Source organism: Brevundimonas sp. AAP58 (assembly GCF_001295975.1).
Lineage (GTDB): Bacteria > Pseudomonadota > Alphaproteobacteria > Caulobacterales > Caulobacteraceae > Brevundimonas.
Genome location: NZ_LJHU01000022.1, coordinates 1 through 56,327, shown reverse-complemented (window position 1 = coordinate 56,327; position 56,327 = coordinate 1). Strand labels below are relative to the sequence as shown.

The following is a 56,327-nucleotide window of genomic DNA, read 5'->3' as shown; positions in this document are numbered from 1 at the left end:
GGTGTCGTCGCTGGTCACCACGACGGTGACGGGGGCGGCCGACCTGATCACCAACCGCCGTAGCATCCAGACCTCTGTTCTCGCCGATGACGGCGAGACCATCGTGCTGGGCGGCCTCGTCACCGACGATCGCCAGATCGGCAACAGCCGGGTGCCGGGTCTGGCCAGCCTGCCGCTGGTCGGAGCCGCTTTCCGATCGAGGAACGACACCCAGACGCGCCGGACCCTGTTCATCTTCCTCAAGCCGACGATCCTGAGGGACGCCGCCGCTGTCGCCGCCTCCGCCCAGGAGAGCTACGACCGGCTTCGCGCCGCCGAGCCCGTCCGGACCGACCCGTCGCGGCCGCCGGCGCTCCAAATCCAGCCGAGGCTGGTCCCCGATGTTGACGACGTCTTCTAGCCCCCATCGCGCGCGTACGCTGCGGACGTGACCCGGGGTCCTGGATCGAATTCTAGGTGCGATCCTCGAAGCGGGGAATGACGAGATCGGGATCGGGGCTGATGGCGTCGCCCCTGGGTTGCGGGGCAGGGCTCTGGTCCGTGAGGCGCAGCACCGGCGCGGCGAGCCGGGCCGGGTCGGCGTTCGCGCGTCGCCATGTCGCCTGGCCTGCGAACAGGGCGGCCGCCCCGGCGGCCGCTCCGGCGAAGAACAGGACCAAAGCGGCTGCGGCTCCGCTCCACCATCCTTTCGTTTCGGGCACGAGCGACGGCGCGGTTTCGGCGGCGGGGGCAACGGGTGCGCGGACGGTCCCGGCGTCGGACAACTGCATGACGACGCCGCCGCGTGCCATCAGAATGGCGGCGTTCGTGCGAGGAACGAGGGCGTAGGCACCTCGCCCCGTGCGGACCAGCGCCATGTCCTGATCCAGCAGCGCCGTCCCGAAGTCCCGAAGCAGCGCATCGCCGGAGTACCAGCCGTCGGCGCGGAAGGTGACCACGCCCTCTACCGCCGGATCGATGTCGAGATCATGAGCCAGCGCGCCGACCACCACGTCCTGGGCGGCCTCGGCCGCAGGCGTGTCCGTGAAGCTGAAGACATAGAACTGCAGCGGTTCCGCAGCCGGGGACAGCGCCGCGGCCGCAGGGACGGCCGCGATCGACCCGGTGGGCGCCGCAGCGAGGAGGATCGCGAGGAGCAGACGTTTCGGCATGGGGATGCTCGATACCACGTCGCTCCCGTCGCGCATCTTCGCGACAGGACGATGAATTCCGGCGCTCATGGTCTAGTCTGCGACTCGCGCGGGCGACGCCGCGCTCTGTGGAGTTCTCCGTGGTCGAGCCGACGAGCGCCGCCCGCCGGGCCGCCGCCTTTCGGAGGATGCGCGACGCCCGCTCCAGCCAGGTGGCGGAGGACTATGTCGAACTGGTCGGCGATCTGATCGCCGAGACCGGTTCGGCGCGATTGACCGATCTGGCCGATTGTCTCGGCGTCGCGCCCGCGACGGCGGCCAAGGTGCTTCAGCGCCTTCAGCGAGAGGGACTGGTCGACGTGCGGCCCTATCGCTCCATTACCCTGACCGAGGCGGGCGAGCGCATGGCCGACGCCTCGCGGGAGCGTCACCGCATTGTTCATGAATTCCTGTTGGCGCTGGGTGTCTCGGGAGAGACGGCCGAGGCGGACGCCGAGGGTATCGAGCACCATGTCAGCCCCGAGACGCTGCGTCTGTTCGCGTCGATGACCGAGCGCCTGCGCGCACGGGGTTGACCCTTCGTCCCGGGGACGCCGCGCCGCAGGTCGGCGGGCTGTTCATTTGCACGATCAGGGCGCTAGGGTGCGGCGGCCTGGGTTGGCCTGAGGGGAATGCGACGATGAAGACGAGGATGATGCTGGCCGCCTCGGCGGCGATGCTGGTGCTTGCAGGGGCGGCGACTGCCCAGACGTGGGGCGGTCCCCGGGCCGTGTTGCACGACGAGACCACGGCCAACAGCGTGATCCTGTGGACGCCCGGCGTCGGCGAGGTCGAATGGTCGCCCGAGGACGGCATTGCGGGCATGCCCATCCTCCTGAAGGACAACATCGAGACTCGGGACATGCCCACGACTGCCGGCTCGCTGGCGCTGGCGGACAACGCGCCCGGTCGCGACGCACCCCTGGTTGCACGCCTGCGCGAGGCCGGAGCGGTGATCCTGGGCAAGACCAATCTGTCGGAGTGGGCCAACATCCGCTCGTCCAACTCCATCTCGGGCTGGAGTGCGGTGGGCGGCCTGACCGTCAATCCCTATGACCGGACACGCACCGCATGCGGTTCCTCGTCCGGATCGGCCACGGCGGTCGCGACCGGCTTGGCTCCAGCGGCCATCGGTACGGAGACGGACGGGTCGATCACCTGCCCGGCCTCGGTCAACGGCGTCGTGGGCTTCAAGCCGACCGTGGGTCTGGTCAGCCGTACACACATCGTGCCCATCAGCCACAGCCAGGATACGGCCGGCCCCATCGCGGTGGACGTCGCCACCGCCGCCACCGTCCTGACCGCCATCGCCGGGACCGATCCCGCCGATGCAGCCACCGCAGAGGCCGACCAGTATCGCACCGACTATCGCGCCGCCCTGGACGCCGGATCACTGCGCGGTGCGCGGCTGGGCGTGCTTCGCTATGGTGTTGGCAACTACTCCGCCGAGACCCAGGCCGCCTTCGAAGCCGCGCTCAACTCGCTCCGGGCCGCGGGTGCCGAGCTGGTCGAGATCACGACGGCACCCCAGACTCCGGGGATCGGCCAGATGGAACTGACCGTCCTGATGTATGAACTCAAAGCCGACCTGAACGCCTATCTGGCCTCGACCGACCCCGCGCAGGTCCCGACTCGGACGCTGGCGGACGTCATCGCCTTCAACGAGGCCGAGCCGCGCGAAACCGTTCTTTTCGGCCAGGAGTTGTTCCTCGTGGCCGAGGCGACCAGCGGTCTGGACAACCCCGACTACATCGCCGCGCGCGCCAACTCCCTGCGCATGGCCGGGCCCGAAGGCATCGACCGGATGCTGAGTGAGAACAACGTCGTGGCGTTGGTCGCGCCCTCGACCTCACGCGCCTGGACCAACGATCGGGAGGATCAAGACAACGGCCAGGGCTCGGCCAGCCGCTTGCCCGCCATCGCCGGCTATCCGCACCTGACGGTGCCGATGGGCCTGGATCGCGGCATGCCGGTCGGCATCAGCTTCATCGGTGCCAAGTGGGACGATGCCCGCATCCTGTCGCTGGGTTATGCCTACGAACAGTCCAGCCCCCGGCCGCCGCGTCCCTAGTCGATGGCGCGGCAATCCGAAGGGTCGCGACCGTCCGCTGTCCAGGTCGCGAGCACGCCGGATCCCCGCAGCTCATAGGCGCTGGCGCGATACCAGAGGCCGTCGGCTGATCGTTCGCGATAGAGGTCAACGGCCTCGCCGTTCGAGTTCCGAACGGTGGCCATGTCGCGGGGGTTGTCGAAATCGACCGACAACCGCTCGCCATTGTCACAGAGATAGACCGTGCGGATGACGCGGTTCAGGGCCCGGTCCTGGGCCTCGGCGCCGGTGCGACGACGGGCGGTCTGGGCCTCGACCGCGCGCTGGCGGACGGCCTCGCCGTCGGTGGGCCCATCGCTGGGGGACGGGCCACCGCAGGCCGACAGCGCCAGACCGGCGCACAGGGGCAGGAGGGCGAGCGGGATCGGACGGATCATGAGGGCTCCGTTATGGTCAGGCTCGGCTAACGGACCGGGCCGACCCCCGTTCCGCGACGCGCGCGAAAGAAGCCGCGCAGCATGCCGGCCGCCTCATCGGCCAGGACGCCGCCCTCACTGGCGGGACGGTGGTGCAGCGTCGGCTGTTCGAACAGGCGCGGGCCGTGGATCACCGCTCCGCCCTTGGGATCGTCCGCGCCCCAAACGACCCGGCCGATGCGCGCATGGCTGATGGCCCCGGCGCACATGGCGCAGGGCTCCAGCGTCACATACAGGGTCAGGCCGGTCAGACGGTAGTTGCCCAGGCGCTCGGCGGCGGCGCGCATTGCCACGATCTCGGCATGAGCGGTCGGATCGTGGCCCGCGACGGGGCCGTTGGCGCCCTCGGCGACGACCTCGCCCGTCGCTTCGTCGACCACGAGCGCGCCCACGGGCACCTCGCCCGCGTCCGCCGCCGCTTGCGCCAGGGCCAAGGCCATGCGCATGAACCGCTCATCATGGCCCGCCATCCCGACGACAACGACAAGAAGCCTTCGCCGCGTCAAGCCCCGCGCGCCCACAAGCCCGGCGACCGGCCCAGGAGCGGTGCCGCCCGCCCCGGCTCGGCTTCGGCCGCGCGCTACGAAACCCTGGACAAATCCGCATCGGGTCGGGGATCCGGCGGCGGTCGCGCCTATGCGCCGGACAAGTGCGCGCGCCCCGAAAAGCCGATCCGGGGCAAGCGCTACTCCGCCGATCCCAAGGCCGGAGGCGGCAAACCGGGCGCCAAGGAGGCTCCCGCCGAGCCCAAGCGCACCGAACGCATCGCCAAGGCCATGGCCCGCGCGGGCATCGCCAGCCGGCGTGAGGTCGAGCGGCTGATCGGCCTGGGCAAGGTTGCGGTCAACGGCCGCATCCTCGATACCCCCGCCACGCTGGTGACCCGCGACGACGTCATCACGGTCGACGGCAAGCCGATCGCGGCGACGCAGGCGACGCGCGTCTGGCGCTACAACAAGCCGGTCGGCCTGCTGACCAGCCACAACGACCCGGCGGGACGGCCGACGGTGTTCGACGCCCTGCCGGCCGGCCTGCCGCGCGTCATCTCGGTCGGGCGGCTCGACATCAACACGGAGGGCCTGCTGCTCCTGACCAACGACGGCGAGCTCAGCCGGGCGCTTGAGCTGCCGGAGACGGCGCTGGTGCGTCAGTACCGGGCTCGTGCGCGCGGGCGGGTGACGCAGGAACAGCTGGACAAGCTCAAGGAGGGCGTCACCGTCGACGGTGTCCGCTATGGGCCGGTCGAGGCCACCATCGACAAGGCCAAGACCAACGAGGACGGCTCCCAGTCGGCCAATCTGTGGATCAGCGTCTCCATCACCGAGGGCAAGAACCGTGAGGTGAGGAAGGTGCTCGAATCGGTCGGCCTGACCGTCAACCGTCTGATCCGCCTGGCCTATGGGCCGTTCCAGCTGGGGACCCTGCCGACCGGCTCGGTCGAGGAGGTTGGACCGCGCGTGATCCGCGAACTGCTGGCCCAGCACATCCGCCCGGAGAACCTGCCCCAGGGCAACACGGTCGAGACGCCCGCGCCGATCCCGGGTCGCCGCACGGGCGCGCCCAAGGTGGTCGGCAAGTCGGGCTCGGCGATCTCCGATCCTTCGAGAAAGCCCAGCCGCGTCCGCGCCGCCGAGACCGCCGCCGAGGAGGGCGCCGCCCGCGCCGCCCGCGCGCCCAAGAAGGCAGGATGGGCCAAGGCCGCGCCGAAGTTCGAGCACCCCAAGAAGGCCTTCAAGCCTCGCACCCGTCCGGACGGCGAAGGCGGCGACGACCGGGCCAAGCGCCCGTTCAAGCCGCGCGAGGACAAGATCATCGGCCCGAAGTCGCCGACCTGGGCGCGCGACACGGACAAGCGCGCGGGCGGTGCCAAGCGGCCGTTCAAGCCCCGGACGGACGGTACCGCAGGGCGTCCGGCCGGTCGCGGCGCGGGCGGGCCCAGAAAGCCGTCCGGACCCCGCGGTCCCCGCTCCGGCGGCTGATCCATGCGGATCGTCGCTGGAAAGCTGAAAGGCCGGGGCATCGTCGCGCCGGAAGGGCAGGGCACGCGGCCGACATCCGACCGCGCGCGGCAGGCCATCTTCAACGTGCTCGAGCACGCCGCCTGGGCCGAGCCGCTCAACGGCACCCGGGTCATGGACCTGTTCGCCGGCTCCGGCGCGCTCGGCTTCGAGGCCCTGAGCCGGGGCGCGGCGTTTGCCCTGTTCGTCGAGACCGGCGAGGACGCGCGCGGGGCCATTCGGGACAACGCCGACGCCTATGGCCTGATGGGCGCGACGCGGGTCCATCGGAGGAGCGCCACAGACCTCGGCGTGCGGCCCGGCTCGGACGGGGAGGCGTTCGACCTGGCCTTCCTGGATCCGCCGTATGGCAAAGGGCTAGGGGAACAGGCGCTGGCCCGGCTGATCGAGGGCAACTGGCTCAAGCCCGGGGCGATCGTGGTGTTCGAGCGCGGATCGGATGAGCCGGAGATCGAGACGCCGGGCTATGAGCGGCTGGACGCGCGGGACTATGGGGCCGCGCGGGTCCTGTTTCTCAGGGCATCTTCAGGGGCGGGCTGAATCTCGGGAAAATGTGCACCCGAAAAAACAGGGTGGACATGGTGTACATTTTCGTTCGGATCGTCGGGCCCGGACAGTTGCGGGGGGACGGGATCGCCCAGCGACAGGGCCTCGTCCACCTCGTCGTCTTCCGCTTCAACCTCGCGCCGGTCGGCCTCGCTCTGGACGATGCGCTGGCCATGGGTCAGGCCGGGATAGATCTCGGCCAGGAGCGCGTTGCGTTCGGCGTCCAGCGCCTTCCACAGGCGCCGCCAGCGGATGGCCTCGACCGACCGGCCCTGCTCCAGCGCCTGGAAATAGCGCCGCCGCGCCGTCCCCACCTCATCGTCGGTCCCGAAGTCGTCATAGATGGCCAGGGTCTCCTCCCCAGCCGGATCCGCGTGGTCGGCGCGACGCCAGCCATGCTTGCGGGCGCGCTTGCGAAAGGCCGACAGGCCCAGACCATGACGCCGGCACACGGCCTCGGCCGTCATGCCCGCCAGATAGTCATCCCGCGCCCGGGCCCAGGTGTCGGCGGAACGAATGCGATAGGGTGAGAGGCTCATGGGCAGGCAGCATAAGAGGTCGATACGTCAGAATCGGACGCAGGAGACGCGCGCGACCTTGCCGCCGCGCGCGTCCCCTTCACAGCCTCACCAACTGCGGGGTGTGACCCGGTTGTCGAGCTGGCTGCGCATGCGCGCCAGGCCCTCGCGGTTGACCCGGTAGGGGCCGCCGTTACGGCTGATGATCAGGCCCTTCGTCTTCAGCTTCTTCCAGACCGCCAGGGTGCAATCGGTCAGGATATAGCCGTCGCGGGTGATGCAGTCGGCTTTCAGGATGCGGCCGTCCGCGTCGCGTTCGAGCACGATGCCGCCGCCCTGCGCCAGGGCTTGCAGCGTGCGCTGTTCCGCACGGGAGATGTTCATTTGGGAGTGTCCGTGATGTCGTGAAGGCTCGCGCCGGCGCCATCACGCCGACGGTGGATCAGAGGCTTCGACAGTCAGCGCCGTCGGCCTCAGGCCTTTCGCGCAATCTCGGACATAGGCTTCCCGGAGGAGTGGACGGTCCGCCCATAGCGCAGGCGGGCGGGCTGTTCTAGCCTCCGGCCATGACCCAGATCGACCGCCGCACCCTTCTGATCGCCGCCGGCGCGGCCGCCTTGCCACACGCCTCTCGGGCGCAAGCCGCGTGGGAGACGCGCGCGCCGCTGCCCTGGCCGGTGCAGGAGATCTACGCCGCCGTGTGGAACGGGCAGATCGTGACAGCGGGAGGCCTGGTCGGACGCACCAATGCGCCGCTGCACATCGAGGATCGCGTCGGCCTCTACGACCCCGCCGCCGACGCCTGGAGCGAGGGGCCCAAGCTGCCTGAGGCCCGGCATCACCCGATGATCGTGGCCGAGGGCGACCGCCTGTTCGCCATCGGCGGCTATCGCCGGGGCGAGGGCGACTGGACCAATGCGACCGAGGTCTGGAGCCTGACGCCGGGCGACGACACCTGGACGCCGGGACCGGCCCTGCCCACGCCCTTGGCCGAGTCCGTCGGCCTGGCCCACGCCGGGCGGGTGCATCTGGTCACCGGCCGCTCCCCGGGTGCCGAGGCCAACGCCCAGTGGCGGGATCAGGTGGACGTCGACACCCACTGGGTGCTCGCCGACGGCCGGTGGGAGCGGGCGCGGCCGGCGCCGATGGCCCGGAACAGCGCGGCGGGCGCGGTGCTGGACGGCGCGCTGTGGATCGCGGGCGGGCGGACGGTGACCGGCGGCGGGACCGGACGGCTGGACCGCTATGATCCGGCCGAGGATCGCTGGGACACCCTGGCCCCTATTCCGCGCTCGGCGGCGGCGGATCAGCAGGTCGGGGGCGGTCTGGCGATGGTCGCCGTCGAAGGGAAACTGGTCGCGTTCGGCGGGGAGTGGTTCGCGCCCGGCGGCGGCGGGGTGTTCCGCGAGACCTGGCTCTATGACCCGGCGACCGACGCCTGGAGCGCCGGGCCGGACATGAGGACGCCTCGCCACGGTCTGGCGGCGGCGGCGGTGGGCGACACGGTCTATGCCATCGCGGGCGGGGCGGTGGTGTCCGGCGGGCAGGCGGTGGGCACGGTGGAGGCCCTGACCGTCTAGAGCGAGTTTGGCTCAGCTATCCTCATTCGTTCGTCATGGCCGGGCCTGTCCCGGCCACCCATAAACCCGGCTGGTGGGGCTCAAAGGCGAGATCGGCGTGTATGGGCCGCCGGGACAAGCCCGGCGGTGACGAGTTCAACTGAAGCAAAAGTGCTCTAGCGTGCGGCCTCCGCGTCCTTCGACAGACGCTCCACGATGGCGCGGGCGGCGGCGGTGACGTCGGCCCAGGTGGCGTCGAAGCCCTCGGCCTCGCCGAACCAGGGATCGGCCACGGCCTGCCCCTGTCGCCCCGGCACCCAGTCCAGCAGCAGGCTGAGCCGCGCGGAGCCGTCTTCGGGCGCCAGGCGGCGCAGGTCCTTCAGATTGGCGTGGTCCAGGGCGACGATGTGGTCAAAGCAGGCGAAGTCGGCGCGCGTGACCTGACGGGCGCGAAGGGCGGTGATGTCGACGCCGTTCCGGGCCGCGACGGCGACGGCCCGCTCATCCGGCGGCTCGCCCGCATGCCAGTTCCCCGTGCCGGCGGAATCGACGACCAGCGCCACCCCCCGCCGCGCCGCCTCGGCCCGCAGGGCGCCCTCGGCGAGCGGCGAGCGACAGATGTTGCCGAGGCAGACGAAGAGGAGGGAGGGCATGGGGCTGCTGCTTTGAACTTACAGCGACAGGGAGGCACGCTCGCTATTTGACCAACTCGTGCCAAAGGCGTCGGCGATAGAATTCAAGGTCGCCGGCAACTCGCGTTCGGTGGTCATGCCAAGATACATCGCGGCTCTCGTCGTGCCGACATAGAGGTATTTATTGAAGAGATCAGGTCGAGCCTCGGCGAGGCGGTCAACCCCGACGAAGAAGACGCCTTCGAACTCGAGACCCTTGATGTGCTGTATGTCGAACACTCGGACATCGCCGTCATCGCCAGTCGCCTGTCCGCCAAGACAGGGTGTACACCGGATGTTGCGCGCTTCCAGAGCGCGGCCTAACTTTTCAGCCAGCGGTACGACCTCCTGTTCGGTGTTCACCAGAACGGCCAACGAGGGCAGAGCGCCGGTTATCTTCTCGACCTCGCCTATCCTCTGGTCGAGCCAGTCGACCAGAGCTTCACCATCTAGGCCGATCCCGAGCACCGGCATCACGCCTTCATTCTCCACATGGGCGGGCAAGGCCGCCTCCTCGTGGCTGTCGTTGGTCAAACTGGCGATGCGATGCGCCAGAGCGTTCAGCTGCCGACTGTGGCGGTAGGTAACCTCGATCCGCTCGGTTCGGAGCTTGGGTGAAATCCAGGCGATCTCGGCGAGGCTGCGAACGCCCCAGTCCGTGATGCGCTGATTGAAGTCGCCGCAGGCCGCGAAGGAGTCAGCGACCGGGTCGGCGAGCGCCGCCATGCAGGCGAGCTGCAGAGCTGAAAAGTCCGTGGCTTCGTCGATGAGAATTTGGGTGCGGAACAGACCGACGACGCGCTCCAGCAGGATGTCCTCGCCGCCAGCGGTCAGCTCCGGCAGAGCGAGCAATTCCCGGGTTGAGCGCAACACCCCAAGTACCAACAGGTCGATTTCGAGCGGGCTCAGGTCCGCCCGAGCATAGGGGACGTCGGCATACCAGCGCCCCTCAGACGCGCGCTCGGCGCGGAAACCGCGATAGCGCAAAGGCAACAGGCGCAAATAGGCGCGCATTGGATTCGACAGGCGCCGAAGCGCCGCGGCGTGGCGTGCCCGCTTGCCGATGTCGACGAGCGTTTTCCGCGGCGGTAATCGATCACCGATCCATTCGATGATGCGGGCGTTTCGGCTCTTGGGGGGGAGCCGTCGGCCGACAGCTATAGCGCGCGCCTGGGCGCGGACCGCCCGGATATAGACGTCAAAAGCGGCTTCTCGCGAGAGGCGGCCGTCACGGACGTCGTCCTCATCATCATCGAGGTCGCCGTCATCCAGATCGTCAGGGTCCTCATCGAGGGCCTGGACAAAGGCGAGCAGCCGATCGAATAGAGCGCCGTCTGCGCGCATTTGTTCGGCGAAGGCCTTGCGAAGTTCTGTGTTGATACCTTCGATCAAGGCCGCCGCGATGTCACGGACCCCGCGTTCATAGCGTCTGAAGGCGGGGAAGGCAGAAGGCGACGGCAATCGTGCGCTGGTCTCGACCAAGCTGACTAGCTGTTTAATCAGGTCGGAGGCTCCCGGGCCGGTGTCGTCCCTCAGGCCTTGGGCCACTTGGTTCAACTCTGACCAGAACTTCTGGCGCTGCCAGGCAATGAAGTCGTCATACCAGTCCGTCTGACTAACGATCGTCGTCGGCAATAGATTCTGGAGGTCCGGCTTGCGGTTGGCTCCCTTAGAATTGCCGCTGCGCAGAATGCCTAGCGTATCTCGGGCGATGCCGTCCCTGAATCGATCCCAGACCACCATCTGCTGGTTGGACGCAGGCACCTGTTCGCGGGCAAAGGCCTCCTTGACGTACTGCCGCAAAAGCTCGCTTGGCGAAAACATGAGCCAGCTGGTGCCATGCCGCGCGCCGCCCGACACACTCGCGGCCACAAGTCGCTTCTCGTCCTCAGTGAGATATTCCTGATCGATCTTCAGGCCTAGCCGCTTGATCAAGGTCGTAGTCTTGCCGCTTCCTGGAGGCCCTAGGATCAGCATCTGGCTATCGAGAGGTCGGCGAAAAATCGCATCCTGATACTGGTCCAGCAGCGGTTGCTCGCGCAGGCTCATTCGTTCGACGACGGTCCTCCGAATGCCTTCAAAGACCAGCGGGTCGCCACCGCGTAGCGCGGCTTCAAGTAGTTGAAGCGCATCCTCTTCGGGCAAGGCGTCGAGCAGTGCTCGAAGGGAGACGATCGTCCGGGGTGTGCGCTCGGCTGTCTCGACGACGCTGCCGTAGGCGTTCCAACCTCGACCTTGGCGTTCTGGCTTAAACGTCGTCTTGGCGCGCAGCTCGACGAACCGACCATCATGCAGATCGACATCTTGGCCAATAGGTTGGGCCGCGAGTTTACCAACGGCAGACCTGTAACTTGCGACCCGTGCGTTGCCGATCATCGCCCTGGGGGCACCGCTCGGCGTGATGTAAATGACCTCCTCAACCCCAGCGTCGTTGCGCGTAACGAGCCGCGCGACCGCCGGGCGCTCCAGCACCGCCTCGAGATTACGCCGCTCTTGGTCGGAGATCTCCGACAGCGATCTCGACGAGGTGTCCGTGAAACTGTTCTGGATGACGAGCGCAGACGATTGGGGACCGCGATGACTCAGCAACGCCTCTTCAGCGACTTCAGCCGCACTGTCGCAATAGCTGAGAATGTCCTCCGCCAACGGCCGCAGGTCGTCATCACTAGCTGCACCCGAACGCGCGTGACTGTCTTGCGTATCGCTGTGCGACATTTAGCTATTCCCCGCGAGCCAAGGCGTCGTCGATCCACCATAACGCGTGCCGCACACTTAGAAAGGCCCGCACGCACAACAATGCCTGACGCCTAGGTGGGCGTTCGCAGCTCGACGCTCCAGCGTGTTCTTGTGCGTGGCTGGCCAGCCCTCACCGCCGCCCAAACAGCTTCTCCAGATCCGCCAGCTTGAGCTCCACATAGGTCGGCCGCCCGTGGTTGCACTGGCCGCTGTGTGGCGTGGCCTCCATCTGGCGCAGCAGGGCGTTCATCTCGGGCGCGCTGAGCACCCGACCGGCGCGGACGCTGCCGTGGCAGGCCATGGTGCCGCAGACCTCGCCCAGGCGCTCGGACAGGGCGAGCGCCGCCCCGTGTTCGGCCAGGTCGTCGGCGATGTCGCGGATCAGGCCCTGGACGTCGGTGTCGCCCAGGAGCGCCGGCGTCTCGCGCACCAGCACCGCCCCGCCGCCGAAGGGTTCGACGATGAGGCCGAGCTGGGCCAGTTCCTCGGCGCGGGCGACGACGCGGTCGGCCTCGGCGGGGTCGAGCTCGACGACCTCAGGCGTCAGGAGGGCCTGGCGGGTGACGAACCCTTGCGCCATCTGGGCCTTCATCCGTTCGTAGACGAGGCGTTCGTGGGCGGCGTGCTGGTCGACCACGACGATGCCGTCGCGGGTCTGGGCGACGATGTAGGTGCCGTGGACCTGGGCGCGGGCGGCGCCGAGGGGGCGATTCTGCGGATCAGGTTCCAGGTTCGAGGTTCTAGGGTCTAGGGAATCCGGGCCCGCTTCGACACGGGCACTGCGTTCGCCGAGGCCGGGGATGATCTGGGCGCTGGCCGTCGCGGGCTGGGCCCAGCCCGGCCAGCCGGACCAGCCCGGAGCCGCGCCGCCCAATCCCTGATCCCTAGAACCTGGAACCTGAAACCTTTCCACGCCGGTGTGCGGCCGGAACCCCGCCATGACGCTGTCGGCGACGGTGGTCGAGGCGCGGTGGCCGGCGGCGGCGAGGGCATGCCTCAGCGCGCCCACGATCAGGCCGCGCACCAGGGCCGGGTCGCGAAAGCGGACCTCGGCCTTGGCGGGGTGGACGTTCACGTCGACGAACAGGGGATCGATGTCGAGGAACAGCGCCGCCGCCGGATGCCGGTCGCGCGCCAGGAAGTCGGCGTAGGCCCCGCGCAGCGCCCCTTGCAGCAGGCGATCGCGTACCGGGCGGCCGTTGACGAACAGATACTGATGCGCGCCGTTCCCGCGGCTGTAGGTCGGCAGGCCCGCATAGCCGGACAGGCGAATGCCCTCGCGCGACTGGTCGATCAGCAGGGCATTGGCCTCGAAGTCGCGGCCCAGCAGGGCGGCGAGCCGCTTCAGCCGCCCCTCGTCGCCGGGGTGTTCGGCGGGCAGGCGCAGCACCGTCCGGCCGTCGAGGTCGAGGGTGAAGGCGACGGCCTCGTGCGCCATGGCCTGGCGCTTGATCTCCTCGGAGATGGCCATGGCCTCGGCGCGCTCGGACTTCATGAACTTGAGCCGGGCGGGGGTGGCGTAGAACAGGTCGCGGACCTCGACGCGGGCCCCGTGCGGGCCGGGGAAGGCGGCGGGGGCGACCGGGCGGGTGTCGCCGCCCTCGACGGTGATCTGATGCGCGTCGCCGCCGGCGCTGCGGCTCGTGATGGTCAGGCGGGCGACCGAGCCGATGGAGGGCAGGGCCTCGCCGCGAAAGCCCAGGGTGTGGATGCGCAGCAGGTCGACGTCGCCGGCGTCGTCGGGCTCCAGCTTGGAGGTGGCGTGGCGCTCGACCGCCAGCGCCAGCTGGTCCGGGGCCATGCCGTGGCCGTCGTCGGCGATCAGGATGCGGCTCAGGCCCCCGCCGTCGGCCTGGATCTCGATGCGGCGCGCGCCGGCGTCGAGCGCGTTCTCGACCAGTTCCTTGATGGCGCTGGCCGGGCGTTCGACCACCTCGCCGGCGGCGATGCGGTTGACGGTCTCGGGCGGGAGGCGGCGGATGGGCATGGGATTCGGTAAGGTAGTGCTTCCGGGGGTCGGGGCGAAGGGCGCGCCGCAGGCGAGAAAGGTTTCTTCACAGCGGGCACGGCGGAAGGAAAGCCACAGAGAGCACAGCGGGACCCCGTGCGTGGCCACGACGATGCTCTCGCCGTGTTCGCCGTGATACGCTGTGATCGCTGTGATGAACCCCTTTCGAGGTTCGCCCGGATGGACAGACCATGACCACGATCCAGATGACCGAGCGGCAGAAGAAGTGGTTCGCCACGGTGCAGGCGAACCTGGAGGCGCAGACCGGCAGGCCGCTGGGCGCCTGGGTCGAGGTGCTGAAGGCCTGTCCGGAGACGGGGCCGAAGAAGCAGGCCGCCTGGCTGAAGGCGAACCACGGCCTGGGCATCAACCACGCCTCCTACGTCATCTCCGCCGCCGATCCGGGCGGGCTGGGCTGGGACGATCCCGACGGCCTGCGCGCGGCGCTGTGGAAGGACGAGGGCTCGCTGGCGATCCTGGAGGCGGTGGAGCGGATCGCGGCGGGGACGGGCGGCGTCATCCCCACCCAGAGGAAGGGCTACACCGCATGGAGCCGGTCCGTGCAGTTCGCCGCGATGCGCCCGCTGAAGGGCGGCCGGGCGCTTCTGGGGCTGAAGCTGGAGCCGGAGGCGTCGGCGCGGCTGTCGGCGGCGGTGCGAAAGGAAAGCTGGTCCGAGCGGCTGACGGCGGTGGTGGAACTGGATGACGCGGCGGCGGTGGACGGGGAAATCGCGCGGGCGTTCGCGGCGGCGGCGGAGCGGGGGTAGGCGCCGCCGTAGATCTACAGAGGTTCGAAGTCGCGCGAGGAAAAGCCCGCTAGGGACGCTTGGGCGAGCACATCATTCGCGCATGCTTCTGTCGCCCGCCACTCCTCCCATTCGAAGATTGCTTGAACCTCAGCGGTATCGAGTTTGCGACTACCCCACCGCTCAACATCGAGGTCTCTATCAGCCTTGAGGATTAGCTCTCCGAGCGACCGGAGAAACGACTGAATGGACGCGGCTAGGTTTGGGTGATCCGTCAAATGGATCGCCAACTCTTTGTCGATGTCCTCGGATTGCAAGTCGCCAAAAACCTGCTCGTCCAACTCCCCCGTGTAATATGCAGAGGTCTCCTGGCTTCCTGCCTCCCACGTCCGACGCAGGCGACCGTCGCTGACCAACTCGGCGTAGCTGATGATTTGGGGCAGCCATGTCTTGAAGAAGTCGATCATGGTCAGAGCTTAGGCCTCTGGGAGATCCTCGCGAAGGGGTGTGCCCCGTTTCTCGTCAGCGTCGAAACGGCGACAACTCCGCCGTCAGCCCGGCGATCTCCGCCTCCACGCCCCGCCGCTCCTGCTCCAGATACCGCTCCACCGGGACCCTCAGCGCCATGTCGGCGATGTGGTGGGCGGAGTAGACGGGGGTGGGGAGGTAGCCGCGGGCGATCTTGTGCTCGCCCTGGGCGCCCGCCTCGACGCGGTTGAGGCCGCGCGAAATGGCGAAGTCGATGGCCTGGTAGTAGCAGAGCTCGAAATGGAGGAAGGGCACCTCCTCCAGCGCGCCCCACTGGCGGCCGTAGAGCGCGTCGCGGCCGATGAAGTTCAGGGCGCCGGCGATCGGCGTCTCGCCCCGGAAGGCCATCATCAGGGCGATACGGTCGGCCATCGTCTGACCGATCAGGCTGAAGAAGGCGCGGGTCAGGTAGGGGCGGCCCCACTTCCTCGACCCCGTGTCCATGTAGAAGGCGAAGAAGGCGTCCCAGTGGGCCTCGGTGATGTCCGATCCGGTCAACACACGGATGTCGAGATCGGCCTGGGCGTCGCGGCGTTCGCGGCGGATGGTCTTTCGCCGGTTCGACGACAGGGCGGCGAGGAAGTCGTCGAAGGTCAAATATCCGTCGTTTCGCCAGATGAACTGCATGTCCTGGCGCAGCAGCAGGCCCCGGTCGCCCATCAGCCGCCACTCGGCCTCGGTCGGGAAGTTGACGTGCAGCGATGACAGGTCCAGCCGCTCGCACAGGGTCAGGGCCCCCTGGATCAGGGCTTCGCGCACCGTCGTGGCGTCCGCGTCCGGATGGGCGATCAGGCGCGGCCCGGTGGCGGGCGTGAAGGGCACGGCCGACAGCAGCTTGGGATAATACCGCCCGCCCGCCCGCTGATAGGCCTCGGCCCAGCTGTGGTCGAAGACGTACTCCCCCTGGCTGTGGCCCTTGAGCCAGAGGGGCATGACGCCGACGACCCGGTCGTCGGGGTCGCGCAACGTCAGATGCCGCCCGGCCCAGCCCGCGCGCGGCACGGCGCTGCCCGAGGCCTCGCAGGCGTGCAGGAAGTCGAAGCTGACGAACGGATCGCCGGTCGAGGCGGCGCAGGTCTCCCACGCCTCGCGGCCAATGGCGGCGAGGCTGTCGTGGACCTGGAGGGTGAAGTCGGCGGTCATTGGTCCCTTTTCCCCTGGCGGGGGAGGGCGTCAGCCCCGCGACTGGATCGGCACGTAGTCCCGCTCGGTCGGGCCCGTGTAGAGCTGGCGCGGGCGGCCGATCTTCTGGGACGGATCGGCCATCATTTCCTGCCACTGGGCGATCCAGCCGACGGTGCGGGCCAGCGAGAACAGCACGGTGAACATCGAGGTCGGGAAGCCCATCGCCGACAGGGTGATGCCCGAATAGAAGTCCACGTTCGGGAACAGCTTGCGCTCGATGAAATACTCGTCGTTCAGGGCGATGCGCTCCAGCTCCTTGGCGACCTGGAACAGGGGATCGTTGGGATCGCCGACGGCGGCCAGCACCTCGTCGGCGCTCTCCTTCATCACCTTGGCGCGCGGATCGTAGTTCTTGTAGACCCGGTGGCCGAAGCCCATCAGCTTGTATTTCTTGGCCTTCACGCCCTCGATGAACTCCGGGATCTTCTCCGGGGTGCCGATCTCTTTCAGCATGTTCAGCGCCTCCTCGTTGGCGCCCCCGTGCGAGGGGCCCCACAGGCAGGCGATGCCGGCGGCGATGCAGGCGAAGGGGTTGGCGCCCGACGAACCGGCCAGACGCACCGTCGAGGTCGAGGCGTTCTGCTCATGGTCAGCGTGCAGGATGAAGATGCGATCCATGGCCCGGGCCAGAACCGGATTGACCACATAGTCCTCGGCCGGGACGGCGAAGCACATGCGCAGGAAGTTCTCGGCGTAGTTCAGGTCGTTCCTGGGCCACACGAACGGCTGGCCGATCGAGTATTTGTAGGCGCGCGCGGCGATGGTCGGCATCTTGGCGATCAGGCGGATGGCCGAGATGTCGCGCTGGCGGGCGTCATGGATGTCCAGGCTGTCGTGGTAGAAGGCCGACAGCGCGCCGACCGCGCCGACCATGATCGCCATGGGATGGGCGTCGCGGCGGAAGCCCTCGAAGAAGCGGTCGAACTGGGCATGCAGCATGGTGTGCATGGTCACGTTGTTCTCGAACTTGGCGTACTGGGCCGCGTTCGGAAGCTCGCCGTGCAGCAGCAGGTAGCAGACCTCGATGAAGTTCGATTTCGAGGCCAGCTGATCGATCGGATAGCCGCGATGAAGCAGGGTGCCCACGTCGCCGTCGATGAAGGTCAGGCCGCTCTCGCAGGCGGCCGTGGAGGTGAAGCCCGGGTCGAAGGTGAAGGCGTCGGTCGCGGCGTAGAGCTTTCTGATGTCGATGACATTGGGGCCGGTGGAGCCCGCCAGCACCGGCATCTCAACGGTCTTGCCTTCGTAGGTCAGGGTCGCCGTACCGGCGGGTTTGGACACGTCGCTCATCAGCGGCCCCTTTGTACTGGAGTGTCGCGGCCGGTCGGGCCAGCCGCCTCGGAAAGGTTATGGACGTTCACTTAGTCTGTTGCAGCGCATCATCCAAGCGCCCCAGAGCCTCTTCGCGCCCCAAGGCCGAAAGGATGCGGGCGATATCGGGCGAAACGAGCCCGCCGGTCAGGGCCGCGCGCATCGGCGGTCCGATCTTGCCGAATCCAACACCCTCTTCCTCGGCGAAGGCTTTGAGCTCGGCCTCCAGCGCGAAGACGTCCCAGGACTGGAAGAGCGCCAGCCGGTCTCTTAGGCGGGCGATGCGGTCCGCGGTTTCGCCCGAGAGCAGGGCGCGCGCCTTGTCGTCGAGCGGGAGCGGGCGACGGGCCAGCACAAAGGCCGCCTGGTCGGCCAGTTCGATGAGGGTCTTGGCCCGGTCCTTGACGAAGGGCATGGCCTGCTGGAGTCGGGCCTCGTCGCCTTCGTTGAGCGCGCGACCGGCCGCGAGGTGGGCGTCCAGCGTCAGCTTGGCCAGGCGGTCGTCGGCGGCGAGCCGCAGCCAGTGGGCGTTGACGTGGGCCAGCTTGTCGAAATCCAGGCGGGCCGGGGCCTTGCCGATGGCGTCGAGGTCGAACCAGTCCTGCGCCTGTTCGTCGGAAAACAGCTCGTCGTCGCCGTGGGCCCAGCCGAGGCGGGCCAGGTAGTTGCGCATGGCCTCGGGCAGATAGCCCATCTCGGCGTATTCGTGGACAGCCTGGGCGCCGTGCCGCTTGGACAGCTTGGCCCCGTCCGGCCCGTGGATCAGGGGGATGTGGGCAAACGTCGGGCGCGGCCAGCCGAGCGCGTCGTAGATCAGGCTCTGGCGCGCGGCGTTGTTCAGATGGTCGTCACCCCGGATGACGTGGGTCACGCCCATGTCGTGGTCGTCGACGACGACGGCGAGGTTGTAGGTCGGGGCTCCGTCCGAGCGCAGGATGACGAGGTCGTCGAGCGCCGAGGTCTCCCAGCGCACCGTCCCCTGCACGGCATCGTCGACGACGACGGCGGTGTCGAGCGGCCGGCGGAAGCGGACGGTATGAGGCTGGGCCAGATCGTCGACCGTCGGCTCGCGGTCGCGCCAGGGCGAGACGAAGTCGCGGCCCTCGGCCTTGGCGGTATCGCGTAGCGCCCCGGTTTCCTCGGCCGACAGGAAGTCTCGGTAGGCGTGGCCGGTTTCCAGCAGCTGGTTCACGACCTCGCGATGGCGGTCGGCGCGGGCGAACTGGAAGACGGGATCCTCGTCGGCGAACAGCTCAAGCCAGGACAGGCCGTCGAAGATGGCTTTGACCGCCTCGTCGGTGGAGCGCTCACGGTCTGTGTCCTCCACGCGGATCAGGAACTTGCCGCCTCGACCTTTCGCGTAAAGGTAGTTGAACAACGCCGTTCTTGCGCCTCCTATGTGGAGGGAGCCGGTCGGCGAGGGAGCGAAGCGGGTGACGACAGGGGTCGAGGGGGCTGCGGGCATGGGGGAGGGGTCCGGTCGGGCCGCCCTTATAGCGCCTGATCCTCTGAATCCCAGCGTCGCGCGGCCGGGGTTTTCGCGCCGCGTGGCGGCGTGGCTGAGGGCCGAGGCGGTGGCGCAGAGCCTGCGCTGGCGGCTGTGGGCCCCGGTGGCGTTCGGCGGCGGGGCGGCGGTGTATTTCGCCCTCAAGACCGAGCCTCCGCTGTGGCCGCTGATCGCAACGGCGGCCGTGGCGGCCGGGGTCTGGCTGGCGGTACGGCGGCTGGGGGCAGGGCGAGCGGTGACCCTGCCGCTGATGCTGCTGGCGTGTCTGGCGCTGGGGCTGGCGGTGGCCAAGGTTCGGACCGAGCGGGTGACGGCGCCGATCGCGCCGGCGATGGCCGAGCCGACGGTGGTCGAGGGCTGGGTTCTGGACGTCGACAGTCCGGGCGACCGGGGCCATCGGGTGGTGCTGGCACCGGTGCGGATTCGCGGCCTTACCCCTGAGGAGACGCCGATCCGGTTGAGGGCCACAGTGCGGGGCGAACCGCCCAGGCCGGGCGAGGCGATCCGGCTGTTCGCCATTCTCAATCCGCCGCCGCCGCCGGCCAGTCCTGGGGCCTATGACTTTGGGCGGAACGCCTTTTTTCTCGGCATGGGCGGGACGGCGTTCGGGCTGGGCGAGACACGGGCCGTGGCGTTGCCCGAACCGCCGGAGGGGCTGAAGCGAACCATGGCGATCAATGCGGCGCGGTTCGCGCTCGCCGAACGGATCGTGGCGCGTCTGGGCGAACGGACGGGCGGGATCGCGGCGGCGATGGTGACGGGCCATGAGACCTGGATCGCGCGAGAGGATCTGGATGCCATGCGCGACAGCGGCCTGGCGCACATCCTGTCGATCTCGGGCCTGCACATGGCGATCGTGGGCGGGTTCGTCTTCTTCGGCGTCAGGCTGGGCGTGGCGGCGTGGCCGTGGCTGGCGCTCCGGGTCAACGGCAAGAAGATCGCGGCCATCGTCGGCCTGATCGCGGTCGGCAGCTATCTGGTCGTGTCCGGCGCGCCGCCGCCGGCGCAGAGGGCGGCGATCACGGCCTCGGTGGCGTTCGCCGCGGTCCTGCTGGACCGACCCGCGATCACCATGCACGCCCTGGCGGTCGCGGCCATGATCGTGCTGCTGATCCAGCCCGAGGCCATCGTGACGCCGGGGTTCCAGATGTCGTTCGCGGCGACGGCCGCCCTGGTGGCGTTGGCGGAAAGCTGGCCCCGCCGGGTAAGGGACATGGGCGTGCCGTGGCCCATCGCTGTGATCCAGACCGGCGGCCACTGGATCCTGGCCGCGGTGACCGCCAGCTTCGTGGCTGGCGCGGCGACCGGGCCGTTCGCCGTGCAACACTTCAACCGGATGGCGATGTACGGACTGGTCGCCAACCTCGGGACTTCGCCCATCGCCGACTTTCTGATGATGCCAGCCTTGGCGCTGGGCGCGGTCCTGGAGCCACTGGGACTGGGCGGGCCGTTCCTGTGGGTCGCGGGCAAGGGCGTCGATGCGATGCTGGCCATCGGGCACTGGACGGCAGGTTTGCCCGGCGCGGTCCGGACGGTTTCGAGCGCGCCCGACTATGTGCTGGCGATCGCCTTCCTCGGGGTGCTGTTTGTCTGTCTGTGGAAGGGGCGGTTGCGGTGGCTGGGCCTGCCGTTCGCCTGCGCGGTCCTGCTGTGGCCAAGGATGGAGACGCCGACGATGTGGATCGGCGACGCTGGGACCAACGCGGCCTGGAGCGAGGGCGGGCGGGCCGTGGTGGTGCGGCCCGGAGTGCGGGCGTTCGCGGCGGACCTGTGGTCAAGGCGAAGGGGGCTGGAGCTGACGCCGAGGGCGGCCGAGGGGTGGGTCTGTCAGCGGACGGCGTGCGCGCCGACGGACGGGGCGGCGCCGGTCGCCCTGTGGTGGGGGAGGCGGGAACCTGATGCGGTTCAGCTGGACGACCTATGTCGCGCGGCGGAGGTGGTGAGCGTGCGGGCCGTCGTCAACGCCTTGCCGCCGGCGTGCGCCGAGCGGCTGGTGCTGGACGGCGTCGACTTCGCGCGGGGCGGGGCGGTGGAGCTATGGCGCGGCGAGGACGGCTGGCGGGCGCTGTGGACATCGGATGTGCGGGGCGACCGGCCTTGGAGCCGGATCGGGGATCCGGACGGGGAGGGGTAGACACTCCCACTTTCCGCTCATCCCCGCGAAAGCGGGGACCCAGTGCTTAAGCGAGGCAGAGTGCTGGGATCGCTTTCTTGTCTCCGGCCTGACCGTTCATCGCCCAAAGGACTGGGTCCCCGCTTTCGCGGGGATGAGCGGAAATCAAGAACTCAGTGATACCGGCGGATGAGCCCCACCAGCTTGCCCTGGACCTCGACCTGGTCGGGGCCGAAGATGCGGGTTTCGTAGTTGCGGTTGGCGGGCTCGAGCGCGATGGAGCCGCCCTTCTTGCGCAGCCGCTTCAGCGTCGCCTCCTCGCCTTCGACCAGGGCAACGACGATTTCGCCCGACGTCGCCGTGTCGGATTTCTTGATGACGACCAGGTCGCCGTCGAGGATGCCGGCCTCGATCATCGAATCGCCCTCGATCTCCAGCATGTAGTGCTCGCCCGCGCCCAGCATGGCCTCGGGCACGGAATAGCGGCCGTTGTCGCCCTGGAGCGCGGCGATGGGGGCGCCGGCGGCGATCTTGCCGACCAGGACCAGTTCGCGGGTGTCGTTGGCGGCTTCGGCCGGCTGGCTGCGGCCGCCGCCCTCGATGACCGCTGGCGTGAAGCCGGCGCGCCCGCGCGGCGCGCCCGCCGTGGCCTGTTCCGGCAGCTTCATGACCTCCAGCGCCCGTGCGCGGTGGGCGAGGCGGCGGATGAAGCCGCGTTCCTCCAGCGCCGTGATCAGGCGGTGGATGCCCGACTTGGACGCCAGATCCAGCGCTTCCTTCATCTCGTCGAAGGAGGGCGAGACGCCCGTCTCCTTGATGCGTTCGTGGATGAACATCAGGAGTTCGTGCTGTTTGCGCGTGAGCATCGGCGGAGGCCTTCAGAACAAGTCGTGAACCGTTGCCGATGTTCTGTAAGTGTTCTTGGTGAATGTCAACTTAACGGCGGAGGGGCACATCCTTCTCCCTTCCCCTGGAGGGGGAAGGGCCGGGGATGGGGTGGAGCCCGGGTCTTGGGGAAGGGCACGGCCACGCCGAAGTCATGTCGAAGCGCTCGGAGTCTCCGTGGGTCAGAGGAAGCATCGTGCCTCCACCCCATCCCAACCCTTCCCCCTCGAGGGGAAGGGCTCGCCGTTGCAAGTCGCTCAAGCCGCTGAAGTCCTTTGCTCACAATACGGTAAGCAACCTGCGCGTCGCCTCTTCCACATCTGGCTGACGCATCAGGCTCTCGCCAACGAGAATCGCGCCCGCGCCCGCCTCGGCGACCGCGGTGACGTCGGCGGGGGTGAAGATGCCGCTCTCAGCCACCAGCAGGGCGTTCGCCGGTGCCAGATGCGCCATGCGGGCGGTGGTGTTCAGGTCGACCTCGAAGGTGCGCAGCGACCGGTTGTTGACGCCGATCAGCTCGCTGCCCAGCGCGGCGGCGCGGGCCATTTCGGCCTCGTCGTGGGTCTCGATCAGGGCGTCCATGCCGAATCGGCGGGCCTCGGCCAGCAGGTCGGCCGCCAGCGAATCATCGACCATCGACAGGATGATCAGGATGCAGTCGGCGCCGAGCGTGCGGCTCTCTGCGACCTGCCAGGGATCGACGAGGAAGTCCTTGCGCAGACAGGGCAGGGCGACGGCGGCGCGGGCGGCGACCAGATAGGCATCGTCGCCCTGAAAGCTCGGCCCGTCGGTCAGGATCGACAGGCAGGCGGCGCCGCCGGCCTCATAGGCGCGGGCGAGCGCGGGCGGGTCGAAGTCGGCGCGGATCAGGCCCTTGGAGGGGCTGGCCTTTTTGACCTCGGCGATCAGGGCGGGGCGGCCCGGCTCGGCCTTCTTTCGCAGGGCGGCGGTGAAGCCGCGCGGCATGCCGGCGACGAGGGCGAGCGATTCGATCTCGGCGAAGGGGCGCTCGCGTTTGCGCGCGGCGACGTCGTCACGCTTGTAGGCGGCGATCCGTTCGAGGATGTCGGTCATGCCTCGGGCACCTCGGCCGGAGCGGAGGTAATGCGGGCCAGGGTCTCCAGAGACCGCGCGGCCGAGCCATCGTCGATGGCGCGGGCGGCGACGGCCACGCCGTCCTTCAGATCGGCGGCGCGGTCGGCGACGACCAGGGCGGCGGCGGCGTTGAGCAGCACCACGTCGCGATAGGGGCCGGGGGCGCCGTCAAGCAGGGCGCGAAGGGCCGCAGCGTTCTCTTCCGCGTCGCCGCCGCGCAGGTCGGCGAGGCTGGCGCGGGGCAGGCCGGCGTCCTCGGGCGTGATCTGGAAGCGGCGGACGGCGCCGTCTTTCCACTCGGCGACGTCGGTCGGGCCGGTGGTGGTGAGCTCGTCCAGACCCTGGCCGTGGACGGTCCAGGCGCGGACAGCGCCGAGGCGGCCCAGCACCTCGACGAGGGGTTCCAGCAGGCGGGGGTCGTAGACGCCCATGACCTGACGCCGGGCGCCGGCGGGGTTCGACAGGGGGCCCAGCAGGTTGAAGACGGTGCGGAAGCCGATCTCGGCGCGGATCGGCGTCACATGGCGCATGGCGCCATGATAGGCGGGGGCGAACAGGAAGCAGATGCCGGCCTCGTCCAGGGCCTGCTTCTGGCGCTCGGCCGGGGCCATGAGGTCGACGCCCAGCGCGGCCAGCACGTCCGACGATCCGGACTTGGAGCTGAGCGCGCGGTTGCCGTGCTTGGCGACCTTGAGGCCCGCGCCGGCGAGCACCAGCGCGGCGGCGGTGGAGATGTTGAAGGTGTGGGCGCCGTCGCCGCCGGTGCCGCAGGTGTCGATGACGTCGAAGGGCGTCTCGAAGGGGGCGGCGGCCGAGCGCATGGCGCGGGCGAAGGCGGTGATCTCCGGCACGGTCTCGCCCCGGATGCGCAGCGCCGTGACGGCGGCGGCGACCTGGGCCGGGGTGGGCTCGCCGCGCAGGCAGGCGGCGAAGAAGTCGCCCGCCTCGGCCTCGGTCAGGACCTGGCCGTCGACCAGCTTGGCCAGCAGGGGCTTGATGGTGTCGGACATCAGACGACCGCGAGGCGGCGGACGTTGGCCAGGTCCAGGAAGTTGGCGATCAGGTCGTGGCCGTGCTCGGTGGCGATGGATTCCGGGTGGAACTGGACGCCGTGGATGGGCCGTTCGTGGTGCTGGACGCCCATGATCTCGCCGTCCTCGGTCCAGGCGGTGACGTCCAGCGTATTGGGCAGGGTCGCTCTGGAGACCGCCAGGCTGTGATAGCGGGTGGCGGTGAAGGGGCTGGGCAGGCCCTTGAACAGGCCGCGACCGTCGTGGGTGATCGGCGAGGTCTTGCCGTGCATCAGGGTTTTGGCCCGGATCACGTCGCCGCCGAAGGCCTGGCCGATGGCCTGATGACCCAGGCAGACGCCCAGGATCGGCATGTCGTCGGGCGCGGTGGTCAGGATGGGCAGGCAGATGCCGGCCTGATCCGGGGCGCAGGGGCCGGGGGACAGGAGGATGGCCTCGGGCTTCAGCGCCCAGGCTTCGTCGACGGTCAGGTCGTCGTTGCGGACGACATGCGTCTCCGCGCCCAGCTCCGCGAGGTAGTGGACGAGGTTGTAGGTGAAGCTGTCGTAGTTATCGACGACGAGGATCATGAGCCGCTTCTAGGGGCTGGCTGGCGCATCGCCAAGCGAGGAGGCGCGGCAACTCTTGGTTAACCGAATGGGCGTGAGGTCGCAGTCGAACCGAGGGAGCGCCCGCCATGGCCGATGCGATGACCCAGATCGAAGCCGCGCGCGGCGTGCTGGTCGCGCCGGCGAGGAAGGCCGGGGCGCTGGGCCTGCTCGGCGCGACGGCGCTGGCGGCGATGGCGGCGGTGCTGCTGGCGGGGGTCATGGTGCTGGGGCCGGGCGTGGTGATCGAGGATCCGAGCGCGGTTTCGGCGACGGAGTAGGTCGGTTTTCACTTAGTCCTCCCAGATTCGGGGGGCGACGTGTGGCGCAGGTGAGCCAGACCCCCGTCATCGCCCATGGATCGGCGGGCCGCCCCTCCCGGCCGTTCGTCTCTGACCTCTGCTGAAGGGGAGGGAGAGCGGGTTTTGGGCTCTGGCTGCCGGTCCTATCTGTTCGGCTCCCCGGTCGCCGGGTCGGTGGCGGTTTCGCCGGAGTTGGAGGAACCTCTGGAGCCTGCAGGCTCCTGGGCTGGGCGAGGGGGGCGACCGTCGCCGACGGGCTTTTCTTCCTCGTAGTCCGACGAATAGCCGGGGTCGCGGACGGGGTCGGTCATGGAGGGCTCCTTGCAGGCCATGGCAACGTTCCGGACGCGGCAAGGCTCCCGGCCAACCTTTCGTTCACCACGCCTCTGAACCGTGCCGAAATGGCGCCCGTGGCAGGGTCCCGGCCGGAACGCGTCTTGCGGAAGGACGCACGATGGGGATGCGCATGGCCGGATCGCTACAGATCGAGATTGTCACGACCGACCAGCTGACGCTGGCCGACCGCGTGCTGTGGCGGGCCATGACGGACGCCAATCCGGACCTGGCCAGCCCCTATTTCCGCTTCGAGTTCACCGAGATCGCGGGGCGGATCAGCCCGGACGCGGCCGTGGCGATCCTGAGCCGGGACGGGCGAACGGTCGGCTATTTTCCCCACCAGAGGCGCGGAGCGGCGATCCAGCCGCTGGGCGCGCCGATGAACGACTATCACGGCGTCATCGCCATGCCCGGCGATGCGCCGCCGCTGGAGACGGTCGCGGCCCTGCTGGGTGCCCCGCGTCTGAACGTCTCGGCCTGGGTCGGGCCGTCGGGCGTCGGCGAGCCGCGCGAGACCCTGATGACCATTACGCCCGAAGAGGGATACGAGGTCTGGTACGCCGAGCGACGCCAAACCTGGAGCAAGTATTTCAAGGACAAGGAGCGGGCGCGGCGCAGCCTGGAGGCCGAACAGGGCGCGGTCCGGGTCGAGCGGGGTCTGACTGACCCGGCGCTGCTGGATCATCTGATCGCCCTGAAACGCGAGCAGTATGCCCGCACGGGGCGTCACGACATCTTCGCCTGCGGCTGGACGCGTGATCTGCTGCACGCCCTGATGACCGATGGGCGCGAGGATTTCGGCGCGTCCATGGCGGCGCTGTGGAGTGGGGATCGGCTGGCGGCGATCGAGTATTCGCTGCACGCAGGCGACCGATATCACTTCTGGTTCCCGGCCTATGAGCCGGCGATGGCACGGTGCTCGCCGGGGATCCTGCTGACGCTGGACACCATGAAGCTGGGCTGCGCGGACGGGTTCCGCGTGTTCGACTTCGGGTTCGGGGGCGAGGGCTACAAGAAGTACTTCTGCAATGCGTCCCAGGGTGTGCGCGAGGCCGTGGTGCTGAAACCCGGACTGGGCGCGGCGCTTTCGGACGCCGCGGTCGGCCTGCTGAACGGGGCGGCGGGCGGGCGGGCCGAGCGGCTGAGGACCAGCGTGCGCCGGCGCTGGGCCGCCATCGAGGCCTGCGAAACGACCTCCGCCAACCGGCTGATGGGCGCCGTCGCCGCCGCCGGCGTGGCCATGAAGAAGGCGACCGGCCGCCAGGCCTCTGTGTGAACAGGACAAGCATGACCCCCGACGCCCGCCGCACCCGCTATCCCGGCCCCATCGCCGAGGCCGCCAAGCACCCGCACGGCCTGGTGGAGCAGGGCTTCGCCTCCGACGAGGCCCTGGCCGAGATCCTGCACCGCTATCCGGCCGATCTGATCGACATCAACCTGTATGACTATGACGCCGAGGGGCAGGTCTTATTGAAGACCGGCGACAAGGGCGACCTGACAGGCGAGCAGCTGCTGGCGGCGATCCAGGGCGGGCGGCTGTGGGTCAATCTGAGGAACGCGGAAGCCGGTTGCCCCGACCTTTGGGCGGCGGCGATGGGCGAGTTTCGGCGCATCGAGGCGGCCTATCCCGGCATGAGGGCGGTCAAGAACGCGGGGCAGCTGATCATCTCGTCCCCGGTTGCCCGGGTGCCCTATCACTTCGACGCGGCAGGCGTGATCCTGTTTCACCTGAGGGGTCGCAAGCGGCTGTTCGTCTATCCGGGCGACGAGAGGCATCTGCCAGAAATCGCGATGGAAAAGGTCGTCGCGCGCCAGACCACCGAGGAAATCCCTTACGCACTCGCTTTCGAACAGGACGCCCAGGTCTTCGATCTCGAGCCCGGGGAGGCCCTGACCTGGCCCTTCTATGCGCCGCACAGGGTCGAGAACCTGGACAAGTTCTGCGTCAGCCTGTCGATGGATTTCCAGACCTGGCCGTCGCGGTTCCGGAACGGCGCCCTCTACACCAACGCCGTGATCCGCAGCCGGGGCGGGAGACCCCGCTTCACGGAGGCCATGTCGACGCCGGAGCTGGCCGCGCGGTGGGCGGCGTCGCTGGCGCTGAAGCGGATCGGGGCGCTCGACGACCAGATCGCGAACATACGGCGGGAGTTCACGCCGGATGCGTCCGTGGCGGATGGAGCCCGGCCGATCCAGGCCTGATCGGTCTCAGGGCCATACGACCGTCGTCAGTGAGCAGCGGCGGCTGGAAGATGGTCCTTGTCGTGACGACCGACCTTGTCGACCAGGGTCCGGGCCGCCGCGTTCATGCCAATGACCTCGACCTCAGCCCCCTGGCGGCGATAGCGGAACACCACCTTGTCCACGGCGGCCACGCCGGTCAGGTCCCACAGGTGGGCGTCGGTCATGTCGATCTCGACGCGCTTTGGGTGGCCGTGGTGCTCGAAGGCGGCGGCGAAGACATCGGCCGAGGCGAAGAACAGGTTGCCGGTGACGCGATAGCGCAGATGGCCCTCTTGGGGCACCTCGATCTCCTCGACGACGACGGTCTTGCCGACCTTTCGCATGAAGAAGATCGCCGACAGGATGACGCCCAGAACTACGCCCTTGGACAGGTCGTGGGTCACCACTACCGTCGCCGTCGTCGCGATCATGACGATCGAGGACTGGATCGGCGTGGAGCGCAGTCGCAGGACCGAGCCCCAGTCGAAGGTGCCGACCGAGACCATGATCATCACGGCCACCAGGGCCGCCATCGGGATCTGCGCCACCCAGTCCTGAAGCACCAGGATCAGGAACAGCAGGAACAGCCCCGCCCACAGGGTCGACAGCCGTCCCCGCGCGCCGCTGGTCACATTGATGATCGACTGGCCGATCATGGCGCACCCCGCCATGCCGCCGAACAGGGACGAGGCGATGTTGGCGATGCCCTGGCCGCGCGTCTCGCGGTCCTTGTCCGAAGGCGTATCGGTGATGTCGTCCAGCAGGTTGGCGGTCAGCAGACTCTCTAACAGGCCGACGAAGGCCAGTGTTGCCGCGACCGGCCCGATGATCGTCAGCGTCTCCCACGTCAGAGGGACGTTCGGCAGGTGGAACATCGGCAGGGTCGAGGGCATCTGACCCATGTCGCCCACGGTCCGGACATCCAACCCCAGGACGATCACGAGGGCGCTGATGGCCACGATAGCGACCAGTGGCGATGGGACTGCCCGTGTGATGCGCGGAAAGCCGTAGATGATGACGAGGGCCGCCCCGACCAGGGCGAAGGTCTGCCAGTTGGCCCCGATCAGCTCGGGCATCTGGGCCAGGAAGATCAGGATGGCGAGGGAGTTGACGAAGCCCGTCATCACGCTGCGCGACACGAACTTGATGTAGCGGCCCAGCCTGAACAGGCCCACGATGATCTGGAACACGCCGGTCAGGAGCGACGCCGCGAACAGGTATTCCAGCCCGTGATCGCGCACCAGGCCGACCATCAGCAGGGCCATGGCACCGGTCGCGGCCGAGATCATGGCCGGGCGTCCGCCGACGAAGGCGATGGTCACGGCGATGACGAAACTGGCGTAGAGACCGACGGCCGGGTCGACCCCGGCGATGATCGAGAAGGCAATGGCCTCCGGGATCAGGGCCAGGGCGACGACGGTGCCGGCCAGAAGGTCGCGTCGTGGATTGGCGAGCCACTGCTGGCGCGCAGAAGCGATGAGGGACATTCGGTTTCACAGGGATGAGCCGCGCGGTGCGACTCGGTTTCCTGGCGGATGGGCGGCCAGGATAGCCACCGGCGGTGCGTGTGCCGGTCCAGAGCGAGCGCTGCCTTGTGCCTGTGCCGGCCTTGCCGCGCAAGTCTCGACGCCCACAGACCGCCCGCAGGCATCCGGCGTCCCTGCCCCGCTTGCGTCAAGGTTCCTTGTCATGTAAAGGACGGTTGTCTTTTGCAGGGAGGGCCCCATGGCCAGCGTGATTTCAGGAATGAACCCCACCGCGCCGATCCGGTCGGAAGCCGAAGCCGAAGCGGCCGCCAAGGCGAGCGCGATATCGATCTTCATCGGGGTGGTCGTCGCCCTGGTCACCGTTGGATGGTCGTTCGCCAATCCGCAGGCGATGCAGGACGCGGTGGCGTCGGCGGCGGGCGGAGGCGAGGTGAACGCCGAAGCCGCCGCAATGGGCGCGCAGTTCGCGCTCTACCTGACCGGTGGGCTGGCCGTAGTTCAGCTGATTTTCGGCATCATCCAGTGGCGCAATCCGGGCAAGTGGATCGCCATCCTGTTCCTCGTGCTCCTGGCCTACGGCATCCTGTCGACGGCGGCGACGCCGCTGCTGGCCGGCATGGTGCCCAACGCGCCGGCGATCCCGACCTGGCAGATCGCCCTCTCCCTCGTCATCATGGTGATCCAGGTGGTGCTGCACGTCGCGGGGCTGCGCGGCATCAACAAGCTGGACACGCTCCAGATGCAGGCGGCGCGCTAGTCTGATTAAGCTCTGAACGACCGGCTGGGAGTCGGTCGTTCAGGGGCTAAGTCAATGTCGAAGTGGCTCCGAGCCATGAACCCGCTCATGAAACCTCGCGGCATGGCGGAGGCTCAGTGGGCCGCTCAATCCTTCGCTATCGTGCTCGTGTTTTCGTTCCTGGTCGGCCTTCCAACTGCGATCTGGATGGCGGTGGACCCCTCGTGGATCAATGACCTTCTGCGACAGCAGTACGAGGCCCAGGGTCTGCCGCCAGCGGACATCGAGATGGCGACCGCCCTGGTCGGTTACATCATCCCCGCGTCTATGATTTTCGGCGTTCTCCTGTGGGCGGCCGTCGTCGGTGTTCTGGCTTGGGTGCAGTGGCGCAAGATGACACGGGTGATCCCGGGCATCTGGCTGGCTTATACAGCTTACAGCATCCTGATGGGCGTCGCGGTCAGGGTCTCCGGATACTCGCCTTCGAACCTGGGACCGCCCGTCCTGCCTCTATGGATAGAGGTCGTTTCGTGGGCCGGCGTCACTGTCGCAGTGGTTGGAGCGGTCTCATCACTTCGCGGCGCGATGATGTTGCATCGGTTGCAACGCGAACCCTGACAGACGTCATCAATCGTCGCGGTTGGGGCGTCGGTCCTCGCGGACCGTGCCGGGAACGCGGGACTGACGCCGCCAGCGGATCGACAGGCTGGCGTCGCCCTGGCCGCCGAACTGGCTGGTGATCGCCAGGTTGCGGCGGACCTGCCATTCGACGTTGACGGCGGCTCCACCCTCGCCGCCGCCGATGATTTCCAGATAAACGTCGTCGGTAATGTAACGGCCGCCGGCGACCGTCAGGGCCGAGGCCTCGCCGCTGAAGGACAGGCGGTCCAGACCCGCCAGTTCGCGCAGATTTCCGACCACGTTGAAGCCGCCGCCGCCTGCCAGCGAGGCCACGCTCGCTGCCAGCTGGGCCGCCTCGAGCGGCGACAACTGGGACGCCGAGCGGCCGAACAGGACCTGGGACAGGATCTCGTCCTGCGGAAGCTGGGGGGTCGAGGTCAGCGCGATCTCGGGCCGTGCCGCCGTGCCGGTCACCCTGATGGTGGCGGTCAGCGCCGGGTCGTCCCGCACCGCCGTCAGATCGAGTTCGATCAGAGCCGGATTCGTGGATAGCGAGACCGACCCGCGCGGATCGAAGACGAAGCGCTTGCCCGCGAAATCATAGTCGCCGCGCACGATGTTGGCCGTGCCTGTCAGCTGGGGCTGACTGACCGTGCCCTGGACGCGGGCATTGACGTTCAGCAGCACATTCAGGCCCCGGCCTTCGACGCTGACCTCGCCGCCGCGCGATCGCAGGCGGATATCCAGACCGATCTGGGGGCCGCGTGAAGAGGTTGTGTCCTCCTGCTCCACGGGATCGCCGCCGGGGCGGTTGATCTCGACCACGTCCATGCGGACGATGCCGCTGGAGCCCGGCGGATTGGCCTCGATCCGGGCTGCGTCGACGTTGATCTCGCCCGACAGGGTGACGTTGCCGTCGGAGGCGCGCACGACGGTCAAGGGGCCTGACGCCCGGGCTGTGGCGATGTCATTGTCGATGATGTGAAAGCCGGCGAGAGCCAGCTGGAAGCTGGAACCAGACCCTTCTCGCAGGCCGATGCGGCCGCTCCCGTCGATCGTTCCAACCGGGCGAGGCGGTGCACGGGGCCGGTCATCCCTGTCGTTGGCGCGGAAGGCCTGAATGAGCGCGGTGGTGTCGTCGAAGCGTGCCGACACGGTCATGTCGTTGAGCAGGAGACCTGAGCCACTGTCGCTGAAACGACCCTCCTCGAGGGTCATCCTGCCGTTGAGGAGCGGCGCCGCCAACGTCCCTCCGAGCGTCGCACTGGCGTCGACCTGACCGGCCAGCGAGCGTTCTCCCCCGAAGAACACGTCCCAGATCGGCTGGATCTGGCCGTCGATGTCGACCTCGCCCGACATGGGTCGGGTGCGGGCGATGGCCAAACGAAGCGGCGCGGCCGAGGCCTCGACGGGCAAGGTGACGTCTGCGGTCGCGGTGACGGCGTTGGTCCCAGAGGCATTGGCTTGCAGCCGCAGGGTGTCGTTCACGAGTGTGGCGAGCACAGCGCCGTCGACGCTGAGACCGCGCGGGGCGTCGATGCTGCGCAGGCCCGCCAGTCTGACGTTGGCCGAGCCCGAGAGATCGTCGTCCTGCCCCCGCAGGGAGACGCGGCCGGTGACGCTGCCGCGAAGATCGGGCGCGATGGAGCCCAGCTCGACGCTGGTCAGGTCGGCCTGGATGATGGCTGCATCGGAATCCTGGCGGAGCTCGCCAATCAGGACACCGCCACCAATGGCCAGATCAACGCGCGCCACGCGGCCGTCGCCCGCGAGGGCAATGACGGCGGGGTTGCGCGTGGCGAAGGCGACCTCGCGCACGCGACCGTCGCCGGTCAGGGTGACGCTGGTCGCCTCGCCCTGGCGGGAGAAGATGCCGGAGCCGTCGAAGGCGACCGCCGTGGCACCGCCGACGTCGGCGACCAGGGTGAAGGGCAGCCGCTCCAGCGTGCCGCGTCCGTTCAACGTGAGGGTGCGGATGGTGTAGCCAGATCCGGCGAAGCGGACATTTCGGCCCGTAACGTCGAGAATGGCGGTCTCGGACGCGGTGCCTTCGGCCAGACGTACGCGACCATCAGCAGTCCCGGCGGCGAGGAAGGCCCCCGGGCGGGCCGTGAAGGTCAGGTCGGCGCTGGAAGGGGTGTTGTTGGCGAGCGCGATGGAACCCTGAGCCGTGATGCCGCCGGCGTTCAGGTCGACGTCGGACAGGCGGATGCGATCGCCGCCGAGGAAGAAATTGCCGGACGCTCGGGCGGGACCGTAGTTGGATCCGGCCGTCAGCATGATCCGGCCGTCCGAGGCGTCGGTGCCCCGTCGGAAGCTGAGGATCAGATCGGCGTCGGTCAGGCGCAGGGCCCCGGTGGCGATGCTGCCGAAGCGGGCGGTGAGGTCGGCGCGGGGCTCAGCCAGCGTACCGGTCAGGGCACCCTGGCCGGTCATGGTGCCGTCGATGGCGACGGGCCCGACGCCGAAGGGGCCGCGCGCGTTCCAGTTAAGGGCAAGGCGCAGCCGACCCTCGGGCTCGATGAGCCCCCGTGCCGAGGCCGCCCCGGCCGCCCCGGTCAGATTGGCGCGCTCGACGGCGATACGGCCGTCGGCGAGATTGCCGGCCAGTTGAAGCCGGGGCGTGGCTCCCAGCAGACGATCAAGTTCCTCCAGCCCCGTGGCAAGACGGGCCCCGCTTCCGTCAAACGTCAGGGTCCAGGGCGCGCCAGAGCGAGCGGAGGCCGCGGTGATGGGGCCGCCGAAGGCGCCCCGCGCGCCCGGTCGGATGCGGCCGATGTCGGTGATGCGGGCGTCGCCCCGGAAGCTGAGGCCTCCGAGCAGGTTGCGCCGGCCGGCACCCGTCAAGGTCAGGGCCTCGCCGCGGGCGTCGATGCTCTGGAGCAAGACGGCACCGTCGGTCAGGCGGACGGCTTCGAACTGGACGCGCGGCGAGGTGCCGAGCAGGGCCCCGACGATGCCGGCGCTGCGGCCTCCTGCGCCGGTCAGGTCGCCAGCGACCTGGTAGCGGCGGGCGTCGGCGGAGATTGACAGGGGGCCGGAGATGACGGCGGCGGCATAACTGGCGAGCGTGGCCTGCTCCAACCGGACAGCGCCGTCGAGCGCCCAGCGGGCCGTGTCTCCGGTGAAGACGCCTTCATAGCGGGCGGGACCGCCGGTCGGGGAGCCGGTCAGGCGGGTAAGCGAGGGTGTCGAGGCGGCGAGCGTCACGCCCTCCTCCAGCACGCTGCGATCGGTCAGGTTCACTCGACCCCGGGCGCTGGACTGGAGGTTGTCGGAAATCAGCCGCCAGGCGACGCCGTGGACGGTCGCGTCGTCCCCCTCGGGCACGGAGGCGAACCCGAAGCGGGCGGTGCGGCCGATGCGGCGGACGAAGGGGGCCAGCAGGTCCGAACCGCTGAAGTCGACATAGCCCGAGATGCGCGACCCGGACGCGCCATAGCGGCCCCGGATCGTCAGGGGCGTGAAGTCTCCGGTGCGCACCGTCGCGCTGACCGCCTCGCCGTTGACGACGGCCGATGCATAGAAGGGCTCGTCCGGCGAATAGCCGAGGGAGCCCGCCAGCGGCCCGCCGTCGGCTTCGTTGGCGCGCAGGTTCAGCCGCAGGTCCTCGGGGCCGTCGCCGATCGTGCCGACGAGGCGCAGATAGTCGCCGGGCCGGTTCAAGCTGACCGCTTCGACTGTCGCGGACTTGTTTCCGCGACGCGGCGCGTTCACTTCGCCGTTCAGGCGCCATCGGCCGTATTCCCTCGAGAAGCCTTCCAGCAGTTCGACATTCGCCTGGAAGCGGTCGATGTCGATATCGAGCGGGAGGGGGCGCGGCGGGCTGCCGTCGGGCGGCTCGACTTCGGGGCGGCGCAGCAGCCGGATCTGGTCGGCCGTGATCTCGGTCGCGTGGAAACGGCGGGCGACCAGTGGCCAGTAGGTCCAGTCGACGCGGACGTTCGTGGCTTCGAGCCAGACCCCTTGCGCATCCGTGACGGTGACGCGGCGGATGGTGAAGTCGTCGAAAAGGTCGCCCGACAGCCCCTCGACGTTGATGGCACCATAGCGGCCGATCTTCTGGCCGGTGACAAAGCTGGTGACCAGTTCCCGGCCAGGGCCGGAAATCAGATACATCCGTCCACCCACCGCCAGGATTAGCGCGAGCGCCAGAAGACCCGCGACCGCCATGCCCCCAAAGAAGGCCAGCGCCTCGAGCCGCGTGCGACGACGCTTCTTGGCCTTGGCCTTGGCCGGGGTGTCCGGGGCCGGGGTTTCGGGCTCGGGCGTGTTGGGCGCTTCGGTCAAAACGCCTGACCAATGCTGACGTAGATCTGGAAGTCGGCGTCGCCGTCGCGCTTGTCGAGGGGGAAGGCGATGTCGGCCCGGATCGGTCCGAAGGAGAGGTTGTAGCGCGCGCCGACACCGACCGCGTAGCGCAGGTTGGAGAAGTCCGGCGCTTCGTTGAAGCCGATAGCCCCCGCATCGACGAAGGCCACCGCCCCGAAGTTGCGGCCTAGGTCACGGCGGATCTCGGCGGAAACCTCGAACAGGCTGAGGCCGCCGCGCGGGGTATTGTCGGGCAGGCGAGGCGCGACGCCCTGATACTCATAGCCCCGGACCGAGCCGCCGCCGCCGGAGTAGAACAGGCGATCGGCCGGGATGGTCAGTTCGTCGCCGCCGAGGATGGAGCCAAGCCGGATGCGGCCGGCGGCGACCGTCTTCGCCTCGTCCTGCAAGGGGATATAGCCGGTCAGCTGGGCCTCAGCGCGCAGGAACAGCAGCGTGTCCTCGCCCGTCACGGCGGTGGGCTGGACGTTCAGCGAGGCGCGCCAGCCGGTCGTGGGGTTCAGCGGATCGTTGGACTGATCCAGATAGGCCGAGCCGCGCGCGGTCAGGATGGCGAGGTCGCGGGTGATGGCCAGTGGCGCCTGGGTCAGGGGATCGAAGCGGTTCTCGTCGTACAGGCCCGCGTCGAGCCCTACACCGTAGCTGAACCAGGAGGTCTTGCCGATCCTCTGGCGGATATCGGCCGAGAGGACGCCCGCCGTCCGGCGATAGGCGTCGGTGTCCTCGTTCACGACCGCTGTGCCGAGGGCGAGCGTCTGACCGGGGCGGAGCCAGTGGGGCAGGGACAGGTCCGCCCCGAGCCGGCTGTCGATGTCGGCGAGGCGAAGCTGGAATCGCAAGGTGTCGGCGCGGCCGAAGCGGTTGTAGTAGGTCCACAGGCCCTCGATGCCCGAGCCGTCGGCGGTCGAGAAGGTGGCCCCGGCCTCGACGATGCGGCGAGGACGATCGGTCAGGGTGACGACGACCGGACGCGTGCCGTCCGCCAGCACCTGATCCGGCGGGGTCAGGGCGACGTTGACGCCGTCGTAGACGCCCGTCTCCAATAGCCGGCGCTCCAACTCGGCGACCTGCTCTGGGTCATAGCGGTCGCCGACGCGCCAGGGGGCGAGCGCGGCGACCCAGGCGGGGTTGGTCGGGCCGGCGGTCTCGAGCCGTACGCCGTCCAGGCGAACCAACTGGCCAGACGCAATGCGATAGGTGGGGGCGACGGTGAATGCTGCGTGGTCGACGACGACGCGGCGCGGCTGGACGGCGGCGTCAGGGTAGCCCTGCTCCGTCAGGCTGGCGATGATCCGGCCCTCGGCGGCGATCACGTCGGCGGCGCGGCCGGGCTCGCCGGACTCGAGGTCCAGTTGGTCCCGGGTGGTCTGGATGACGTCGGGCGTCGGCTCGGGCGCGACCCACTGGATCGCCGGCTCGGCCAGTACAAAGCGGCGGCCGGGCTGGACTGAGACGATCGCGACGGGCCTCTCCTCGCCCTCGACGATGTCCTCCAGAACCGGCTGGTAATAGCCCTCCGACCGCAGCAGGGCTTCGGCGGATTCCATCGCCGCGCGAGCGCGACGGCGCGCCTCGAATCGATTCGATGGCGGACCATCGACCTCGCCTATGGCCTGGCGCAGTTGGGCGCGGAGGTCATCGGGCAGATCACCCCGGATCTCGGCACGAGGATCCGCCTGGGCTGCGCCCGCGCAGAGCCCGACCGCGAGGGATGCTCCAGCGAGGACGTTCAGCTGATAGCGCGAGAGGGGCAAACGCGGGGCCTTGGTTCGGAACAGGATACGGCGGGCGGCCGAGGCGATGTTTCCGCAACCAGCCAAACACGACCCCCTTGTGGCGCCACTCAGTAGAACAGGGTCTCGCTTTCCGGCTGGACCGATTCTTCGGACGACGGATTGGCAGGTGGAAGCTGGCTGTTGTCCAGTGGCGGCAGCGGGTCGGTCGGAGCCGCGACCTCGGCGGCGGGAACAGCGGCGTCTTCGGCTGACGGGGTGACCGGGGCCTCCATCTCAAGCGCGGGCCCTGCATCACGCGGAACGGGTTCATCGCACCCCGCCAGAGCGAGTGCCGACCATGATGCCGTCAACAGCAAAAACAATCGCTTCATGAAATCTATCCCCCCTCGATGTCGTCCGAGCAAACGCGTGGTCTGATGGGCTGTTCCATAGCTTGGCCTTGAGCGATCGTCACGGTCTCACGGGCGGCCTCAATGGTTCGTTTGCATATCGGCGTCATCGTTCGGGCCATGGGTGACGCCGTCCAGATTTCCGCCAACGGCTGGGCCATGATCGCCCAGGTCCGGTTCCGCGAGCTGAAGACGAGACTGGGACTGGCGGCCTTCATCGCGGCCACGGCCTCGTTCTTGACTGGCGGTCTCTGGCCCGTGTTCTGGCTCAGCCTCGTCGGCCTGACCCAGCTGGTGGATTGGCTGGCTTTTCGACCCTTGCGGCTCCATCCTGGAATGGAGCCTTCGCTTGCCTACAAGATTGGCCTTTGCGCCGTCGCGGCGCTCAATGTCGTGGTCTATTCGGGGATAGCGGCAATCCTCTGGATCGCAGGCGGAGAGGCCGGGCGGCTGTTCGCCATGGTGCAGGTCGCGGGTGGTCTTCTGCATGTCAGCCTGCACATGCACCACGTCCGGCCGCTGCTGTTTTCCGCCGTCATCCCCCATAGCCTCTACTTTCTGGGGATGCCCATCACTGAAAGCCTGGTGTCGGGCACCTGGCAGGATTTCCTCATCGCCATCGGCGGTGTGCTGTTCATGATGCATCTCGTCGTGGCCGTTCGGCAGAGTTCGACAACCACCAAAGCGCTTCAGGACGCCAATGCCGAGGCCCAGGCTCAGCGTCAAAAGGCCGAGGTCGCCAGCGCCGCCAAGTCCGACTTCCTGGCCGTGGTCAGTCACGAGATCCGGACGCCAATGAACGCCGTGATATCGGCCGCCAACCTGTTGCGCCGGACGCGATTGGATCGCGAGCAAAGGGAGCATGTCTCCATGTTGCTCGACGCGGGTGACGTGCTGGTCGGGTTGCTCAACGACGTCCTGGACTTCTCCAAGATCGAGGCCGGCAAGATGCAGCTGGAGTCCTCGGAGATGGACCTGCGCGACAAGCTCGCCTCTCTCGGACGGCTCTGGCGGCCGAAGGCCGAGGCCAACGGCGTGCGTCTGGCCATCCAGATCGCGCCGGACGTGCCGGATACCGTTCGGACCGACCCGCTGCGTTTCCAGCAGATGCTGTTCAACCTGCTGTCCAACGCCGTCAAGTTCACCGAGCACGGCTCGATCACCGTCTCGGTCGACTGGCGCGAGGCGGATCGGCGGCTGATCGTGGCTGTGGCGGACACCGGGTGCGGGATCGCACCGGACCGGCTGGCCAACATCTTCGACAGCTTCGAACAGGCCGATGCCGGGACGACCCGGAAGTATGGCGGGACGGGGCTGGGTCTGGCGATCAGCCGACGGCTCGCCGAGATCATGGGCGGCCGCCTGACCGCCGAGAGCGTGGTCGGGCAGGGCTCGACCTTCACACTGAATCTACCGGTCGAGCTGGTTCAGACGACCGAACGTGCGCCCAAACGGGCGGCGGCGGACGAGCGGGCTCTGGCCGGCCGGGTCATCCTGGCGGCCGACGATCACGCCGTGAACCGGCGCATCCTGGCGCTTCTGCTGGAACCGCATGAATGCCGGCTGGTGCTGGTCGAGAATGGCGCCGAGGCGGTCGAGGCGGCCATGACGCAGAGCTTCGACGCGATCCTGATGGACATGCAGATGCCGGTGATGGACGGGCTGACCGCCACGGCAAGGATTCGCGCCGAAGGCATGAACCGCCGGACCCCGGTGATCGCCCTGACCGCCAATGCCATGGATGTGCACCGCGCGGCCTGGGACGCGGAAGGTGTGCATGCCTTCCTGACCAAGCCGATCGATCCGGCTCTGCTGGCTGCGACCCTGGCCGAGGCCTGCGTCCAGGACGTCGAAGCGCGCGAGGCGGCGGTCGCCTAGGCCCAGCGGGCGAGCGCCGTCCCCAGGGTATCGGTCGAGGTGGGTTCGGGCGCCTGAACATCACCGTCGAAACGCGGCGCAGGAGAGGGTTGGATCGGACTTCCGCCGAACGTCGACCGGGCCGCGTTGTGCGGATGGCCGGCGGCTTCCGCGAAGCTCAGGACGGGCGTGACGCAGGCCTCTGTGCCTTCGAAATGCGTGGCCCAGTCGTCGCGGTCTCGGGTCGCGAAGATTGCGGCGAAGCGGGCGTGGAGGGCGGGCCAGCCGCTGGGCGGAAACTGTGGGGCCTCACTTGGATCGACGCCGAGCCCGGCCAGCAGGGCGGCATAGAAGCGGGACTCGAGCGCGCCTACGGCGACGAACCGCCCGTCCGCGCAGGCGTAGCATCGATAGAAGGGCGCGCCGCCGTCCAGCAGGTTGACACCACGCTCGGCCGACCAAAGGCTGCTGGCCGAAAGGGCGTGGAACAGGCTGGAGAGCAGGGAGACACCGTCGGTCATGGCGGCGTCGACGACGCGGCCCTGTCCGGTCTGACGCGCCTCGATGATGGCGGCCAGGACGCCCGTGACCAGCAGCATGGCCCCGCCGCCGTAGTCGCCGACGAGATTCAGCGGCGGGCGTGGAGGGCGGTCCGGCTCACCCATGGCGTGCAGCGCGCCGGTCAGGGCGATGTAGTTGATGTCGTGGCCAACGGTATCGGCCAGCGGCCCGGTCTGGCCCCAGCCGGTGATCCGCCCGAAGACGAGGCGGGGATTGGCGGCGCGACAGACGTCTGGACCGAGGCCCAGCCGTTCCAGAACGCCGGGACGGAAGCCCTCGATCACGGCGTCGGCGCGCGCGATGAGGTCGAGGACGGCGGCGCGGTCATCCGGCGACTTCAGGTCGACGGGCACGGCGGTCCGGCCGCGATGCAGCACCGCCCCGCCGACATCGCCGAAGGCCGAAGCCCCGTCGGCGCGGGTCAAGCGCAGGACGTCCGCGCCCAGATCGCCCAGCACCATGCCGGCGAAGGTGACGGGACCCAGTCCGTCGAACTCGATGATGCGAACCCCCGCGAGAGGCTTCATGCGCGCCTGTCCTTTTTGCTTGCCGGTCTTGACCCGGCCGTTCTCATGAACCAGAAGGCGCAACCGCGAAACGGCCAGCCCGTTTCCGGTCCGCGATGTGCGTCCTTAGCTCAGTTGGTTAGAGCATCTGACTTTTAATCAGAGGGTCCTCGGTTCGAGCCCGAGAGGACGTACCATCCGCCTCCCGCTTGCGTGGACATCGGCGTCATCGTGCTTATGGTCGCGGCATGATCCGTCCTTTGCTGTGCCTCCTCGTGCTTGCGGTTCCGCTCGGCGGCTGTTCGGCGGCCCGGCAGATCGGGGAGGGCTTCGGCGATGCGGCGACCCAGCCGCTGGTCGATCTGAACGTGCGGCGCGAGCAGATCCCGACGGTGCTGCTGCAGGCGCAGGCCAATCCGTATGACCGGCGCAATCTGAACCAGTGCACGACGATCCGGGCCGAGGTTCTGCGGCTGGACGAGGCCTTGGGGCCGGATCGGGACGAGCCGCCCCGGCCGGATGCTCCGACCCTGAACGAACAGGCGCAGGATGCGCTGGCGGAAGCGGCGCTGGACGCCATCCGGGATGCGACCGCGGACTTCATTCCCTATCGCAGCTGGGTCCGGCAGCTGTCGGGGGCGCAGGCGCGGTCGCGGGCGGTGCAGGACGCGGTCGAGGCCGGGCGGCTGAGGCGGGCCTATCTGAAGGGGCTGGGCATGCGGGCTAACTGCGCCCCGCCGGCCTCCCCGGCGTGGTTCCGGCCGACGGGCGGGTCGCGGCGGTAGTCGACCGGCCAACGCCGGGACAGCGACCTCGGTCTGCGACGGATAGGGTCCCGTGATCCGTTCAAAGGCGAGAGAGGAGGCCCTCCATGCCCACACCTACTCGACGCCGCCTGCTTGTCGGCCTCGCCGCCACGGCCGTCGCGGCCCCGGCGCGCCTCCGGGCGCAGGACCGCCTCGCCGCAGCCGCCGCCTATTCAGCCACCGCTGGCGGCGTGTCCCTGGTTGTGTTCGAGCGCGGGCGCGAGGTGTTTCGGGCGCATCGCGACGGGGTCGAGCCCGCCCTTGAGCTGGCCAGCGGCACCAAGAGCTTCAGCGGCCTGCTGGCGGCGGCGATGGCGCAGGACGGTCTGCTCGCGCTCGATGAGCGCTGCGCCGACACTCTGTCCGAGTGGCGGGAAGACCCGGTCAGGACGCAGGCGACGATCCGCACCCTTTTGCAACTCGCAGCAGGCGTGGCCAGTGGGCCGACCGGGCGTCCGCCCACCTATGCCGCGGCGGTCGCCTTTCCAGCGGAGGTGCCGGGAGTCTTCCGCTATGGCCCGACGCCCTTCCAGGTGTTTGGCGAGATCGTCCGGCGCAAGCTGGTCGCCACTGGGCAGCCGGACGATGTGCTGACCTTCCTGCAGCGCCGTCTCCTGACGCCCGCCGGAGTCGAGGTCGGCGGTTGGAGGCGGCAGGCGGGCCAGCCGAACCTGCCGTCTGGCGCGCGTCTGACGGCCACGGCCTGGGCTCGCTTCGGCCAGATGGTGCAGGACGGCGGGCGTGGGCTGGTCGACCCGACGGCGCTGGCGGCCTGTTTCGCGTCGTCTCCGGTCAATCCGGGCTATGGCCTGACCTGGTGGTTGCTCCGCCCGGGACTGGTCCCGCCGGGGCCGCGCGCCGGGATCGATGCCGACGACTTTGGCCGCCTTGGTGGGCTCGACATCCGCATGGCCGCCGGGGCCGGCAATCAGCGGCTTTATCTGATCCCGGAGCGTGAGCTGGTGGTGGTGCGCCAAGCCGACGGGGTCCTTCGGGCTTTGCGCGGACGCGGCCCGACGTGGTCGGATGTCGAGTTCCTGACCCGGCTGCTCGGGACGGCGTAGGTCTCTCATGCCCCCCACGGGTCCGTTGATCGTTCGACGCCTTGCCCGTCCGCTCGGTTCCTCCGTGTCCCTGGTGACCCTTCCGTGCTCTCCGTGACGAACCTGTTGCCCTTGTCTGGCACCAGACCTCAGTTCGAGACGTGCCGCGTATGAAAGTCGCGCCGAAAGGCTTCGAATCGCCCTGCTGCGATGGCCTCGCGCATGGTCGCTGTCAGGGCTTGGAAGAAGGCTATGTTGTGCCAGCTGAGCAGGGTCTTGCCGAGGATCTCGTCTGCGCGGATCAGGTGGTGAAGATAGGCCTTGGAATAGGCTGACGACGCCGGGCAGGGGAGGGTCGGGTCCAGCGGGTCCTGATCCTCGGCGAAGCGGGCGTTCTTGAGATTGACCGGGCCGTCCCACGTCCAGGCCTGGCCGTGGCGGCCGGCGCGGGTCGGGAGCACGCAGTCGAACATGTCCACCCCTCGCCAGACGGCCTCGACCAGATCGATTGGCTTGCCGACGCCCATGAGGTAGCGCGGCCGGTCGACGGGGAGCATGGCGGGGGCGAAATCGAGCGTCTCGCACATGGCCTGGTGGCCCTCGCCGACGGCCAGGCCGCCGATGGCGTAGCCGTCGAAGCCGATCTCGATCAGGCGGTCGGCGGATTCGCGGCGCAGGCCCTCATAGGTCGAGCCCTGCTGGATGCCGAACAGGGCTTGCGTCTCGCGCGTGCCGAATGCGGCCCTGGAGCGGGCGGCCCAGCGGGCGGACAGTTCCATGGCTGCGCGGGCGCGGGTCTCCTCGGCCGGCCAGGAGACGCACTCGTCCAGCTGCATGACGATGTCGGAGCCCAGGCGATCGGCCTGGATCTCTATGGAGCGTTCGGGCGACAGGACGTGCTTGGAGCCGTCGATGTGGCTGGAGAAGGTGACGGCGTCTTCCTTGACCTTGGAAATGCCGGCCAGCGACATGACCTGGAAGCCGCCGGAATCGGTCAGGATGGGTTTTGTCCAACCCATGAACCTGTGCAGCCCGCCCAGCCGCTCCATCCGCTCGGGGCCGGGGCGGAGCATCAGGTGGTAGGTGTTGCCCAGGATAATGTCGGCGCCGGTCGAGGCGACCTGATCCACCGTCATAGCCTTAACCGTCGCGGCGGTGCCGACGGGCATGAAGGCCGGCGTGCGGATGTCGCCGCGCGCGGTGCGCAGCGTCCCGGTCCGGGCGCGGCCGTCGGTGGCCGCGATGTCGAAGGCGAAAGGCATCCGGCGCCGGGGCTAGACCAGCTGGCCGCAGACAAAGGCGGTTTCGCCGGCTTCAAGCAGGGCGGCCAGCACGTCCTCGGCGTTCTCGGGCGCTACGATCAGGATGAAGCCGACGCCGCAGTTGAAGGTGCGGCGCATCTCGTGGTCGCTGATCCCGCCGGTCTCGGACAGCCAGCGGAACACGGGCGGCATCGGCCAGGCGTCCCAGTCGAACTCGGCGGTCAGGCCCTCGGCCAGGCAGCGCGGCGGGTTCTCGATCAGGCCGCCGCCGGTGATGTGGGCCGCGCCCTTGATCTTGCCGGCCTTCATCAGCGGCAGGACCGACTTCACATAGATGCGGGTCGGCTCCATCAGGGCCTGGGCCAGCGACCGATCCGTGGCGAAGGGGGCGTCGTCGCCCCAGGACAGGCCCGAGCGCTCCACCACCTTTCGGATCAGGGAGTAGCCGTTGGAGTGCGGGCCCGACGAGGCCAGGCCGATGATCAGGTCGCCGGTGTTCTGAAGGTCCAGACGGGGGAGCGCATGGCCGCGTTCCAGCGCGCCCAGCGAAAAGCCCGCGAGGTCATAGTCGCCGCCGGAATACATGCCGGGCATCTCGGCCGTCTCGCCGCCGACCAGCGCGCAGCCCGCCTGGCGGCAGCCCTCGGCGATGCCGGAGACGACGCGCCGCGCGGCGTCGATCTCGAGCTTGCCGGTGGCGTAGTAGTCGAGGAACAGCAGCGGCTCGGCGCCCTGGGCCAGCAGGTCGTTCACGCACATGGCCACCAGGTCGACGCCGACGCCGTCGTGGCGGCCGGTCTCGATGGCGATCTTCAGCTTGGTGCCGACGCCGTCGGTGGTGGTGACGATCAAAGGGTCGACGAAGCCTGCCGCCTTGAGGTCGAACAGGGCGCCGAAACCGCCCAAGGACGGCTCCGATCCCGGGCGGGCCGTGGACTTCGCCAGAGGCTTGATGTGCTCGACCAGCATGTCGCCGGCGTCGATGTCGACGCCTGCATCGGCGTAGGTCAGGCCGTTCGGATGGGAATCAGAGGTGTCGCTCATCGCTCACGGGCCTGAAAACGGTGCGGAAAAAAGGCCGGGGCTCTTGCCACGACGCGGTCGCGGGGGGCTATAGCATTTCAATGACGCCGATCACCACCAATGACGCGCTGGCCCAGTTCTGTTCGGCGGTTCGCGACGCTCCCTTCATCGCGGTCGACACCGAGTTCATGCGGGAGACGACCTACTGGCCCAAGCTTTGCCTGATCCAGGCGGCGACGGCCGAGCATGAGGCGATCATCGACCCCCAGGCCGAGGGGCTGGACCTGGAGCCGTTCCTGGAGATCCTGCGCGATCCGGCGATCGTGAAGGTCTTCCACGCCGCGCGGCAGGACACGGAGATCTTCGTCAAGCTGGGGGCCATGCCGGTGCCCATGTTCGACACCCAGGTCGCGGCGATGGCGGCGGGCTTCGGGGATCAGGTCGCCTATGATTCGCTGGTGCGGCAGATGCTGAAGATCGACCTGGACAAGGGCAGCCGCTTCACTGACTGGTCGCGCCGGCCGCTGTCGGACGCCCAGCTGCACTATGCGATGGGCGACGTGACCCATCTGGCGGCGCTGTATCCCAAGCTGCGCGACCGGCTGAAAAAGGAAGGCCGCTTGGACTGGGTCATGTCGGAGATGGAGGATCTGGTCGATCCGGAGCTCTACGACACCGATCCGGAAAAAGCCTGGAAGCGGCTGAAGCCCAAGAAGTATTCGGCCAAGTACCTGGCGGCGTTCAAGGCCACGGCGGTGTGGCGCGAGCGGGCGGCGCAGGAGCGCGACCAGCCGCGCGGTCGTATCCTGAAGGACGAGGCGATCGACGAGATCGCGACGCAAGGCCCAACGGATATCGAGGCGTTCAACCGGCTGCGGTCTGTGCCGAAGGGCTTCGGCGGATCGCGGCTGGGGCTGGAGCTGATCGAGGTACTGAAGCGGGTGCTGGCCGACCCCGAGGCCCATGCGCCGAAGATGGACCGGCCTGCGCACAACCAGCCGGCACCACCGAGCGTGGTCGAGCTGTTGAAGGTGCTGCTGAAGGCCAAGAGCGATAACGCGGGCGTGGCGTCCAAGCTGATCGCCAATGTCGCGGACCTGGAAAAGATCGCCTTATCGGATAGCGCCGACGTCGAGGCGCTGAAGGGCTGGCGGCGTCAGCTGTTCGGCGAGGATGCGCTCAAGCTCAAGAAGGGCGAGATCGCTCTGGTCCTGAACGGGCCGCGCGTCGAAGTGGTGGAGATCGAGTAGGCCTTCTCCCTCCCCATGAAGGGGAGGGAGAAGAGCGCATCAAATCTCCAGCTTGAGTCCCAGAGCCTCCGCCAGAGCCTTTGCGCGGCGCTTGGTTTGTTCGCCCAGCAAGACGTCCGCATAGCCCGGCGTGGCCGCGAGCCGGAGCGCTCCGTCCCGTACGGTGACCGAGGCGTTGGCCAGCAACTGCGGCGAGCGCCCCGACAGGTCGCAGCCCAGCCGGAGCGCCAGTCCCATGGCGCGGGCGGCAAGGCGAGCGTCCTCGGGCAGCAGGCGCTCGATCAGGTCCGGCACCGGCGTGGAGCCGCCGCCGCCGTAGCGGGCGTTCAGCGCGGCCGCCAGCCAGGCGCGTTCGGCGTGGGTCTGGCCGGGGATGGGCGCGCGCAGGACCTGATCGAAGACGAGGTCGACGCGGTGGTCGGGGTGCAGGCGAGCGCCGAGGTCGGCCAGGCGACAGGCGGCGGCGGCCAGCACCGGGTCGCGCTCCGGGCCGAAGCTGACAGGCAGGGCCTCGACCACGTCGGCAAGCCATGCTTGGAGCGCGGCGGGCAGACCGGGGGATATGCCTTGGCGGCCGCCGAGGGCCGCACAGCCGGCGATCAGCGGATCGACCGGCAGTTCGTCGCGGTCCAGGGTTTCGTAGAGCAAGCCTTCGCGCAGCCCCCAGGCCGAAAACACGACTGTTTCGAGAGCCAGAGCCTCGATCAGGCCGTCCAGGACCAGGGCCGCATACGGCAATGTCTCTGCGCGGCGTTTGGAGACGCCCGGCAATCGATCCAGGGACGCTCGGGATTGTTGCGCGACGAAGCGAGCGACGTCACGGGCGTCCTTTGCCGTCATGGCGTACTGGTGCACGATACGCAGCGGATAGCCGCTGATTTCCATGTGCACCTGGGCCAGGGAACGCCATCCGCCGCCCACCGCATGAAGCTCCGGCGTCGCGAACCGCTTGGCCACCGGTTTGAGGCGTGCCGCGATGGTGGACTTCAGACGCTCGGCGTCGAAACCCTTGGGATCGGCCAGGCTGAAGGGGCCGAGTGGCAGGGTCACGCCGGGCTCGGGACGATCCAGGCCGATCCGGATCAGCTCCAGACTGGATCCGCCCATGTCAGCGGCCAGGCCTCTTGCGCGTGGATCACCAGCGGTGACGCCCAGCGCCGCATAGCTGGCCTCTTCCTCGCCGGTCAGGACGCGGACCTTCAGCCCAGTTTCAGCGGCGACGCGGTCGCAGAAGGAGGGACCGTCCTCGGCCTCGCGCACGGCTGCTGTTGCGGCGACGAAGACGTAGGCGGGCCTGACCCCCTCCAGTACAGCCGCGAAGCGGCGCAGCGCGGTCATGGCCAGCGCTACGCCGGGTTCGGACAGCCGACGCGTCGCGGGCAGGTCGCGGCCGAGACCGGCCTGCACCTTCTCGTTGAAGACCGTCCAGATGGCCCTGCCCTCCAGCCGGTAAAGCACCATGCGGACGGAGTTCGACCCGATGTCGATGACGGCCGCCTCGCGCGGCGCGGCGTAGGGCTCGGTCACGCCGCCCCGCTCATCTCGAGGGCCGTATGTAGCGCAGGCGGCCGGGCAGGGTCTTTACCTTGCGGCCCCGCCCGGACAGGCTGGGATTGGTCATGAAGTATTGGTGCGCCGAGAACGGCCGGGCCGGATCGACCGGCGAGACCCGCGTATAGTCGCCGTCCGGCCCCAGCACCCAGCTCTGGGCGTCGTCCTTGAGGTTGGCGACCATGATCTGGTCCAGGATCTGGTCGTGGACGGTGGCGTTGGTGACCGGCGTCATGACCTCGACGCGTCTGTCCAGGTTGCGCGTCATCCAGTCGGCCGAGGAGATGTAGACCTTGGCCCGATCATGCGGCAGGTCGCGGCCGTTGGCGAAGCAGATGATGCGGCTGTGTTCGAGAAAGCGGCCGACGATGGACTTGACCCGGATGTTATCCGACAGGCCTGGAACGCCTGGACGCAGGCAGCAGATGCCGCGCACCACCAGCTCGATGCGCACGCCCCACTGGCTGGCGCGATAAAGCGCGTCGATGACCTCCGGATCGACCAGCGCGTTCAGCTTGACCCAGATGGCGGCGGGTTTCCCCTTGGCGGCGGCCTGCATCTCCTTGCCGATCAGGTCGATCAGCGTCGCCTTCATGTTCAGCGGCGAGACGACCAGCGCCTCCAGGTCCTCGGGCTGGGCGTAGCCGGTGATGTAGTTGAAGACGCGCGAGGCATCGCGCGCCAGCACAGGGTCACAGCTGAACAGGCTGAGGTCGGTGTAAACCTTGGCTGTGATCGGGTGATAGTTGCCGGTGCCGAAGTGGCAGTAGGTCTTCAGCGCGTCGCCCTCGCGGCGGACGACGACACTCAGCTTGGCGTGGGTCTTGTACTCGACGAAGCCGAAGACGACGTGGACACCGGCCCGCTCCATGGCGCGGGCCCAGCGCAGGTTGGCCTCCTCGTCGAAGCGGGCCTTGATCTCGACCAGGGCCACGACGTTCTTGCCGTTCTCGGCCGCCTCGATCAGGGCCGCGACGATCGGGCTGTCCTTGGAGGTGCGATAGAGCGTCTGCTTGATGGCGATGACGTTGGGGTCCCGCGCGGCCTGCCGCAGGAACTGGACCACCACGTCGAAGCTCTCGAACGGGTGGTGGATGAGGATGTCTTTCTCGCGCACGGCGGCGAAGACGTCGCCGCCCTGGTCGCGAACCCGTTCGGGGTAGCGGGGCTCATAGCCGGGAAACTTCAGGTCCGGGTGGCCGGGCGGGATCAGCTCCGACAGCTGGGCAAGGCCCAGCATGCCGTCGATCAGCACCACGTCCTGGGGCGCGGCGTCGAGCTCGCCGACGATGAACTCGCGCAGGTCGTCGGGCATGGAGGCCTCGATTTTCACCCGTACGACCGAGCCCAGGCGACGCTGCTTCAGCGCCTCCTCGAACTCCATGACCAGGTCCTCGGCCTCCTCCTCGATCTCGATGTCCGAGTCGCGGATCAGGCGCAGCACGCCCTTTTCAAGCACCTCGTGCCCGGGGAAGAGGTGCTCGATGAAAAGAAGCAGCACCGTCTCCAGTGTCACGAAGCGACGCCGTCCTTTCACCGACCGGCCGTCGCCCGGCAGTTCCCAGAACCTCCGCACCTGCGTCGGCACAGGCACGAGGGCGTAGAGGGTCTTGTTGTCCCGGTTCCGGCGCAGCTTGAGCGCCAGCGAGAAGCCCAGGTTCGGCAGAAAGGGAAAGGGATGGGCCGGGTCGATGGCCAGCGGCGTCAGCACGGCGAACAGCTGGCTGAGGAACTCCGGCTCCAGGCGGTCGCGGTCGGTCTTGGTGATCTTGGCGGAGCGGACGACCTCGATGCCGGCGGCGGTCAGCTCGTTCCGTAGCTGGCGCCAGCGCTTCTGCTGCTCGGCCATCAGCTCGCCCGCGGCGACGTTGACGCGCTCCAGCTGCTCGGCGGCGGTCAGGCCGTCGGCGGACAGGGTCCGCACCCGCTCGCGCACCTGACCCTTCAGGCCCGCGACCCGGGTCATGAAGAACTCATCGAGGTTGTTGGCCGAGATCGACAGGAACCGCAGCCGCTCCAGCAGCGGGTGGGCCGGATTGGCGGCCTCCTCGAGCACACGGGCGTTGAACTTCAGCCAGCTGATCTCGCGGTTGAAGAAACGCTCGGGCGACGCCATCAGCGCTTCGTCCAGATGCAGCTGGGGCGCGCGGGAGGAGGGGACCTCTTCTCCGGTCGTCGTGTCGGCGATGGCGGCGTCGGACATGGGTCGGTTGTGGGGCCGCAAGGTTACGGCTGCAACCCTTCCGAAGGCTCTTCGAACAGATCGGCGCTGGCGCCGAGTACCTGGCGGGCGAGCGCACGGGTCACAGGGCGGTGTTCGGCGTCCAGACGCTCGACGATGGCAGCGGCGGCTGCGGCCGAGCGGTCGATGCGCAGGACCAGATAGTCGATCACACCGTCGCCCGGCGTGATGCTGCGTTCGGCGAAGCGAGCGGCGAGGATGGCCGACAGGGCGGCGTCGTCCGGGGCCTCCATGGCGACGACGCGGACGGCGTCCAGCCGGCTGCGCAGATCCGGCACCTCGACATGCCAGCGGCGGGGGGAGGGGCGCGACACCATGAGAAGGGCACCCCCGTCCTGCTGGGCCAGGTTGATGAGGTGGAACAGGGTCTCGTCGTCGGCGTCCTGGGCGATGTCGAGCAGGACCGGGCGGCCCTCCAGCTCCAGCGGATCGGCCAGGGCCGCCTCGGAGCCGTTCAGTGGGACCGCGCCGACGCGCTCGGCCCACAGGGCGGCGAGGTGGCTCTTGCCACAGCCGGCGGGGCCGCACAGGGCCATGACGCGACCGGTTGCGTTCGGCCAGGCGGCCAGCGCGTCATAGGCGAAGGCGTTCGACCCCGACCGCACGAAGGCGGCGGCACTGGGGGCCACGTCCCGCTTGAGCGGAAGGCGCAACTGGTCGGGGGCGGATCGCCGAGCGGACATGGCCACAGCATAGCAGATCGGCGCGACTGTCCGGATACGGTCCCATTTGCCCCGGTGGACAGACGAATAGGTTTGTGGACGGGTCTACTCGGTCTCTGCCGCGGAGCTGGCATTTATCTCGTCGAGAGAGCGTGCCTGCTCGGCGAGCGTCGGAACATTGCTGCTCCGCCTGACCTGATCAGGCAGGAGCTCCCGGTTGAAGTCGCCCTGGGTCGTCTCGCCGTCGCGGATCTGAAACTGGGTCCCATAGATCTGCGGCTGACCGGTGCTCTGGAGATATCGGTCCATCGTCGCCGCCGCGATCCATGTCGCGTCCTGCCTGCCGAGACCGACAGCGACGACGGCCAGACTGTGGGCCAGCAGATAGTCCTCCGGCCGGTCGCCGTGCTGGAAGATAAAGGCGGCGCGCCAGTAGTCGTCGGCGCTGTTGATCTGGCCGCCGTCCAGCAGTTCACGGGTGCGCGCGCGTCGCGCGCGATCCTGCTCGCTGATCACGCTCCAGTTGACGGTGGCGTCCGGGTTCGTCCGCGGCGCCTGATCCGCTTCGAACAGCGCCGCCAGTTCGGCGTTGCTCGCAGGAACAGGCGGCCGGGTCACGTAGGTCGCCTGTGGATCGAGATCGGCGGCCACTTCCAGCGGCGGCCTCGGCCGGATCAGCGGAATCGGAGGCAGGCGATTGTCGACGGGCGACCGCAGTTCAGCGCCGCCCGCCGCCACACTCAGCAGATACTCCCGACGCGTTGGCCCGGATGGGTCGTCAGGATCGAAGGCCGCGATGTGGACCGCCCCGTCCCGCCTTGTGATCGTTTCAACCCGGCGCGTGACGATCGGCCCCTCGACGCCGGACACGGTCAGTCCGTTCCCACCGCTGCTGGTCGCAAGCGCGGTTGGCCGCTTCAGGGTACCGGCCAGACGACCTTCGCCGTCCGACGTCAGTTCGATCACCATGAGGTTGCGGCCTTCCACGTTCCAGACCCAGGCACCCGACAATTCCTCAGCGCGCGCCGCGCCGGCAAGAAGCGCCCACTGAGCTGTCATCAGCAAGGCGAGAAGGCATCGAAGGAAAGACCGCATGGACGCATGCTCCCGGAACTGGATCAGGTCACCAAACCCTGCCCGCAGAGCCGCCGCCGATCCACCCTTGATCCTTGACTTTCGGGGGTTCCGATGCGCCATAGCCCGCTTCTTCATTCCGCTGTTTCGCAGCCGTTTCAGACGAATCCGATCATGCACGCCTATCGCTCCCACACCTGCGGCGCCCTCCGGTCGACGGACGCGGGGCAGAATGTGCGGCTGTCGGGCTGGGTGCATCGCAAGCGCGACCACGGCGGGCTGCTGTTCATCGACCTGCGCGACCACTATGGCCTGACGCAGCTCGTGCTGCACCCCGATACACCGGGCTTCGAGATCGTCGAGCGGGTGCGGGCCGAGAGCGTCATCCGCGTCGACGGCGAGGTCGTCCTGCGCGAGGCCGGCACCGTCAACGCCAACCTGCCGACGGGCGAGATCGAGGTGCGGGTCAAGGCGGTCGAGGTGCTGTCGGAAGCCGCCGAACTGCCACTGCCGGTCTTCGGCGAGCCGGAGTATCCGGAGGAAATCCGTCTCAAGCACCGCTATCTCGATCTGCGCCGGGAGACGCTGCACAAGAACATCGTCCTGAGATCGAAGGTCATTTCCTCGATCCGTCGCCGCATGGTCGATCAGGGCTTCCTGGAATACCAGACTCCGATCCTGACGGCGTCCAGCCCCGAGGGCGCGCGCGACTTCCTGGTGCCCAGCCGCCTGCATCCGGGCAAGTTCTATGCGCTGCCGCAGGCCCCGCAGCAGTTCAAGCAGCTGCTGATGGTTTCCGGCTTCGACCGCTACTTTCAGATCGCGCCCTGCTTCCGCGACGAGGACCTGCGGGCGGACCGGTCGCTGGAGTTCTATCAGCTCGACGTCGAAATGAGCTTCGTGACGCAAGAAGACGTGTTCGCCGCCATCGAGCCCGTCATGCACGGCGTGTTCGAGGAGTTCGCCGACGGCAAGGCGGTTGATCCCTATCCGTTTGTGCGCATTCCCTACCGCGAGGCCATCGCCAAATACGGCACCGACAAGCCGGACCTGCGCAACCCGATCGAGATGCAGGACGTGTCCGAGCACTTCCGCGACGGCGGGTTCGGCCTGTTCAACAAGATCCTGGCGGCTGATCCCAAGAACGCCGTCTGGGCCATTCCGGGACCGAAGGGCGGTTCGCGCGCCTTCTGCGACCGCATGAACAGCTGGGCCCAGGGCGAAGGCCAGCCGGGTCTGGGCTACATCTTCTGGTCCGACGATCAGGGCGGCTGGGGCGGACCCATCGCCAAGAACCTCGGCGCCGAGGCCACCGACGCCTTGATGAAGGCCGTCGGAATGGGCCAGGGCGACGCCTGCTTCTTCGCCGCCGGCGACCCGGCCGTGTTCCACAAGTTCGCCGGCAATGCGCGGACCAAGCTGGGCCAGGACCTGGGCCTGATCGCCGACGACGCGTTCCGCTTCTGCTGGATCGTCGACTTCCCGATGTTCGAATGGTCGGAAGAAGAGAAGAAGGTCGACTTCAGCCACAACCCCTTCTCGATGCCGCAGGGCGAGATGGAGGCGCTGACGTCCAAGGATCCGCTGGATATCCTGGCCTATCAGTACGACATCGTCTGCAACGGCTATGAGCTGTGCTCGGGCGCGATCCGGAACCACAAGGCCGAGATCATGCTGAAGGCCTTCGAGATCGCGGGCTATGACGCCTCGGTGGTCGAGGAGCAGTTCGGCGGCATGCTGAACGCCTTCCGCTACGGCGCGCCGCCGCACGGAGGCCTGGCGCCCGGCATCGACCGCATCGTCATGCTGCTGGCCGGCCAGACCGCGATCCGCGAGGTCATCGCCTTCCCGCTGAACCAGCAGGGCGAGGACCTGCTGATGAACGCGCCGACGGAGGCGCAGGAGCGTCAGCTGAAGGACGTGCACATCCGCACGGCCCCGCCGATCAAGGTCTAGGCGACGGAAAGCCCGGCGCGATCCGGGGATCATTCGGAGGACTTCATGTTCAATCTGACCGGCAAGACCGCGCTCGTGACCGGCGCGACCGGCGGCATCGGTGGGGCGGTGGCGCGGGCGCTGCACGCCCAGGGCGCGACCGTCGTGCTGTCCGGCACGCGCGAGGCGGTACTGGCGGACCTGGCGAACGAGCTGGGCGAGCGCGCGTTCGCGGCGGCGGCGAACCTGTCGGACGCCGAGTCGGTCGACGGCCTGGTCGGGCGGGCGGAGGATGTCGCGGGCTCAGCCCTGGACATCCTGGTGGCCAACGCCGGGATCACCAAGGACGGCCTTCTCATGCGGATGAAGGACGAGGACTTCCAGTCCGTGATCCAGATCAATCTGGAGAGCTATTTCCGCCTGGCCCGCGCGGCCGTGAAGGGCATGATGAAGCGTCGCTCGGGCCGGATCATCGGCGTAACCTCGGTGGTCGGCGTCACCGGCAATCCGGGCCAGACCAACTATTCGGCGTCCAAGGCCGGGATGATCGGCTTTTCCAAGTCGCTGGCTCAGGAGGTCGGCAGCCGGGGGATCACGGTCAACTGCATCGCGCCGGGCTTCATCGCCTCACCCATGACCGACGTACTGAACGACCAGCAGCGCGAGGCCATCCTGGGCCGCATTCCCGCCGGGCGACTGGGCACGGGGGACGAGATCGCGGCGGCGGCCGTCTACCTGTCGTCTGACGAGGCCGCCTACGTCACGGGCCAGACGCTGCACGTCAATGGCGGCATGGCGATGATCTGATGGTCGTCCTGCGCTACCTCGCGACGATCCTGTGCGGCCCGCTGCTGCTGATCGGCATCATCTGGGTGCTACAGGGCCTGAACATCCTTCCCGGCAGCTTCATGACGGGCCAGATCATCTGGGCCATCTACGGCGCGCCGATGGCGGTTGTGGGCGCAGGCCTGCTGTGGTGGGTCAACCGTCGTCGGGGATGACAGGCTGTTACAGCCTATTTCCACCCGCCGGGGGTGTGCTAAAGGGCTCGGCAACCGATTGGGCCAGCGAGCGTCGCCCCTTGCACAGTCGGAGCCGTCGTCTTACGGCGAAACCGAGATCAAACGCCGCCGATGGCGGCCCTAGAAGGCAGAGACACCCATGTCCGACACCCTGGAACGCGTCCGCAAGATCGTGATCGACCACCTGGACGCCGATCCGGACAAGGTCACCGAGAAGGCCAGCTTCATCGACGACCTCGGCGCCGACTCTCTCGACAACGTCGAACTGGTCATGGCCTTCGAGGAAGAGTTCGATATCGAGATCCCCGATGACGCCGCCGAGCACATCCAGACCGTCGGCGATGCGGTGAAGTTCATCGACGAGAAGACCGCGGGCTGATCCCGCCGTCCCATCGGTATCCAATGGCCGCCCGGCGCTCCTAGCGGAGAAGCCCGGCGGCCATTACTGTTTCTGAATCAGGTTTCTCGGAGCTGGAGCACCCACCATGCGCCGCGTCGTCGTCACAGGTCTCGGTCTCGTCACCCCGCTCGGTAATGGCGTCGAGCACAGCTGGAAGGGCATCGTCGAGGGCCGCTCGGGCATCCGACCGATCACCACCTTCGACACCGAGGGCTATGCCTGCACCATCGCGGGCGAGGTGCCGTCGGTGGACGGGCGGGGCGGCGGAGCTCCGGGCCAGCCGGGCGTGTTCGATCCCGACGCCATCATGTCGCCGAAGGAACGGAAACGCGTCGACGACTTCATCCTTTACGGCATCGCAGCGGCGGACGAAGCGCTGGCCGATGCGGGCTGGAAGCCGGAAAGCGACGAGGATCGCGAGCGCACGGGCGTGATGATGGGTGCCGGCATCGGCGGTCTGGGTCCCATCGCCGAGAACGCCCTGATCCTGCAGGAGAGCGGCCCGCGTCGGATCAGCCCGTTCTTCATTCCGTCGGCCCTGATCAACCTCGCCAGTGGCCAGATCTCGATCCGGCACGGGCTGAAGGGGCCGAACCATGCGGTGGTGACGGCCTGCGCGTCCGGCGTGCACGCCATCGGCGATGCGGCGCGGATGATCGCTCTGGACGACGCCGACGTCATGGTCGCGGGCGGGGCGGAGGCCTCGATCGTGCCGTTGGGGATCGCCGGCTTTTTGGCCTGCAAGGCGTTATGCACCGCCTACAACGATACGCCGGAGAAGGCCTCGCGGCCCTATGACCGGGGTCATGCGGGCTTCGTCATGGGCGAAGGGGCGGGCGTGCTGATCCTGGAGGAGTACGAGCACGCCAAGGCGCGTGGGGCGAAGATCTACGCCGAGGTCATCGGCTATGGCATGAGCGGCGACGCCTATCACATCACCGCTCCGTCCGAAGACGGCGACGGGGCCTATCGCGCCATGAAGGCGGCGGTGAAGCGGGCGGGCATCGACGTGACCGACATCGACTACGTCAACGCCCACGGCACCTCGACCATGGCCGACTGGATCGAGCTGAGGGCCGTCGAGCGGCTGATGGGCAACCACTCCGGCCACGTCGCCATGTCCTCGACCAAGTCCATGACCGGGCATCTGCTGGGCGCGGCGGGGGCGATCGAGGCGGTGTTCAGCGTGTTGGCCATCCGTGACCAGATCGCGCCGCCGACCATCAACCTGGACGACCCGGAACACGAAACCGCAATCGACCTCGTGCCACACAAGGGCAAGCCGATGGAGATCGACGTGGCCATGTCCAACAGCTTCGGGTTCGGCGGCACCAACGCCTCCATCCTGTTCCGCAAGGTCGCCTGATGGTGTTCGGGGGGATGCCGGGCCAGAAAAGACCCGGCCTGATCGCGGCGCTGTTGGCGGCCTCGGCGACAGTCAGCCTGTTCCTGATCGCGGGCCTGGCCTGGGCGTGGAGCGTCTACTATTCGCCCGGTCCGCCGGCCCAGAACGACGAATCAACCATCGTGACCCTACCCAGCGGCTCGGGCGTCTCGGCCATCGCCGCGCGGTTGAAGAACGCCGGCGTGATCCGGTCGGTGGACATGTTCAAGGCGGCGGCGACCCTGACGGGCGCAGACCGGAGGCTGCGGGCGGGGGAGTATGAGGTGCCGAGCCGGGCATCTCTGAAGGCGGTGCTGAACCTGCTGACCGAGGGCCGGGTGGTCCGCCACTTCGTGACCATACCCGAAGGCTGGTCCTCGGCCCAGGCGGTCGACATCCTGAACGCCGAGACCATCCTGACTGGGACGATCGACGAAATCCCCGAGGAAGGGTCCCTGTGGGCCGAGACCTATGAGGTCACGCGCGGCGAGAGCCGTCAGGCCGTGATCGCTCGCATGCAGCGCGCCGCCGAGGAAAACCTCGCCGAGCTATGGGCCCGGCGCAGCCCCAACACCGTCGTTCGCACGCCCGAGGAGGCCGTGATCCTGGCCTCCATCGTCGAGAAGGAGACGGGTGTAGCGGCGGAGCGTCCGCGCGTGGCGGCGGTGTTCTCCAACCGCATCCGCCTGGGCATGAGGCTGGAGAGCGATCCGACCATCATCTACGGCATCACCAGGGGACGGCCACTGGGCCGAGGCATCCGGCGATCCGAGCTGGAGCAGGACACGGGCTACAACACCTATCGGATCGACGGCCTGCCGCCCACGCCGATCGCCAATCCGGGGCGG

General features: G+C 68.6%; 51 protein-coding genes, 1 tRNA gene and 1 other annotated feature (1 of these 53 running past the window's edge). Of the genes, 24 read left to right on the top strand and 28 right to left on the bottom strand.

Annotated elements, in window-relative coordinates; genetic code table 11:
• Positions 1–400, top strand: partial view of a type II secretion system secretin GspD gene (gene gspD, locus IP78_RS03855; protein ID WP_054110390.1) — the end only. Its footprint begins 1,655 nt before the window's first position; only the last 400 of its 2,055 coding nucleotides appear in the window; its start codon lies off the left edge, out of view; it ends in the stop codon at positions 398–400.
• A 52-nt stretch (positions 401–452) separates the two neighbouring features.
• Here the strand turns inward: gspD and IP78_RS03850 are convergent, their stop codons facing one another.
• Entirely contained in the window at positions 453–1,151 is a 699-nt protein-coding gene (locus IP78_RS03850) for a hypothetical protein (RefSeq protein WP_054110389.1), read from the bottom strand.
• A 119-nt stretch (positions 1,152–1,270) separates the two neighbouring features.
• On the opposite strand from IP78_RS03850, the gene mntR reads away from it, so the two are divergent.
• On the top strand, positions 1,271–1,705 hold the full coding sequence (mntR, locus tag IP78_RS03845) for a manganese-binding transcriptional regulator MntR (protein ID WP_231680912.1): 435 nt from the start codon (positions 1,271–1,273) through the stop codon (positions 1,703–1,705).
• Positions 1,706–1,809: 104 nt separating this feature from the next.
• Positions 1,810–3,240, top strand: a complete 1,431-nt coding sequence (locus IP78_RS03840) for an amidase (RefSeq protein WP_054110387.1) — start codon at positions 1,810–1,812, stop codon at positions 3,238–3,240.
• Here the strand turns inward: IP78_RS03840 and IP78_RS03835 are convergent.
• Both IP78_RS03835 and tadA read right to left on the bottom strand, forming a co-directional pair.
• Positions 3,237–3,656, bottom strand: a complete 420-nt coding sequence (locus IP78_RS03835; RefSeq protein WP_054110386.1) for an MliC family protein — start codon at positions 3,654–3,656, stop codon at positions 3,237–3,239. The genes IP78_RS03840 and IP78_RS03835 overlap by 4 nt on opposite strands.
• A 26-nt stretch (positions 3,657–3,682) precedes the next feature.
• Positions 3,683–4,165 (bottom strand): tRNA adenosine(34) deaminase TadA, encoded by a 483-nt coding sequence (tadA, locus tag IP78_RS03830; RefSeq protein ID WP_369814662.1) that lies wholly within the window; start codon positions 4,163–4,165, stop codon positions 3,683–3,685.
• On the opposite strand from tadA, the gene IP78_RS03825 reads away from it, so the two are divergent.
• Complete coding sequence (locus tag IP78_RS03825; RefSeq protein ID WP_054110384.1) at positions 4,154–5,674, top strand: pseudouridine synthase; 1,521 nt, start codon at positions 4,154–4,156, stop codon at positions 5,672–5,674. The two genes, tadA and IP78_RS03825, sit on opposite strands and share 12 nt — an antisense overlap.
• Positions 5,675–5,677: 3 nt before the next feature.
• Positions 5,678–6,253, top strand: coding sequence for a 16S rRNA (guanine(966)-N(2))-methyltransferase RsmD (rsmD, locus tag IP78_RS03820; protein WP_054110383.1), 576 nt, complete (start codon positions 5,678–5,680; stop codon positions 6,251–6,253).
• Here rsmD and IP78_RS03815 read toward each other — a convergent pair.
• Positions 6,202–6,798, bottom strand: coding sequence for a hypothetical protein (locus IP78_RS03815; RefSeq protein ID WP_054110382.1), 597 nt, complete (start codon positions 6,796–6,798; stop codon positions 6,202–6,204). The genes rsmD and IP78_RS03815 overlap by 52 nt on opposite strands.
• Positions 6,799–6,885: 87 nt before the next feature.
• Positions 6,886–7,161, bottom strand: a complete 276-nt coding sequence (locus tag IP78_RS03810; protein WP_054110381.1) for a YjhX family toxin — start codon at positions 7,159–7,161, stop codon at positions 6,886–6,888.
• A 182-nt stretch (positions 7,162–7,343) separates the two neighbouring features.
• Between IP78_RS03810 and IP78_RS03805 the strand changes: the two genes are divergently transcribed.
• The gene (locus IP78_RS03805) at positions 7,344–8,357 is read left to right on the top strand and encodes a DUF1668 domain-containing protein (RefSeq protein ID WP_054110380.1); all 1,014 of its coding nucleotides are present in this window, start codon (positions 7,344–7,346) and stop codon (positions 8,355–8,357) included.
• A 155-nt stretch (positions 8,358–8,512) separates the two neighbouring features.
• Here the strand turns inward: IP78_RS03805 and IP78_RS03800 are convergent, their stop codons facing one another.
• From IP78_RS03800 to mutL, 3 genes are all read right to left on the bottom strand, one after another.
• A complete protein-coding gene (locus tag IP78_RS03800; protein ID WP_054110379.1) occupies positions 8,513–8,989 on the bottom strand; it encodes a low molecular weight protein-tyrosine-phosphatase in 477 nt (158 codons plus the stop codon).
• An 18-nt stretch (positions 8,990–9,007) separates the two neighbouring features.
• The gene (locus IP78_RS03795; protein ID WP_082384828.1) at positions 9,008–11,722 is read right to left on the bottom strand and encodes an ATP-binding domain-containing protein; all 2,715 of its coding nucleotides are present in this window, start codon (positions 11,720–11,722) and stop codon (positions 9,008–9,010) included.
• A 151-nt stretch (positions 11,723–11,873) separates the two neighbouring features.
• Positions 11,874–13,730: a DNA mismatch repair endonuclease MutL gene (gene mutL, locus IP78_RS03790; protein WP_054110377.1), complete on the bottom strand. Its 1,857-nt coding sequence runs from the start codon at positions 13,728–13,730 to the stop codon at positions 11,874–11,876.
• Positions 13,731–13,942: 212 nt separating this feature from the next.
• Between mutL and IP78_RS03785 the strand changes: the two genes are divergently transcribed.
• The gene (locus IP78_RS03785; RefSeq protein WP_054110376.1) at positions 13,943–14,518 is read left to right on the top strand and encodes a DUF4287 domain-containing protein; all 576 of its coding nucleotides are present in this window, start codon (positions 13,943–13,945) and stop codon (positions 14,516–14,518) included.
• A gap of 14 nt (positions 14,519–14,532) precedes the next feature.
• Here IP78_RS03785 and IP78_RS03780 read toward each other — a convergent pair whose 3' ends face one another.
• From IP78_RS03780 to gltX, 4 genes are all read right to left on the bottom strand, one after another.
• Positions 14,533–14,964 (bottom strand): hypothetical protein, encoded by a 432-nt coding sequence (locus IP78_RS03780; protein ID WP_054110375.1) that lies wholly within the window; start codon positions 14,962–14,964, stop codon positions 14,533–14,535.
• 55 nt (positions 14,965–15,019) lie between these two features.
• Complete coding sequence (locus IP78_RS03775) at positions 15,020–16,168, bottom strand: GNAT family N-acetyltransferase (RefSeq protein ID WP_054110374.1); 1,149 nt, start codon at positions 16,166–16,168, stop codon at positions 15,020–15,022.
• 30 nt (positions 16,169–16,198) lie between these two features.
• On the bottom strand, positions 16,199–17,500 hold the full coding sequence (gene gltA / locus IP78_RS03770) for a citrate synthase (RefSeq protein WP_054110373.1): 1,302 nt from the start codon (positions 17,498–17,500) through the stop codon (positions 16,199–16,201).
• Between the two features lie 67 nt (positions 17,501–17,567).
• Complete coding sequence (gltX, locus tag IP78_RS03765; protein WP_054110372.1) at positions 17,568–18,986, bottom strand: glutamate--tRNA ligase; 1,419 nt, start codon at positions 18,984–18,986, stop codon at positions 17,568–17,570.
• Between gltX and IP78_RS03760 the strand changes: the two genes are divergently transcribed.
• On the top strand, positions 18,955–21,162 hold the full coding sequence (locus tag IP78_RS03760) for a ComEC/Rec2 family competence protein (RefSeq protein WP_231680911.1): 2,208 nt from the start codon (positions 18,955–18,957) through the stop codon (positions 21,160–21,162). The genes gltX and IP78_RS03760 overlap by 32 nt on opposite strands.
• Positions 21,163–21,314: 152 nt before the next feature.
• On the opposite strand, the gene lexA is transcribed toward IP78_RS03760, so the two are convergent.
• From lexA to IP78_RS03740, 4 genes are all read right to left on the bottom strand, one after another.
• Positions 21,315–22,007, bottom strand: coding sequence for a transcriptional repressor LexA (gene lexA, locus IP78_RS03755; RefSeq protein ID WP_054110371.1), 693 nt, complete (start codon positions 22,005–22,007; stop codon positions 21,315–21,317).
• A 298-nt stretch (positions 22,008–22,305) separates the two neighbouring features.
• The gene (gene trpC, locus IP78_RS03750; RefSeq protein ID WP_054110370.1) at positions 22,306–23,100 is read right to left on the bottom strand and encodes an indole-3-glycerol phosphate synthase TrpC; all 795 of its coding nucleotides are present in this window, start codon (positions 23,098–23,100) and stop codon (positions 22,306–22,308) included.
• Positions 23,097–24,131 carry an anthranilate phosphoribosyltransferase gene (gene trpD, locus IP78_RS03745; protein ID WP_054110369.1) on the bottom strand — a complete coding sequence of 345 codons (1,035 nt, stop codon included), beginning with the start codon at positions 24,129–24,131 and terminating at the stop codon, positions 23,097–23,099. The genes trpC and trpD overlap by 4 nt, the downstream gene beginning before the upstream one ends.
• Positions 24,131–24,721: an aminodeoxychorismate/anthranilate synthase component II gene (locus IP78_RS03740; protein WP_054110368.1), complete on the bottom strand. Its 591-nt coding sequence runs from the start codon at positions 24,719–24,721 to the stop codon at positions 24,131–24,133. The genes trpD and IP78_RS03740 overlap by 1 nt, the downstream gene beginning before the upstream one ends.
• 107 nt (positions 24,722–24,828) lie before the next feature.
• Between IP78_RS03740 and IP78_RS03735 the strand changes: the two genes are divergently transcribed.
• Entirely contained in the window at positions 24,829–25,020 is a 192-nt protein-coding gene (locus IP78_RS03735; protein ID WP_054110367.1) for a hypothetical protein, read from the top strand.
• Positions 25,021–25,184: 164 nt separating this feature from the next.
• Here IP78_RS03735 and IP78_RS15455 read toward each other — a convergent pair whose 3' ends face one another.
• Positions 25,185–25,352 (bottom strand): hypothetical protein, encoded by a 168-nt coding sequence (locus IP78_RS15455; RefSeq protein WP_197272364.1) that lies wholly within the window; start codon positions 25,350–25,352, stop codon positions 25,185–25,187.
• 155 nt (positions 25,353–25,507) lie between these two features.
• On the opposite strand from IP78_RS15455, the gene IP78_RS03725 reads away from it, so the two are divergent.
• Complete coding sequence (locus IP78_RS03725; RefSeq protein WP_054110410.1) at positions 25,508–26,653, top strand: GNAT family N-acetyltransferase; 1,146 nt, start codon at positions 25,508–25,510, stop codon at positions 26,651–26,653.
• A gap of 11 nt (positions 26,654–26,664) precedes the next feature.
• Positions 26,665–27,579 (top strand): cupin-like domain-containing protein, encoded by a 915-nt coding sequence (locus tag IP78_RS03720; protein WP_054110365.1) that lies wholly within the window; start codon positions 26,665–26,667, stop codon positions 27,577–27,579.
• Between the two features lie 26 nt (positions 27,580–27,605).
• On the opposite strand, the gene IP78_RS03715 is transcribed toward IP78_RS03720, so the two are convergent.
• The gene (locus IP78_RS03715) at positions 27,606–29,087 is read right to left on the bottom strand and encodes a SulP family inorganic anion transporter (RefSeq protein WP_197272363.1); all 1,482 of its coding nucleotides are present in this window, start codon (positions 29,085–29,087) and stop codon (positions 27,606–27,608) included.
• 35 nt (positions 29,088–29,122) lie between these two features.
• Positions 29,123–29,180: a sequence feature (sul1 is cis-regulatory element that is thought to sense ions involved in sulfur or methionine metabolism; They are found in Alphaproteobacteria), on the bottom strand.
• Positions 29,181–29,325: 145 nt separating this feature from the next.
• On the opposite strand from IP78_RS03715, the gene IP78_RS03710 reads away from it, so the two are divergent.
• Together IP78_RS03710 and IP78_RS03705 are read left to right on the top strand one after the other, a co-directional pair.
• Positions 29,326–29,844: a hypothetical protein gene (locus tag IP78_RS03710; protein WP_054110364.1), complete on the top strand. Its 519-nt coding sequence runs from the start codon at positions 29,326–29,328 to the stop codon at positions 29,842–29,844.
• Positions 29,845–29,919: 75 nt separating this feature from the next.
• The gene (locus IP78_RS03705) at positions 29,920–30,441 is read left to right on the top strand and encodes a hypothetical protein (RefSeq protein ID WP_156320268.1); all 522 of its coding nucleotides are present in this window, start codon (positions 29,920–29,922) and stop codon (positions 30,439–30,441) included.
• A 9-nt stretch (positions 30,442–30,450) separates the two neighbouring features.
• Here IP78_RS03705 and IP78_RS03700 read toward each other — a convergent pair whose 3' ends face one another.
• From IP78_RS03700 to IP78_RS14965, 3 genes are read right to left on the bottom strand one after another with little or no spacing between them, the layout of a single operon-like run.
• Positions 30,451–34,734 (bottom strand): translocation/assembly module TamB domain-containing protein, encoded by a 4,284-nt coding sequence (locus IP78_RS03700; protein ID WP_054110362.1) that lies wholly within the window; start codon positions 34,732–34,734, stop codon positions 30,451–30,453.
• Positions 34,731–36,596, bottom strand: coding sequence for an autotransporter assembly complex family protein (locus IP78_RS03695; RefSeq protein WP_231680910.1), 1,866 nt, complete (start codon positions 36,594–36,596; stop codon positions 34,731–34,733). The genes IP78_RS03700 and IP78_RS03695 overlap by 4 nt, the downstream gene beginning before the upstream one ends.
• Positions 36,597–36,619: 23 nt before the next feature.
• Complete coding sequence (locus tag IP78_RS14965) at positions 36,620–36,883, bottom strand: hypothetical protein (RefSeq protein WP_082384826.1); 264 nt, start codon at positions 36,881–36,883, stop codon at positions 36,620–36,622.
• Positions 36,884–36,985: 102 nt separating this feature from the next.
• Between IP78_RS14965 and IP78_RS03690 the strand changes: the two genes are divergently transcribed.
• Entirely contained in the window at positions 36,986–38,779 is a 1,794-nt protein-coding gene (locus IP78_RS03690) for an ATP-binding protein (RefSeq protein ID WP_054110361.1), read from the top strand.
• Here the strand turns inward: IP78_RS03690 and IP78_RS03685 are convergent.
• The gene (locus IP78_RS03685) at positions 38,776–39,846 is read right to left on the bottom strand and encodes a CaiB/BaiF CoA-transferase family protein (protein ID WP_054110407.1); all 1,071 of its coding nucleotides are present in this window, start codon (positions 39,844–39,846) and stop codon (positions 38,776–38,778) included. The genes IP78_RS03690 and IP78_RS03685 overlap by 4 nt on opposite strands.
• Positions 39,847–39,945: 99 nt before the next feature.
• On the opposite strand from IP78_RS03685, the gene IP78_RS03680 reads away from it, so the two are divergent.
• The 3 genes from IP78_RS03680 to IP78_RS03670 all read left to right on the top strand — a co-directional run bounded on the left by IP78_RS03680 (position 39,946) and on the right by IP78_RS03670 (position 41,695).
• A tRNA-Lys gene (locus IP78_RS03680) sits at positions 39,946–40,022 on the top strand.
• A 51-nt stretch (positions 40,023–40,073) separates the two neighbouring features.
• Complete coding sequence (locus IP78_RS03675; RefSeq protein ID WP_054110360.1) at positions 40,074–40,610, top strand: hypothetical protein; 537 nt, start codon at positions 40,074–40,076, stop codon at positions 40,608–40,610.
• A gap of 86 nt (positions 40,611–40,696) precedes the next feature.
• Positions 40,697–41,695 (top strand): serine hydrolase, encoded by a 999-nt coding sequence (locus tag IP78_RS03670; protein WP_054110359.1) that lies wholly within the window; start codon positions 40,697–40,699, stop codon positions 41,693–41,695.
• A 128-nt stretch (positions 41,696–41,823) separates the two neighbouring features.
• Here the strand turns inward: IP78_RS03670 and tgt are convergent, their stop codons facing one another.
• Both tgt and purM read right to left on the bottom strand, forming a co-directional pair.
• The gene (gene tgt, locus IP78_RS03665; protein ID WP_054110358.1) at positions 41,824–42,936 is read right to left on the bottom strand and encodes a tRNA guanosine(34) transglycosylase Tgt; all 1,113 of its coding nucleotides are present in this window, start codon (positions 42,934–42,936) and stop codon (positions 41,824–41,826) included.
• A gap of 12 nt (positions 42,937–42,948) precedes the next feature.
• Entirely contained in the window at positions 42,949–43,980 is a 1,032-nt protein-coding gene (gene purM, locus IP78_RS03660; protein WP_054110357.1) for a phosphoribosylformylglycinamidine cyclo-ligase, read from the bottom strand.
• A gap of 80 nt (positions 43,981–44,060) precedes the next feature.
• Here purM and rnd point away from each other — a divergent pair, with 80 nt between their 5' ends.
• Positions 44,061–45,209, top strand: coding sequence for a ribonuclease D (gene rnd / locus IP78_RS03655; RefSeq protein ID WP_054110356.1), 1,149 nt, complete (start codon positions 44,061–44,063; stop codon positions 45,207–45,209).
• A 39-nt stretch (positions 45,210–45,248) separates the two neighbouring features.
• Here the strand turns inward: rnd and IP78_RS03650 are convergent, their stop codons facing one another.
• From IP78_RS03650 to IP78_RS03635, 4 genes are all read right to left on the bottom strand, one after another.
• Positions 45,249–46,670, bottom strand: a complete 1,422-nt coding sequence (locus tag IP78_RS03650; RefSeq protein ID WP_082384832.1) for a Ppx/GppA phosphatase family protein — start codon at positions 46,668–46,670, stop codon at positions 45,249–45,251.
• A 76-nt stretch (positions 46,671–46,746) separates the two neighbouring features.
• Entirely contained in the window at positions 46,747–48,963 is a 2,217-nt protein-coding gene (locus IP78_RS03645) for an RNA degradosome polyphosphate kinase (RefSeq protein ID WP_054110406.1), read from the bottom strand.
• A gap of 23 nt (positions 48,964–48,986) precedes the next feature.
• Positions 48,987–49,685: a chromosomal replication initiator DnaA gene (locus IP78_RS03640; RefSeq protein ID WP_054110354.1), complete on the bottom strand. Its 699-nt coding sequence runs from the start codon at positions 49,683–49,685 to the stop codon at positions 48,987–48,989.
• 84 nt (positions 49,686–49,769) lie between these two features.
• On the bottom strand, positions 49,770–50,534 hold the full coding sequence (locus IP78_RS03635; RefSeq protein ID WP_156320267.1) for a hypothetical protein: 765 nt from the start codon (positions 50,532–50,534) through the stop codon (positions 49,770–49,772).
• Positions 50,535–50,912: 378 nt separating this feature from the next.
• Between IP78_RS03635 and aspS the strand changes: the two genes are divergently transcribed.
• The 6 genes from aspS to mltG all read left to right on the top strand — a co-directional run.
• Entirely contained in the window at positions 50,913–52,694 is a 1,782-nt protein-coding gene (gene aspS / locus IP78_RS03630; protein ID WP_054110405.1) for an aspartate--tRNA ligase, read from the top strand.
• Between the two features lie 45 nt (positions 52,695–52,739).
• On the top strand, positions 52,740–53,480 hold the full coding sequence (gene fabG / locus IP78_RS03625; protein WP_054110352.1) for a 3-oxoacyl-[acyl-carrier-protein] reductase: 741 nt from the start codon (positions 52,740–52,742) through the stop codon (positions 53,478–53,480).
• Positions 53,480–53,674 (top strand): hypothetical protein, encoded by a 195-nt coding sequence (locus IP78_RS03620; protein ID WP_054110351.1) that lies wholly within the window; start codon positions 53,480–53,482, stop codon positions 53,672–53,674. Before fabG ends, IP78_RS03620 begins: the two co-directional genes overlap by 1 nt.
• 160 nt (positions 53,675–53,834) lie before the next feature.
• Positions 53,835–54,074, top strand: coding sequence for an acyl carrier protein (locus IP78_RS03615; RefSeq protein WP_021697838.1), 240 nt, complete (start codon positions 53,835–53,837; stop codon positions 54,072–54,074).
• Between the two features lie 106 nt (positions 54,075–54,180).
• Positions 54,181–55,461: a beta-ketoacyl-ACP synthase II gene (fabF, locus tag IP78_RS03610; protein ID WP_054110350.1), complete on the top strand. Its 1,281-nt coding sequence runs from the start codon at positions 54,181–54,183 to the stop codon at positions 55,459–55,461.
• The coding region (gene mltG, locus IP78_RS03605) for an endolytic transglycosylase MltG (protein ID WP_054110349.1) at positions 55,461–56,327 on the top strand (867 nt) is incomplete at its 3' end. The genes fabF and mltG, both read left to right, overlap by 1 nt.

Bases quoted from the DNA above. Each gene is read 5' to 3' on its own strand.
- IP78_RS03850 (WP_054110389.1), bottom strand. From the start codon at position 1,151: ATGCCGAAACGTCTGCTCCTCGCGATCCTCCTCGCTGCGGCGCCCACC.
- IP78_RS03840 (WP_054110387.1), top strand. From the start codon at position 1,810: ATGAAGACGAGGATGATGCTGGCCGCCTCGGCGGCGATGCTGGTGCTT.
- IP78_RS03835 (WP_054110386.1), bottom strand. From the start codon at position 3,656: ATGATCCGTCCGATCCCGCTCGCCCTCCTGCCCCTGTGCGCCGGTCTG.
- IP78_RS03825 (WP_054110384.1), top strand. From the start codon at position 4,154: ATGGCCCGCCATCCCGACGACAACGACAAGAAGCCTTCGCCGCGTCAA.
- tadA (WP_369814662.1), bottom strand. From the start codon at position 4,165: ATGGCGGGCCATGATGAGCGGTTCATGCGCATGGCCTTGGCCCTGGCG.
- rsmD (WP_054110383.1), top strand. From the start codon at position 5,678: ATGCGGATCGTCGCTGGAAAGCTGAAAGGCCGGGGCATCGTCGCGCCG.
- IP78_RS03815 (WP_054110382.1), bottom strand. From the start codon at position 6,798: ATGAGCCTCTCACCCTATCGCATTCGTTCCGCCGACACCTGGGCCCGG.
- IP78_RS03810 (WP_054110381.1), bottom strand. From the start codon at position 7,161: ATGAACATCTCCCGTGCGGAACAGCGCACGCTGCAAGCCCTGGCGCAG.
- IP78_RS03805 (WP_054110380.1), top strand. From the start codon at position 7,344: ATGACCCAGATCGACCGCCGCACCCTTCTGATCGCCGCCGGCGCGGCC.
- IP78_RS03800 (WP_054110379.1), bottom strand. From the start codon at position 8,989: ATGCCCTCCCTCCTCTTCGTCTGCCTCGGCAACATCTGTCGCTCGCCG.
- IP78_RS03795 (WP_082384828.1), bottom strand. From the start codon at position 11,722: ATGTCGCACAGCGATACGCAAGACAGTCACGCGCGTTCGGGTGCAGCT.
- mutL (WP_054110377.1), bottom strand. From the start codon at position 13,730: ATGCCCATCCGCCGCCTCCCGCCCGAGACCGTCAACCGCATCGCCGCC.
- IP78_RS03785 (WP_054110376.1), top strand. From the start codon at position 13,943: ATGACCACGATCCAGATGACCGAGCGGCAGAAGAAGTGGTTCGCCACG.
- IP78_RS03780 (WP_054110375.1), bottom strand. From the start codon at position 14,964: ATGATCGACTTCTTCAAGACATGGCTGCCCCAAATCATCAGCTACGCC.
- IP78_RS03775 (WP_054110374.1), bottom strand. From the start codon at position 16,168: ATGACCGCCGACTTCACCCTCCAGGTCCACGACAGCCTCGCCGCCATT.
- gltA (WP_054110373.1), bottom strand. From the start codon at position 17,500: ATGAGCGACGTGTCCAAACCCGCCGGTACGGCGACCCTGACCTACGAA.
- gltX (WP_054110372.1), bottom strand. From the start codon at position 18,986: ATGCCCGCAGCCCCCTCGACCCCTGTCGTCACCCGCTTCGCTCCCTCG.
- lexA (WP_054110371.1), bottom strand. From the start codon at position 22,007: ATGCTCACGCGCAAACAGCACGAACTCCTGATGTTCATCCACGAACGC.
- trpC (WP_054110370.1), bottom strand. From the start codon at position 23,100: ATGACCGACATCCTCGAACGGATCGCCGCCTACAAGCGTGACGACGTC.
- trpD (WP_054110369.1), bottom strand. From the start codon at position 24,131: ATGTCCGACACCATCAAGCCCCTGCTGGCCAAGCTGGTCGACGGCCAG.
- IP78_RS03740 (WP_054110368.1), bottom strand. From the start codon at position 24,721: ATGATCCTCGTCGTCGATAACTACGACAGCTTCACCTACAACCTCGTC.
- IP78_RS03735 (WP_054110367.1), top strand. From the start codon at position 24,829: ATGGCCGATGCGATGACCCAGATCGAAGCCGCGCGCGGCGTGCTGGTC.
- IP78_RS15455 (WP_197272364.1), bottom strand. From the start codon at position 25,352: ATGACCGACCCCGTCCGCGACCCCGGCTATTCGTCGGACTACGAGGAA.
- IP78_RS03725 (WP_054110410.1), top strand. From the start codon at position 25,508: ATGGCCGGATCGCTACAGATCGAGATTGTCACGACCGACCAGCTGACG.
- IP78_RS03720 (WP_054110365.1), top strand. From the start codon at position 26,665: ATGACCCCCGACGCCCGCCGCACCCGCTATCCCGGCCCCATCGCCGAG.
- IP78_RS03715 (WP_197272363.1), bottom strand. From the start codon at position 29,087: ATGTCCCTCATCGCTTCTGCGCGCCAGCAGTGGCTCGCCAATCCACGA.
- IP78_RS03710 (WP_054110364.1), top strand. From the start codon at position 29,326: ATGGCCAGCGTGATTTCAGGAATGAACCCCACCGCGCCGATCCGGTCG.
- IP78_RS03705 (WP_156320268.1), top strand. From the start codon at position 29,920: ATGAACCCGCTCATGAAACCTCGCGGCATGGCGGAGGCTCAGTGGGCC.
- IP78_RS14965 (WP_082384826.1), bottom strand. From the start codon at position 36,883: ATGAAGCGATTGTTTTTGCTGTTGACGGCATCATGGTCGGCACTCGCT.
- IP78_RS03690 (WP_054110361.1), top strand. From the start codon at position 36,986: ATGGTTCGTTTGCATATCGGCGTCATCGTTCGGGCCATGGGTGACGCC.
- IP78_RS03685 (WP_054110407.1), bottom strand. From the start codon at position 39,846: ATGAAGCCTCTCGCGGGGGTTCGCATCATCGAGTTCGACGGACTGGGT.
- IP78_RS03675 (WP_054110360.1), top strand. From the start codon at position 40,074: ATGATCCGTCCTTTGCTGTGCCTCCTCGTGCTTGCGGTTCCGCTCGGC.
- IP78_RS03670 (WP_054110359.1), top strand. From the start codon at position 40,697: ATGCCCACACCTACTCGACGCCGCCTGCTTGTCGGCCTCGCCGCCACG.
- tgt (WP_054110358.1), bottom strand. From the start codon at position 42,936: ATGCCTTTCGCCTTCGACATCGCGGCCACCGACGGCCGCGCCCGGACC.
- purM (WP_054110357.1), bottom strand. From the start codon at position 43,980: ATGAGCGACACCTCTGATTCCCATCCGAACGGCCTGACCTACGCCGAT.
- rnd (WP_054110356.1), top strand. From the start codon at position 44,061: ATGACGCCGATCACCACCAATGACGCGCTGGCCCAGTTCTGTTCGGCG.
- IP78_RS03650 (WP_082384832.1), bottom strand. From the start codon at position 46,670: ATGGTGCTTTACCGGCTGGAGGGCAGGGCCATCTGGACGGTCTTCAAC.
- IP78_RS03645 (WP_054110406.1), bottom strand. From the start codon at position 48,963: ATGTCCGACGCCGCCATCGCCGACACGACGACCGGAGAAGAGGTCCCC.
- IP78_RS03640 (WP_054110354.1), bottom strand. From the start codon at position 49,685: ATGTCCGCTCGGCGATCCGCCCCCGACCAGTTGCGCCTTCCGCTCAAG.
- aspS (WP_054110405.1), top strand. From the start codon at position 50,913: ATGCACGCCTATCGCTCCCACACCTGCGGCGCCCTCCGGTCGACGGAC.
- fabG (WP_054110352.1), top strand. From the start codon at position 52,740: ATGTTCAATCTGACCGGCAAGACCGCGCTCGTGACCGGCGCGACCGGC.
- IP78_RS03620 (WP_054110351.1), top strand. From the start codon at position 53,480: ATGGTCGTCCTGCGCTACCTCGCGACGATCCTGTGCGGCCCGCTGCTG.
- IP78_RS03615 (WP_021697838.1), top strand. From the start codon at position 53,835: ATGTCCGACACCCTGGAACGCGTCCGCAAGATCGTGATCGACCACCTG.
- fabF (WP_054110350.1), top strand. From the start codon at position 54,181: ATGCGCCGCGTCGTCGTCACAGGTCTCGGTCTCGTCACCCCGCTCGGT.